Source organism: Nonomuraea sp. NPDC001699 (assembly GCF_053596455.1).
The window spans coordinates 57,672-112,299 of the sequence record NZ_JBSFGF010000003.1 but is presented as its reverse complement, the minus strand read 5'-3'; the positions used below and the strand labels follow the sequence as shown (position 1 = coordinate 112,299).

Here is a 54,628-nt window from a genome sequence, read left to right as displayed (position 1 = left end):
GTGTCCATCAACGGCCCCAGCGCAGCGCGGGCGTCTCGACGGGCGCGTCCCAGAGCCGGGTGAGGGTGTCGTCGAGCCGGCACACGCTGACCGAGAAGCCCTGCATGTCCAGGCTCGTCACGTAGTTGCCGACGAGCGAGCGGGCCACCCGGGCGTCCTTGCCCTTCACGAACGCCGCCACCTCGGCGAACAGCACGTACAACTCCATGAGCGGGGTGCCGCCCATGCCGTTGACCATGACCAGCAGGTCGCCGCGGAGCGGCAGGTCGCTGTGCAGGGCCTCCATCGCGACGGCGGCCAGCTCGCGGGCCGAGGCCATCGGCACCCGCGTGCGGCCCGGCTCGCCGTGGATGCCGATGCCCACCTCCACGTCCGTCTCGGGCAGGTCGAACGTCGGTTTGCCCGCCGCGGGCGTCGTGCAGGAGGTCAGCGCGATGCCGAAGGACCGGCTGCGCTCGTCCACCTCACCGGCCACCCGGGCCACCTCGGTCAGCGGCGCGCCCTCCTCGGCCAGCGCGCCCGCGATCTTCTCCACGAACAGCGTCGCGCCCGTGCCCCGCCGCCCGGCCGTGTACGTCGAGTCCTGGACGGCCACGTCGTCGTCCACCAGCACGGAGGCCACGTCGTTGTCCTCGGCCAGTTCGGCGGCCATCTCGAAGTTGAGCACGTCGCCGGTGTAGTTCTTGACGATGTGCAGCACGCCGGCGCCGCCGTCGACGGCCCTGGTGGCCTCGATGATCTGGTCGGGCACGGGCGAGGTGAAGATCTCGCCGGGGCAGGCGGCGTCCAGCATGCCGTGGCCGACGAACCCGGCGTGCAGGGGCTCGTGGCCCGAGCCGCCGCCGGACACCAGCCCCACCTTGCCGGGCCGCGGTCCGGCGGCCCGGTAGACCACGCGGTCGCGGACCCGCAGCGCGGGATGGGCCGCGGCCATGCCGTTCAGCGCGTCCTCGACCACGGAGTCGGCGGTATTGATGAGCTTCTTCATGGTCAAAACATCTGCCCGTTCTCACGGGAGGGCAAGCGCCGCCGCGTGAACAGGGACGATGTCCTACGATCTCGTGACCCGAGCCGATGTTCTCCTGGCGCGGACGGTTCCGCCGGGTGGCCTGCCGACCGGCGTGAGTAGGCTACCTTCTGCTCATGGCTGAGATTGTGTACCCGCCGGTGATCGCCGCCGCGCGGACCCTCTTTCGCGTGCTCGACTACCGCTTCCACATGGAGGGCACCGAGCACGTGCCGCGGACCGGGGGAGCGGTGCTGGTGAGCAATCACATCAGCTATCTCGACTTCATCTTCGCGGGGTTCGCCGCGCTGCCGTCCAAGCGGCTGGTGCGGTTCATGGCCAAGCAGGACGTCTTCGAGCACCGGATCTCCGGGCCGCTGATGCGCGGCATGCACCACATCCCGGTCGACCGCGGCGCCGGCGCCGGCTCGTACGCCACCGCGCTGCGCAAGCTCAAGGCCGGCGAGGTGGTGGGCGTCTTCGCCGAGGCCACGATCAGCCGCTCCTTCACCGTCAAGGAGATCAAGAACGGCGCCATCCGCATGGCCCAGGCCACCAACGTGCCGGTCATCCCGGTCGCCCTGTGGGGCAGCCAGCGCATGTGGACCAAGGGCAGGCCCAAGCAGCTCACCCAGCGGCACGTGCCGATCACCATCCTGGTGGGCGAGCCGTTCCACCCCAAGCGCGGGGAGGACGTCAACCAGCACACCGTCGACCTGCACACGCGCCTGTCCGAGCTGGTCGACCGCGCGCAGCGCACCTACCCGGAGGTGCCGCCGGGCGTGTGGTGGCAGCCCGCGCACCTGGGCGGCACCGCGCCCACCCCCGAGGAGGCGGCCGCCATGGACGCCGCCGAGGCCGAGGCCCGCGCCCAGCGCGACTGAAGGCGGCCCGCCGGGGCTCGGCGAGCGCTCAGATGGCGGCCTGGTAGGCGCTGGCACGCATGCCCGCCAGCAGGCCCGCCGTCTGCTCCGGCGTGTAGCGGCGCACCGGGTCGTGGTGGAGCAGCCCCTCGATCAGAGGGCGCATCACCCCGGCCCGCCGCGGCGGCGGGTAGGGGCCGCTGCGGGCCATGCCCAGCACGGTGGCCGCGTCCTGCCCGGGGTAGGGCGGCTGGCCCTCGACGGCGCTGTAGAGCGTCGCGCCGAAGGACCACATGTCGGCCTCCTTGCTGGCCGGCCCGCCGTGCAGCCGCTCCGGGGCCATGAACGCGGGCGTGCCGCGCAGCCGCCGCGAGGTCGTCATGCGGATGTCGCCCTCGGCGGTGGCGATGCCGAAGTCGGTCAGCACCACCCGGTCGCCGGTCAGCATGACGTTCGCGGGCTTGACGTCACGATGGAGCACCCCGGCCTTGTGCGCGGTGCGCAGCGCGGCGAGCAGGTGCTGGCCGATCGCGACCACCGACTGGGCCGGCAGCGTCCCCACCTGGGAGAGCAGCTGGTGGAGTGAGAGCCCGTGCAGGTACTCCATCACGATCCAGAGCTTTCCGCCCACTTCCATCAGGTCGTGGACCGTGACGATGTTGGGGTGCGTCAGGCCGGCCGCCATCCGGGCCTCACGCAGCACCCGGCGGCGAACCATCTCGGCCTCACCGGCCAGAGTCAGCTCCTTCAACGCCACCTCTCGGTGGAGGAGCCGATCGAACGCCCGCCAGACGACTCCCATACCCCCACGACCGGCCTCCTCGTTCAGGAGGTACCGTCCGCCGATCTCCCGCATACCATCCCCTCAAGCTCGGGGATAATCATGTCATCTCCGCACACGGCATAGGGTGTCTAACGTGATCTGGATATGTCGGGAAGTGTAGGTTCGCTGGTCAGCGCCGCAGAAATTCGCCCGGGCATGGCGCGCCACACGAGCCACACCGCCACCAGGCACATCCCCGCGGCCCCGGCCAGGACGGCGGCCAGCCCGAACAGGTCGCCCGCCACCCCCCCGAGCGCCGCGCCCACCGGCATGCCGCCCATGCCGATCAGCCGGTAGGCGGAGTTCACCCGTCCCAGCAGCTCGCCGGGGATCAGCCGCTGGCGTACCGAGACGACCAGCACGTTGGCCGCCGCCCCCGTCACCCCCCACACCACCGCCACCGGGTACAGCGCCCACGGCGATGGCACGAGCATGGGGACGAGCAGCAGCAGGCTGCTGATCGACCACGCCCCCACCAGCGTGCGGGACTCGCCGACCAGCCGCGTGAGCGGCCCGGTCAGCGGCGAGCCGAGCACCGCGCCGGCCGCGAAGGCCGTCATCATGAGGCCGTAGCCGCTCGGGTCCAGGCCGATGCGCGACCCGTCGCCGACGGCCCACAGGACGAAGACGGCGAAGTAGCCGGCGTTGGCCAGGTTCAGCAGGCCCGCGGAGATCGCCAGCCTTCTCAGGACGCGGTGGGCCAAGAGGTAACGCAGTGCCTCGCCGATGTCGGCGCGCAGCGGGCGGCGCGGCCCCGATGTGGCCGGGGCGGCACGGAAGGAGCCCGCCATGCCGGTCAGGAGCAGCGCGGCGGCGGCGTACAGGAGGGCGGGGGCGCCGAAGAGCGCGGCGGGCAGCAGGCCGGCGAGCAGCCCGGCCACCGGCGCGCCGACGAAGTCGTTGCCGACGGTCTGGACGCCGACGATCCGGGCGTTGGCCCGGGTGAGGTCGTCCTTGGAGACGGCCATGGGCAGGACGGACTGCGCCGAGGTGTCGGCGAAGACCTCGCTCACACCGGCCGCGAACACCACCGCGAGCAGCGTCCACAGGTTGAGCAGGCCCGTCGCGGCCAGCAGCGCCGCCACCGCCAGCACCGCCGTACGCGCGGTGTTGGCGGCCATCATGACGCGGCGGCGGTCGACGCGGTCGGCGACCGCCCCCGCGTGCAGCGCGAACAGCAGCCACGGCGCGGTCGCGGCGGCCCCGGCCAGCGACACCAGGGTGGGGGACCGGGTCATGGACACCGCCAGCAGCGGCGCGCCGACCCGCATGACACCGTCGGCCAGGTTCGACAGCGCGGTGGACGACCACAGGAACCAGAAGGCCCGCCCGAGACGGTTCACGACTCACTCCGATAGTGTGTAAGGAAAAGTGTGCATAGGTTCCTTTGCAAAGATAGGCTTGCACAGTGACAGAAGGCAAGAGCTTCTCCGCCCGGACTCTCGACGCGAATGCACTGAAGTCGTTCGCGCACCCGCTGCGGCTGCGCATCTACGAGCTGCTCGACGAGCACGGCCCGTCCACCGCCACCGGCCTGGCCGGCCTGCTCGGGCAGAACACCGGGGCCACCAGCTACCACCTGCGGGAGCTGGCCCGCCACGGCATGATCGAGATCGCGCCCGAGCTCGGCCGGGGCAAGGAGAAGTACTGGCGCATCACGCCCGGCGGCTTCAGTTTCGGACCGGCGAAGGGCAACCCCGAGGAGGTCGACGCCGCACTGGGGTTCCTGCTGGACGACATGGTCCGGCAGCGCGGCACGGAGCTGACCCGCTGGCGGGAGGGGGCGATGCGGGCTCCCGAGGAATGGATGCAGGCCGGCGTGTTCGCCCGCCGCTCCCTGCGGCTCACCCCGGAGGAGACGGCCGACCTGCGCGACCAGGTGCTGGAGGTGCTGGACCACTTCCGCGGGCTGTCGGACGGCAGGGACGCCCCCGCCGGCGGCGGCCACGTCGTCGTGCACTTCGACGTCCTGCCGCTCGGCGCCATCGGCGACCCCGCGGAGGGCGGCGCCTGACCCCGTGCGGGGCCCGGGAACGGCGGCGCCCCCGTCCCGAGGGGTCGGAACGGGGGCGCGGCGGCCGGGTGGTCAGGAGATCAGGCTCAGGGCTCGCTCGGCCGTGCCCTCGGGCGCCTTGGCGGGCGAGCCCGCGTCGAACGGCGGCTGCGGGTCGTACTCGATCGCGAGCTGCACCGCCTGCGCCGTCTCGACGCCGTCGGCCTGGGCCAGCAGGGTCAGGGCCATGTCGATCCCGGCCGACACCCCGGCGGCCGTCACGATCTTGCCCTGGGTGACGACCCGCTCGCTCACCGGCTCGGCGCCGAACTCCTTCAGGCCGTCCAGCGCCGCCCAGTGGGTGGTCGCGCGCAGGTCCTTGAGCAACCCCGCCGCGGCCAGCACGTACGAGCCGCTGCACACCGACGCCGTCCACCGCGTGTGCTCGTGGGCCTCGCGCAGCCAGCCCAGCAGCGCCGCGTCGGACATCGCCTCAAAGGTGCCCGGCCCGCCCGGCACGATCACCACGTCGGGACGGGGCAGGTCGGCGTACGACGCGGTGGCGGCGATCGACAGGGTGCCCTGGTCGTCGGTCACCGGCCCCACCTCCCCGGCCACGAACGTCACCGTCACGCCGGGCGCGAACGCCAGCACCGTGTAGGGACCGACCGCGTCGAGCGCGGTGAAACGGTGGTAAAGCGGAATTGCCACATGCATGGTGTCATTTCTCCTTCGACTGGAATCTGCGGCGATGCTCGCCCGGCGACACCCGCCAGTGGCGGCGGAAGACGCGGTAGAGGGTCTCCGGCGTGCCGAGCCCCGACTCCCTGGCGACGGTCTCCAGGGGGTGCCCGGTGACCTCCAGGAGGCGTCTGGCGGCGTCGGCGCGGCTGCGTTCGACGTACCTGCCGGGTGGCAGGCCGGTCTGCTCGGTGAAGACGCGGGAGAAGTGCCGTTCGCTCATCCCGACGCGCCGGGCGAGCGCGGGCACGCTCAGGTCGGCGGCCGGGTTGGCGTCGATGTAGCCCTGCAACTCCCGCAGCGGCAGGCTGCGCGGCGTCATGGCCCGCATCGGCGCGCTGAACTGGCTCTGCCCACCCGGCCTGTGCAGGTAGACGACGAGCCCGCGGGCGACGTCACGGGCCAGCTCGTGGCCGTGGTCCCTGGCCACCAGCGCCAGCGCGAGGTCCACGCCGGACAGCACGCCCGCGGACGTCCAGACGTTGCCGTCCTCGATGTAGAGGGGATCGGGGTCCACCTCGACGTCGGCGTAGCGGTGGCGCAGGTCGTCGGCGGCCAGCCAGTGGGTGGTGGCCCTGCGCCGTTCGAGCAGCCCGGCCTCGGCCAGTACGAAGGCCCCGTTGCAGACCGAGGCGACCCGTCCGGCCCGCGCCGCCAGGTCGCCGACGGCCGCCACCAGCGCGCGGTCCTCCAGCTGCCGGGGCACGGTCAGCCCGCCGGCGACCAGGAGCGTGTCGAGCGCCCCCGTCACCTCGCCGATCGCCCCCGCCATGACCGTGACCCCGTTCGACGCGCACACCGCCCCCGCCTCCGCGGCGACCACCTCGACCCGGTAACCACGCCCCCGGGCGATCAGGTCGGCGGTCGCGAACACGTCGGCCGGCCCGGCCATGTCCAGCAACTGGAAGCCCGGGAAGACGACGATCACGATCCGCCGCTGCATGCCTTCATGCTGGTCGCAGCCCTGCGATGGCGTCAATGACACAAACCTTGCACATTACGCCACGCCAGTGGAATTGGAGACGGCCGGCACCCCTGTTGGGGTGCCGGCCGTGGCTCTGGGTGGGTGGTCAGCCCATGTGCGGGTAGCGGTGGTCGGTCGGCGGGACGAACGTCTCCTTGATCGTGCGGGCGTTCACCCAGCGGATCAGGTTGAAGATCGAGCCGGCCTTGTCGTTGGTGCCCGAGGCCCGCGCGCCGCCGAACGGCTGCTGGCCCACGACCGCGCCCGTCGGCTTGTCGTTGACGTAGAAGTTGCCCGCCGCGAAGCGCAGCCGCTCCGAGGCCGCCGCGATGGCGTACCGGTCCTGGGCGATGATCGAGCCGGTCAGCGCGTACGGGGCGATGCCCTCCATCTGGTCGAGCACCGTGTCGAAGTCGCGGTCCTCGTAGACGTGCACGCCGAGGATCGGCCCGAAGTACTCCCTGACGAAGATCTCGTCCGTCGGGTCGGCGCACTCCAGGATGGTCGGCTTGACGAAGTAGCCGACGCTGGAGTCGTACGAGCCGGTGAGCACGTCGATGTTCGAGGCCGCCCGCGCCCGGTCGATGGCGTCCTTGTGCTTGGCGAAGGCCCGGTCGTCGATGACCGCGCCCATGAACGTCGACAGGTCGGCGGCCACGTCGCCCACGGTCAGCGACTCGGCCGTGGCCACGAAGTCGTCACGCATGCGGTTCCACACCGAACGCGGCACGTACGCCCGCGAGGCCGCCGAGCACTTCTGGCCCTGGTACTCGAAGGCGCCCCTGACGAGCGCGGTCGAGAGCACGGCGGGGTCGGCCGACGGGTGGGCCAGCACGAAGTCCTTGCCGCCGGTCTCGCCCACCAGGCGCGGGTAGCCGTGGTAGGAGGCGATGTTGGCGCCGATCGTGCCCCACAGGTGCTGGAAGGTGGGGGTGGAGCCGGTGAAGTGCACGCCGGCCAGGGCCGGGTGCGTCATGGCCACGTCGGAGACGGCCTGCCCGTTGCCGGTGACCATGTTGATCACACCGGGCGGCAGCCCGGCCGCCTCCAGCAGCCGCATCGTGTGGTGCGCGGCGAGCTGCTGCGTCGGCGACGGCTTCCAGACGACGACATTCCCCATCAAAGCGGCAGAAGTCGGCAAATTTCCGGCGATGGCGGTGAAGTTGAACGGCGTGATCGCCAGCACGAACCCCTCAAGGGGCCGGTACTCCATCCGGTTCCACACGCCGGGCGACGAGATCGGCTGGTCGGAGTAGAGCTGACGGGCGTAGGCCACGTTGAAGCGCAGGAAGTCGATCAGCTCACAGGCCGCGTCGATCTCCGCCTGCTGCGCCGACTTCGACTGACCCAGCACGGTGGCCGCGTTCAGCGTCTGGCGCCACGGGCCGGCCAGCAGGTCGGCGGCCTTGAGGAAGACCGCGGCCCGCTCGTCGAAGGACAGCGCCCGCCAGGCGGGCGCCGCCCGCAGGGCGCCGTCGATGGCGTCCTGCACGTCCTGAGCCGTAGCGTCGTTGGTACGGCCCAGGACGGAGGCATGGTTGTGCGGCTGCACCACGTCGATGGGCGCGCCGCCGCCGAGCCGCTGCTCGCCGTCGATGGTCATGGTCAGGTCGGTGGCGGAGCCGGACAGCTCCTTGATGCGGTCCTCCAGTGCCGAACGCTCGGCGCTGCCCGGCGCGTAGCCGAGCACGGGCTCGTTCACGGGGACGGGGACGTTGCTGATGGCATCCATTTACTTACCCCCAAGGGCACGAAGGAAGAAGGCGACGTTGGCGGGGCGCTCGGCCAGCCGGCGCATGAAGTACCCGTACCAGTCGTCGCCGTAGGGGACGTACACGCGGACCGTGTGGCCGGCCCCGGCGAGGGCCTCCTGCCGGTCGGTCCTGATCCCGTAGAGCATCTGGAACTCGTGGTCGCCGAGCGTCCGGCCGAAGCGGTCGGCGAGCAGCTCGGTGATGGAGATCAGCCGGTCGTCGTGCGTGGCCACCATGGGGTAACCCTTCCCCGCCATGAGGATGCGCAGGCATCGCACGTACGCCTTGTCCACGTCCTGCTTGTCCTGGTGCGCGACCGAGGCGGGCTCGCGGTAGGCGCCCTTGACCAGCCGTACGCGGGAGCCTTCGTGGGCCAGGTCGCGGCAGTCGTCCTCGCTGCGGAACAGGTACGCCTGGATGGCCACGCCGGTCGCGGGGTAGTCCTCGCGCAGCTTGCGCAGGATGCCCAGCGTCGAGTCGACGGTGGTGTGGTCCTCCATGTCGAGGGTCACGGTGGAGCCGTTGGCCGCCGCGGCGGCGCAGATCTGGCGGGCGTGCTCCAGGGCCATGCCGTCGTCGAGCCGCTGGCCGACGGCCGACAGCTTCACCGACACCTCGCCCCGGCGGCCGAGCTGCAGCGGCTTCAGCGCCTCCAGCAGCGTCACGTACGCCTGCGCCACGGTCTCGGCGGCCCGCGCGTCGCGCGTCTCCTCGCCGAGGTGGTCGACGGTCACGGCCAGGTTGGCGTCGCGCAGCCGTTCGATGGCGTTCCGGGCCTCCTGGACGCTCTCGCCGGCGACGAACCGGTCCACCACTTTGCGGGTGAGCGGGAAGCCTGACACGGAACGGCGTACGACGCCGCTCCCGGAGGCGGCAAGGAGCAGTTGACCCAACATGCCTCAAGTCTAGAAACCCCAGGTCAGAGGGGGCCATGAACGCGCGTAACGATCGATGTGGCAGGCTGTCATACAAATGCACAACACGTCCGACCTTCAGGAAATAGTCGACGAGATCGCCGCCACGCTGGGGGCGTCCGCGACGCTGGAGGACCGCTCGTTCCGGCTGCTCGCCTACGGCGCCCAGCACGGCGACATCGACACGGTCCGCCAGGAGTCGATCCTGCGCCGCCGCGCCACCGGCGAGGTGCGCGACTACTTCGAACGCTACGGCATCGCCAGGGCCGGCGGCCCGGTCCGCATCCCCGCGGACGCCGAGCTCAAAGTGCTGGCGCGGGTCTGCTGGCCGCTGCGGCACGGCGAGGTCACCTACGGCTACCTGTGGCTGCTGGACTCCGGCAGCCTTGCCGACGAGGCGCTGGGCCGCGTCGCGCCGCTGGTCGCCAGGGCCGCCGCCGCGCTCGCCCAGGAGGCCAGGAGCCGCCAGGACCTCGGTCGTGGCCTGCTCGCCCTGCTCTCGGCCGACCCCGAGGAGCGCGCCGCGGCCTCCATCGAGGTTCCCGGCCCGGTCGCCGCCGTCGCCGTGCGCGAGTCCAGCGAGCGGGTGGCCGCCCTCTGGACGCTCCCACGCGGCGTGCTGGCCCGCACCGGCTCGCCCGTCGCCCTGCTCGCCCCCGCCCACCTGGCCGGGGAGGTCGCCCAGACCCTGCAGAGCGCGTACGGCACCGCCGCCGGCATCGGGGCCCCCAGGTCCGACCCGGCCGAGGCGTGGCAGAGCTGGCGCGAGGCCCGTCAGGCGCTGCGCATCGCCGAGCACTTCCCCCGGCACGCCCCCATCGCCCGCTGGCAGGACCTGGGCGTGCACCGCCTGCTGGCCCGCCTCGGCCGCTCCGACCTGCGCGAGCTGGCCGCCGAGACCGCCGCGCTGGACGCCGAGCTGGCCCAGACGCTGGAGGTCTACCTCGACCTCGGCGGCCACGCCCAGAAGACGGCCGCCGAGCTGGGGATCCACCGCCAGACCCTCTACTACCGCCTCGGCAAGGCCGAACGCCTCCTGCACCGGGACCTGTCCGAGGGCGACGACCGGCTGACCGTGCACCTCGGCCTGAAGGCGGCCAGGCTGCTGCCTCAGGACGGCCGGTAGACCTTCACCCAGTCCACGTACATGGAGACCGTCGCCGGGGTGGCGGAGTCGCGGCACCGGGGCTCGCACACCACGTCGTTCTGCAGCGCCAGGCCCATCCGGTCGCTGTCGGGCACGTAGGGGCCGCGGTAGTCCCACACCTTCCTGCCGTCCAGCCAGAACGTCAGCCGGCCGGGGAGCCAGTCCACCGCGGCGGTGTGCCAGCGGGTGAAGTCGGCCCGGAGCTGCCGCTGCGCGCGCCCGCGGCCGCCGTGCACGAAGATGCCGCCGCCCTGCCGGCGCGGATCCACGATCTCGGCGAAGTCGACCTCGGCGTAGCCGTCGCCCTCGCCCTGGGAGGTGGGCCAGAGCAGCGCGACCGGCGTGTAGCCGTTGCCCGCCTCGGCCCTGAACCGCACCTCCCACCTGCCGTACCGCTGGGCCAGCCGGGTGGCCACGCCGCCGGACAGGTCCCTGCCGCCGTACCGGCCGCCCTTGAGGCGCAACATCCCGTTCGCGACCGTGGCGGCCTTGCCTGTACGGGGGTTACGCTCCGCGTCCGGCGAGTGGTAGACCATCCACCTGCTCGTGTCGACCGAGGAGCCGTCGAAGTTCTCGACGAGGACGGGCGCGCCCCACCTCGACGTCTCCGCCTGTGCGCTCTGGGGGAGGGCGAGGGCCGTGATGAGCGCCGCCGCCGCCAGGATCGAACCGCGTGTAGACATGCGGACCATCGAAGCAAAGGCGTCACTCCGGTAACAAGGGCCCCTTCCGGACAGGCATGGCGCCCCGCCCGGGTCGACTCGTCCTGCGCAGCGGCTCCCGGTTCCGCCCGGGGACGGCGAGAGGCGGGCGGCTGTCGCCGCCCGCCTCTCGTACGTTCCGTCAGGCGCAGGCCGCCTCGTAGACGCGGACCAGCTCCTGGCTCACGCGCTCCCAGGAGTAGCGCGAGCGGGCGCGGTCGGCGCCGGCGTACCCGAGCGCGGTGCGCAGCGTCGGGTCGCACAGCAGCTCGCGGGCCAGCCGCGCGGTGCGCGCCGGGCGGTCCGGCGGGACCAGCAGGCCGGTCACGCCGTCGATCACGGAGTCGAGGTGGGCGCCCACGGCCGAGGCGATCACCGGCACGCCGCAGGCCATGGCCTCCAGCGCGACGACGCCCGTCGCGGCCTCGCGCGGCACCGACACCACGGCGTCCGCGCTGCGCATCAGCTTGGGCACCGAGGCCCGCTTGACCTGCCCGAGCAGCGTCACCCGGTCGGCGACGCCGAGCTGCTCGGCCAGCGCCCGCAGCCGGCGCGCGTCCCTGTCCTGGTCCAGGTCCTCGGGCTCGGGGCCGCCCGCGATGACCAGCTCCACGTCCGTCAGCCCCTGCAGCGCCCGCACCGCCGTGTACGCCCCGCGCTCGGGCGACAGCGGCCCCACGTGCACCAGCCGCTTGCGGGCGCCCTTGGTGGCGATCGCCCCGCGTCGCTGGAAGCGCTCGGTGTCCACACCATGCGGCACGATCGCGATGTTCCCGCGCGGCACGCCCAGCCTGATCAACGCCGACTCCTCGTCGCCCGAGCCGGCGATGACCGCCTTGGCCCGGCGTCCCAGCGCCCGCTCCAGCTTCTGGTGCGTGGCGTCCACGGTGTGGAAGGTCTGCATGACCGGCACGTCCAAGCCCTTGGCACCCGCCACGGCGGCGAGGCCCCCGGTCCAGGAGTGGGCGTGGATGACGTCCGGCCGCTCCTGGTTCCACCGCTTCATCAGGTGCTCGCCCACGTCGTTCAGGTACGGGACGAGGTCTTCCGGCATGAGGTCCTTGGCCGGGCCCACGTCGATCTGCTCCAGAGTGACCCCCGGGGCCACCCGCGTCTTGGGCTTGCCCTCGGCGTCGTCACGGCGGGAGTAGATGGTGACGTGGTGCTCGCGCCCCAGCTCGCGTGCTACGGAGAGAATACGGTGGTGCTGGTTTCCCTTGGCGGACGCGACGATCGCAATATTCATGGCACACCTCAGCGTGGAAAAGGCTTCAAGGTGTGCCTGCGTCTTAGGCACGTTGTTCTACGGAAAGACAATACCCATGTTTAGCCGGATCGCAAACCCCCGCAGATCAGACACCCTTGAGGGCGAGGACGACGATCTCGTCCCACACCTGGCCGCCGGAGAAAGCGTGCCGGTCTGCCTCCACGGCCTTGACCACGGTGGCCGGTGACTGCCCCGCGCAACGCCCCAGCACGTCGGCCAGCCGCTCCTCGCCGTACGGCTCGCCGGAGTCGTTCCTGGAGGAGATCAGGCCCTCGGAGTAGAGCACCAGCGTCTCCCCGACGGAGACCGTCAGCTCCTGCACGCCCGTCTCGGCCTCGGGGGAGATGCCCAGCGGCACGCCGCCGCCCGCCGCGAAGCGCACGTTGCCGTCGGGCTGCAGCAGCGCCGCCGGATGATGGCCCGCCGAGGACAACTGGATCTTCCGGCCCTTGACGAACCCCGCCACGGCCATCACGAACATGCCCGTTCCCTGCGCCACCAAGGCCTGGTTGACCTTGCGGATCACCAGGTCGGGGTGGGACTCCCAGGTGCTGAGCACCCGCAGCCCGCCGCGCACCATGGCGCTGACCGAGGCCGCCTCCTCGCCCTTGCCCGCCGCGCCGCCCAGGGCGAACCCCCAGCCGCCCGCGACCGGGAACACGTCGTAGAACTCCGCGCCCACCGAGGCGCCCGGGTGGTAGACCGCCGACGCCTCGTAGCCGGGCACGTCGGGCAGGTTGCGCGGGGCCACGCTGGCCGACAGGGCGTCGGCGGCGCGCGAACGGCTCTGGAAGCTCGACTGGGCGCGTACGGCCAGGCCGAGCTGCATCCCGACGTCCTGCAGGACGCCGAGGTCGGCCAGCGAGAACGGCTGCCTGTCGTGCGTGCGCACCAGCGTCAGCACCCCGTCGGACTGCCCGATCGGCACCGACAACATCGAGCCGGCCCCCATCGCGGTCAGCAGCGGCCCGTCGGCGGCGAAGCCGAGCAGCGACTCGTCGTCGACCATCTCGTGCACCACGCCCGAGCCGCGCTCCAGCACCTGCATCACCACCTGGCTGCCGGCCGGGTCGGCCGACTCCACCAGCCGCACCAGGTCGCCCAGCGGGTGGTTCTTCGGCGCCACCACCACCGAACGCCTCGGCAGCCCGTCGCGCACCAGGTCGGCGATCACCCAGTCGGCCCACTCGGCCGCCAGCAGCCGCGTCGTCCGCGGCAGCGCCACCGGGCGCAGCAGCGCCTCCTCGTCCAGCAGCAGCGCGCCGATCCTGGCCAGCAGGTCCTGCCGCCTGGACGCGGCCAGCAGCAGCGCACCGTCGGACTGCTCCGGCCGTCGCCCGCCGGGCTCGGGCAGCTGCACCTCGGTGGGCAGCGCCACGGCCGCCACCATCTGCTGCGGCTCGCCCGGCATCGTCACCCGCGTCAGCGCGAGCTGCACGGTGTGCGTCCGGCCCTGGTGCGCCAGCCGCGTCTCGAACGCCGACGGCTGCCCGGTCTGCAGCACCGAGTTCAGGTGCGAGCGGAACGCCGCCCGCCTGGAGACGTCGACCAGCAGCGGGAACGACCGCCCGACCAGGTAGCCGTCAGGGCTGCCGAGCACCCGCGAGGTCTCGGGGTTGATCCGCCGGACCACCCCGCCGCCGTCGAGCACGATCACCGGCACCGGGAAGGCCCGGAACACCTGGCGCAGCAGCTTCAGCTCGCGCTGTGTGCCGTCCTTCTTGCTCGCGGCCCGCTTGGGCGCCTTGCGCAGCGCCTCGCGCGCCTCGGCCAGCAACTCGGCGGCGGTGTCCAGTTCGGCCAGGGCGGCGTCGAGCGTGGGCGCGAGGTCGGTAGGGTAGGCGGTCCTCGCCTCACGCAAGGACGACACGCGTCCCGCCAGCGCGTCCAGAGCGTGTTCGAGGTCCGGCATGGTCATCCTTTGACGCTACGCCACCGGGGATAACGGTAGCCATAAGGGGTAGGGGCTTCTTGCTATGGAATCGACGGCGATGATCACTCCCGGGCTTGCCCGAGACCTGGCGGCGCTGGGGCGGCTGGGCGAGGACACCTCCACGGAGAGCGTCCTGCGCGGCCTGACCACGGCGCTGGCGGCCGGTGTGCCCGGGTGCTCGGGCGGCTCGGCCGAACACTGGCGCGACCAGCGGGTGCTGGTCTCCGGCTCGCACAGCGAGCTGATCATGCTGGTCGAGGGCGAGCGCGAGCTCGGCGAGGGGCCCTCTCTCGAGGCCCGCCAGAGCGGCGCCCGCGCGAGCCTGGGCGACGTGCTGACCGACAGCCGCTGGCCCCGCTACAACGCACTGGCGACCCGCTGGGGGGTGCGGTCGGTACTGATCGTGCCCATCGAGGTGGCGCCGGCGCAGCTCATCGTCGGACTCTACTCGGTCCGCAGGGGAGCCTTCTCCCCGCAGGCCGCCCACTCGCTGGCCGACATGCTGACCGAGCAGGTCGGGGTGGCCATGGCCAACATGTGGGAGTTCGAGGAGGTGCGCACCGACGCCGCCCAGCTCCAGGAGGCCCTGGCCGGACGGTCGGTCATCGACCAGGCCAAGGGCATCATCATGCAGACCAGCGGGTGCACGGCCGAGGCCGCCTTCGAGGAGCTGCGCAGGATCTCGCAGCACCATCAGGTCAAGGTGGCCGATCTGGCCAGGCTCCTGGTGGAGGAGCATCAGCGCAAGTCGACGCGTCGCGCATAGGGCCTCAGCCGATGGCGGCCAGCGCGTCGTCGAGCGTGTCGTACAGCGGCAGGCGCTGGGCCAGCCCGGTGATCCACATCACTTTCGACTTCGAGTACTCCACTCCCACCAGGGCGAACTTCGAACCCGACGTCAGGCTGGTCTGCCAGTGATGGACTATCAGCCCGAGCGCGCGCGAATCCATGAACGTCACCCCGGCCAGGTCGAGTATCAGGTCGGTGCCGGTGAGCGACAGGTAGTCGGCGAACTGCTCACGCGTCGTGGCGTCGAGCACGCCGTCGACCTTGACGACTGTGATCTCGTCGACGGTCGACGACGTCAGGCTCAGGGCGGCCACGGGCCCCTCGCCGTTTTCGGGCATTGTCACGAAGCAACCCTACTGTCACCACGCGACCGAGGAATACTTCTCGCGGCAGGGGGGACACTGGATCCGAAGTCCAGCAGAGGGCTTCCGTCTCGAGAGTAGAGCGAGGCGTGCCTCTGCCTGGGCTTTTTCTGCTGGCGGAGGCCGCCCTGCGACCCATATGAGGAGCAGCGATGGCTGTGCAGGAATACGTCCTCGAGGAGATGTCAGCAGAAGACCTCCTGGCCGAGATGGTCAGGGAAGGCACACCCGACAGCCACAGGGAACGGCTGCGCGAGCGCATCGTGGAGATGCACCGGCCGCTGGCCATGGAGATCGCCAGGCGTTACCGCTACCGGGGCGAACCTCTGGAGGACCTCCTCCAGGCCGCGTACGTCGGCCTGATGAAGGCCGTCAACGGCTTCGACCCGAGCCTCGGCCACGCCTTCAGGGGCTACGCCGTCGTCACGATGACCGGTGAGGTCAAGCGGCACTTCCGCGACCGCACCTGGGCCATCCGGGTTCCGCGCCTCTACCAGGAGCGCCGGTCCGAGCTCAACCGGCTCGTCGCCGACCTCAGCCAGGACCTCGGCAGGTCCCCGACCGTGGCCGAGCTGGCCGCGAAGATGAACATCTCGGAGGAGGACGTCCTGCTCACCCTCGACGCCTCGGCCGCGTACAGCACGCTGTCGCTCGACGCGCCGCTCGGCACCGACGACGACGCGGCCTCGCTCGGCGACGTCATCCCCGAGGACGACGACACGCTGAGCACCATGGTCGACCGTGAGGCCGTCAAGCCGCTCATCGACGCGCTGCCCAGCCGCGAGAAGCACATCCTGCTGCTGCGCTTCTTCGGCAACATGACGCAGGCCGAGATCGCCGCGGAGTTCGGCATCTCGCAGATGCACGTCTCACGGATTCTCCGTAAGGTACTCGACCAGCTCCGCAGTGAGCTGCTGGTCGGTTAGCCGCTGGTCGGCTGGTGAGAGAAAGGCGAGTCGCCGGGTGAACGAGGACGTCGAGCCTCAGTCGGGCTACACGAGCCCGCCACCCGGCGTGCCCGTGAAGGAGCTGCGCTTCCGGCTGCCGGATCTGCCGACGGTCCGGCAGTTCGCCGAGGACGAGGCTCGCGCCGTCGGGATGCCCGAGGAGGCGGTCGGCGACTTCGTCATCGCGGTCAACGAGGTGGCGACCAACGCGGTCACGCACGGGGCCGGCCGGGCCGCGATGCGGACGTGGGTGATCGGCGGGGACCTGGTGGTCGAGGTGCACGACGAGGGGTCCTGGAAGCCCGGGCCGCTGCCGGGGGCCGTCGGGGGGATGGGGTTGTGGGTGGCCCGGCTGCTCTCCTCCGATTTCACGTTGCGGGTGGGGAGCGGGGGGAGCACCGTGATCATGAGGTTTCCCGGTAAGGGGTGACCTCGGTTTTTTGTCTGGATATTTGCCTGCATCTGATGCTTTGGGGGTCCGGGCGGGAGGCTTGGTCGGCCTCCCGCCCGGACCCTTTGTTCTTGTCCTGGCTCAGCGGCGGGTGCGTCCGCGCCAGTTGCCGGACCCACTGCGGACGCTCGCCGTGCCGATACCTGCCTGGTGCAGGGCCAGCAAGGTCAGACCCAGCAGGACGAACGTCATGCCGGAGATCCCACCGGGGATCCTCACGCCCACCAGGTCGAGCAGGAAGCCCAACCCGAAGATGATCGCTGCGACGACCGCGAGCATGCCGGTCACCTCCTCGTTTCAGCGGACAGATTGTGCGTGGACAGCGCGAGCAGCCGCTCCAGGACGTTGCGGTAGTCCCGGAACGCCTGCCGCAGGTCCTCGGTGTCGGGGGAGTCGACGTCCTTCCAGCGGTCGCGAAGAGCGCCGGTACGGCTGGTGAGGGAGTTCGTCAGCGACTCCACCACCTCGCCGACCAGGCCGTCGGCGCGCTGGATCGCCTCGGCGGGGTCGTCCACGAAGGATGCCTGGACGTCGCGCCAGCGGGCCTGAACCTCGGCGGGGTCCTGGTCGAACAGGGCGACCTCCAGGGGGGCCGCGTGCGAGGGGACGTCCTCCGCGGGAGCCCCCTCGACGGGAGCCTTTTCCGCCGGTCGCTCGTCCTCGGTGCGCTCGCCGTCGGTGAGTTCGTGGTCAGAGGGGTCGCTGTCGGAGCGGTCGCGGACGGAGGAGGCGCGGTCGTCGCTCAGCCGGTCGTGCGCCAGGTCGTCGTCGGCCCGGTCGCCGTGGACCAGGACGTCCTCCTGAGCCTGTTCGCCGTGGGGCAGTTCGTCCCGCGGGTGGTCGCTGTGGACCAGCACGTCGTCGGAACGTTCGCCGTGGTGTGTCCCGGTTCCGGACAGGACGTCCCGGGAGGTCTCGTGTCCAGGCGTCTCGCCGGCGTGGACGTCAGCGTGGACGTGGGCGGGGACGTGGGCGGGGACGTCGGCGGGGATGTCGGTGTGGGCCGGGTCGGGGGCCGGGGTGGGGGAGCGGTGGTCGGTGCCGCGTCCGAGAGGGGTGTCGCGCTCCGGATCGCCTGGCAGGTCGCCGGCCGTGTCGGAGTTCGCATAGGGGTCCTTGTAGGGCGGCTCGTGATCGTCGTCCCGGTCGTGGTCCCGGTCGTGGTCACGGCCGGGGACCGTGGGGGTGTACCCGTGGGTCACCGGGGTGTGACCGGCCTCGTTCCGGTAGCCACTGTCGTACCGATCGCCGGTCTGGTCGGCCGGATCCTTGTGCTCGTCCTCCCCGTGAGCCCCGTCCGACCGCTGCGACGGGACCTTGAGCTCGTCCTCACTTCTTCTGCTGCTGCTCATCTACACTCACCGCCCTCGCGTGGTCTCGTGCAGCAGTTCCTCGAACAACGCGCGGTAGTGCACCATGGCCTGCCGGAGCTCCTCGGTCGAGGCTTCCTTCCTGACCGCCCGCCCGCTGATCTCGTGGGCCGTCCTGTAGTGGTCGAGAGTGGCCGCGTGCCCGACGGACAGGTCGGACAGCCGCTGCTCGAAGTCGTCCGTGGGATAGCCCCGTTCCGCCATCACCGAGGTGACGAGCTGGTCAGCCTCGGTGACCGCGAACCCGGGGGCGTCGACGAAACGCTCCTGGACCTCGGTCCACCGGTTGGCGTAGGTGTCGCGCGTCTCCTCAGGCAGCGGACGGATGTCGAGCTCGGAATGGCGCTGCTCGCGGGCGATGAGCTCCCGCTCGGCGTCACGCCGGTTGTCGCTCTCGGCCACCGTACGCTCGTACTCAGGGCCGAAACGTTCGCGGAGACGGCTGCGGCGTTGCTGCTGTAGCACGACAAAGCCCACTGCGGCGAGCGCCACCACCGCGACCACGACGACGGCCACCCAGATCAAGGTGGTCATTATGTTCGCCTCCGGTCTCTGTAATGAGACCTGCGACTGCCCACGATCAAGGCCGTCGAAACTCGCGTACTCAGTGAGCTGCGAGCCCTTCCCTGGCGGCCTCCAGCACCGTCGCGACGTGTGAGCCCGCCGGCGGCGCCGGGACCTCACTGAACCCTTCGGCCGCGTCGTACCGCACGTCGAGCCCCGCGTCCACGAGCCGCTGAGCCCACCGCAGAGCCGTGTTCAACCGCTCGGCCGCCGGCGGCTTCCCCTGCGCGGCCGCCGACAGGTTCCGCAGGTTCGTCGCCGGCCCGGACTGCGCGTGCACGCGCGCCAGCTTCCACGGGACGGCGGCACTGTGGTCGAGCATCGGCTTGGCCAGCCCCGCGGCCCGCTTGGCCTGCAGCACCCCGGACTCGGACACCCCGAAATGAGCGGCCAGTTCCTGCACGCTCATCCCGCCGGCCACCAGCCGCGCCAGCTCCGCCCGATCAACGCTCGGCCTCCGCCCCACCACGCCCTCCGCTCCCGCTTTCCGTGTACGCGCCTACCTCCGATGTGCGCTAAGGTTATGACGTCCCGCCCCGCAAGGGGCGGCCGACACAACCGGGACGTAGCGCAGCTTGGTAGCGCACTTGACTGGGGGTCAAGGGGTCGCAGGTTCAAATCCTGTCGTCCCGACGGTTGCGAAAGGCCGATTGACTTGGGCATAAGCCCAGGTCAATCGGCCTTTTCTCCTGTCGCGATCTTGAGAGTGATTTCCTAAGCAACTCGCAGCTGGGGACCACTTGGGGACCACGTCGCCGCCATGTGCGCGCTGAGCGCATTCCCGGCCTCGGCGATGGCGCTGAGGTCTGGATGAAGGTAGCGCTGTGTAGTCGTCAGAGACCCGTGGCCGGCGATCTTGCGAAGGACATGGACGGGGACCCCGGCGTCGGCCATCCACGTCAGTCCGGTGTGGCGGAGATCGTGACGGCGAAGATGTTCGTAGCCGAGCTGGGTGACGACCTCGTCCCAGTGCGTCGCGTCGCGGAGGACCGCGGTGCTGATGCGACCGCCCCGTGGCCCGGTGAACAGTCGAGCCTCAGGATCATCAGTGTCGACGGCTGCGAGCCGGTTGGAGACCAAGCCCCGGATCTCGGCGATGATCGGCACCTTGCGGGCTCGCTTGCCCTTGGTCCCCTTGTCGGCCAGCCCGCCCGGACTCGGTGTGGTCTGCCGGCGCACCGTCCACGTCCAGGTTCTGGTGTCGATGTCGCCGACCCGGACACCGGAGACCTCGCCGATGCGCGCGGCCGTGCACGCCGCGAAGATGACGATGTCTCCCCAGCCCTGATACTTGTCTCTGGAACGTTCCACAAGCGCCTGAGCCAGCCGTTCCAGTGCCGCCCGGTTGGGCAGCGCCAGGGCCCGCGGGTCGTCCAGCTCGTCCTCGGCCCGCTTGTACTCGTGCTGCCAGCCCGTCACACGAGCAGGGTTGCGGTCGATGATGCCGTCCCGGACGGCCTGCTCCATGACGCGGACCAGGATGGCCAGGCTGTTCTTCACCGTGGAGCGGCTGCATTCGTCCGCGATCCATCCATGCACGACCCGGTCCACAAGACCGTTGGTGATCATCCGTACGCCCAGGTGTCCAAGAGCGGGGACCACGCGTTTGCGCCATCCCGACATGTACGGAGCGAGAGTCTTGGGCTCCAGGCCGCGCACCGCCAGGGGCATCACGCCCTCGCCGTACTCCTCGAGGGTGGAGGTGGCCGCCTTGGGGTCGATACCGCTTTTGGCCAGCCGCTCAATGGACTGGATCCAGCCGTCAGCAGCCTCTTGCGTGGTGAACGCCTCGGACTTGGACAGGCGCTGTCGCGTCGCCTGATCCCGCCAGCGCACTCGAGCCCGATAGGGCGAGACCCTGTCGCGCCGGTACTCGACGTCGATGGAGAGCGGCACTCCCATGGGCGGGAGTATCTTGGCCGAGGTCATCACGCCACCTCGCCGGGATCGATGCGGTGCTTGGCCAGCCATTGCTGGAGGTCCTGGACGCTGTAGAGGGTCAGGCGCGTTGTGAGCCGGACGAAGGGAGGCCCCTGCGGCGGCTTGGCCGAGCGCCAGCGGCGGAGGGTTGATGGGTCGACGGTGAGAATGGCTGCGACTTCCTCGGTCGTGCGCCATAGGTGTGGCGCGTCGTTGTCATGCGCTTCTGCTGGTGTTGCTTGGAGGTCAGCGTTCTTCGATGGCACAGGTCCTTTGCTCCTCGGGAATGATGGCGCGAGGTGTTTCGCGCGCCCCGTCGTGTGGCCGTCTCATCCGTTGTCCGACGGCGTGCGGGGGATCTTCAGGTTAGGGGCCTGAACTCGATTCGGGAGGCCCTGAGCAGGCCCTTTGTGACTACTCGGTTAGGTTGTGGCCGGTCTTGGCCCGAGTCCGAGGGGGACTTTCCGGCAGGTGTGAGCGTGCTCAACGCCCGGATGCGCGACTGGTCGATGCACCAGCCTCAGGAAGATGCCCCCAGGTTCGTCCACGACAGCTTGATTCGGGTCGAGACAGTCGCCGCGGGCCGCTGGTGACACCCGAGGATCTAACGAGCATGTCAGTGCTCGTCACGGGCGAGCAGACCCTGGCGGTCGCAGCTACCGTCTCCGTGCTCAGCGCCTGAGGCGGCGCATCGACAGTCAGGGGCGTTCTCGCGGCCAAGTGCATCGCGTCGTCGTGCCTGCTCCAAGTCGGGAGTAAGGCAGGGGCTGCCCCGGCGGCGGATCCTGATCATCATGCGTGCGATCGACGTGGTCGCGTACCACGTGTGCGCGCATGCCGGCCGCGCAGAGCGAGGGGGCAGGACAGTGGCTCAGAACAATCCCCGCTTACAGCGCGTTCGCTGGAAACAGTATTGGCGCGAGCGGGTTGTCCGTATAGAAGGTGGGAGCCTGCTCAATTCTCGGACCAGGAACGCCCTTCTCCTTCCTCACAATAGAGGGCTTTCTCGCCGGAGATCGCGGCGATGGCGGAACGCGCTCGGTTCCAAACGTATGGGCGCAGTAGCTTGGCTGCCTCGGCTGCTGTGGCGAACCGAAATTCAGTCAGCTCGGAGTCGACGATGCGGAGGGCGTCGACCCGATCGCTTGGCAATACCCCTCCGTCGAAAATGAACATGAGCGAGTCATCCCAAGGTCCGTGTGGAGGTACCCAATCCACCACGAGGAGTCGGCCGATCTCCAAATCCAAGCCCAGTTCCTCCTTGAGCTCGCGTTGCGCTGCGGCAACGGGAGGCTCGTTGGCTTCGGCCATGCCGCCAGGTAGATCCCAATCAGGTTTATAAGACGGATTCACGAGGAGGATTCGTCCGAGCGCGTCGCGAATCAGTACATCCGCTCCAACCCTCTTGCGCGCCTGGCGCGCGTTGCCTTCAGCAAGGTAGGCGTTCCACGCTTTGGGATCACGCTCGTACAGCGGTGCGTCCGGGTTCACGATAAGAGTCTCCCCACTGGTACAACCAGTAACGCTCGCGAAGGGCGTCATCGAGGATCCGGAGTGTGTCCGGCACGGAGGCGTGCTTCTTATGGACTTGCAACTGCCCGCGCAGATCGGCCAGTTGCTGAGCGATGACGAACGAGCTCAATGACCGAGTGTCTTCCACCGCATGCTTTGCCCGTGCACACGCTTCGTCGACATGGTCTTGTGCGAGCGTCACCTGGGCCAGGAGAAGTTGGGTGAGAGCTCGGCTGCGAGTTCGGTCACGCGCTCGAAGCTCCAGCGCTCGGCGCCCTTGCCGTTGTGCTTCGCCCAGTTGGCCCAAGCTCAACATCGCCCGTGCCGTGTCCAGCGCCAGAGTGCCCTCGTCGAACGGTCCTGCCCAGGGTGAGTGAGCAGCCGCTTGCACATGAGTCAGTGCATCCTCGGCCCGGATCAGGAGGCGAGCGCAGGCATTGGACTCGCCCATGACCGCATGGGCGCGCGCGGCCATGGAGAGCAGACGTGCCTGCATCCGCGGGGCCGTCGTACGGCTGCCCAGCCTCGCCGTTCCCAACTGGGCGAGCCGGATCGCTTCCTCCGGCTGTCCGCGATGCCGCGCAAGGTGGCTCATGCTGCCCATGATGTGGGCTTCGAGTTGCAGGTCCCCACTGGTCTTGGCGAAGTCGAGTGCGCGGCAGAAATGCCGGTCGGCGATATTGTCCTTGCCCGCATCATGAGCCATCCAGCCGGCCATCTCGGTGAATGCCGCCGCGGCGACGAACGCCTGCGGTCCGTCGGATCCGCCGAAGAGACGCGGTGCGATGTCAGCTTGGAGGTAGCCGAGAACACTGGCATAGAGATGGCCTCCGCCTACCTGTCGGTCAGCTTGCCGAAGAGAGCGCATCTTTCCGAGGTCGTTGTCGGCCTCCAGAGACAGACATGGCGTGGCAGGTTCGGCGGTCGCCGCGAAGAGAGCCGCCTCGTCCAACTGGAACGCGGCGCAGTACAACAGGCGATAGCGCTCACTCATCAGGGCGATGGAGCCGGATTCCCATCGGCGGATGGAACGAACGAGATCTCCGTGCTCGGGCAGATCATGTCGGTCTTCGCCGGCCGCCTCTCGGAGTTGTCTGGCCATGGCGTGGGTGTCCCATTTGCGGGCCTTACGTTCCGCCCGAATTCGGATCGGCCAGAACAATGGGTGGTCGGCCATGTCCGCCTCCTCGTCCGCCCGGTGCTTCTTCTGGGCCCTGGGTGTCTCATCTTCGCTGTTCAGCGGCAAGATTGCAGTCGTCGTAACAGTTGTTGTCCGGTTTGTGTGGGACATGAGGAACGGGTTGCCTGGACTCGGTGGTGGGTGGATGGCCTCCTGCAGAGGGGGCAGCTCTCGAGAAGAGTCTCGGGCGCGATACGCCTGTCAGGTTCACGCAGAGAGGGCAGGCCCGGGATGAGCCGGGCGAGAAGGTCAGAGACCACCCACAGATCGGCAACGCGCACACGGATCGTCCGCACAAGCTGACCTCCGTACCAGGGAGCACGGCATGCTGGACAGCGTGGCGCCCGCTCCAGACGAATCCCGCCCTGTAGCCCGCTTCGAGCACGTCGTCGACATGGTCTTCGTCTTCCTCCAAGGCCAGGTCGTCCCAACACAGAGCCCAACGGCGCACACCCCCCGGATACTTTTCCGTGTCGTCGTCCAGCTTCACGAGGGCAAGCAGTCCCTCTCTCAGGACGGCCACGATGACACCCTGCCGGCCGAGAAGTTGATCTCGGTACGTCCGCGCCCTGCTATGGCTGTGCAGGACGTCCACAATGGTCACCCGCATACCGATCTTCTGATGGGCGCTGGTCATGGCCGATCCTGCCGGGCTCGTTCTGGAACAAGAACACGGGCCGGCGAGCGCCACTGACCTCGCTGGTGATTGGTCGAGGCCCGGCGCTGGGCGCATGCGAAGAGTCGAATCACCCGCACAGAGGCTGCAGACAGGCAGTGATGAGAAGACGTGTGTGTCATTCCGACAAGCAGAGCAAGTGCGCTGGGGAATGGGAGGATGACAAGGCCGGACAGGTACGGACAGGAAATCCGGAACGTTCAGGGCGGCGATTGGCGCGGCGTGAGCGCCGTCGGTCCGGTGTCGGCCATACACGTGCGTCTTAGGTCGTGTTCTGTGCACCAGGGGAGAGATCGCCTAACGGCTCCAGCTGGAGACGAGTCCTGTGTGAAGGATCGGGCGTTGGCTGTGCGAGATCGCTACCAACCTGGCCACGCTCGCCGTCCCAAGGCCATGCGCTGAAGCGTGTGGCCTTGGGGCGGTCACGAGAGTGTGCACGGGACGAAAGAGACTCCGCAGCGTGAGGCACGCCGTGGCGTCGAACAGACGCAACGAAGGTGAAAGTCGCTCTGAAGCGAGGAGTCGACTCTCGGCCGTGCCGCCTCCGCCCCTAGGGGTGATGGACTGATGCGAGCGCCTACTTGGCGTTGAGCTCGGTCACGATGTCGGCCTGGCGGCTCTCCACTGCGGACTTGATCACGGCTGCCAGCCCAAGTGCTACCCCGGCGATGATGGCGGTGATGATCACCCACTCCACCGCTGACGCACCCCGGCTCGAAACGATGCGAGCACGCTGAATTCGCCTGCTCAGAAATGCCTTCATAGAGGTCATCCAGGGGCGCTTCATACCCAACCTTCACTTGACGAAGTTGACCAATTACTTAAAGTTATCTTCTCTGGTCGGCAGAAACCGAGAGATGGGAGAACGGGTGGCAGTACGAGCGTGGACGGCGGCAGGCGTCCTGGTGGGTGCTCTGATGTCGGGGGCGACGGCACACGCAGGGACAACTGAGGGCTGGCAGGCCAGCTATGGCGACGGCAGGGTGATCGTCCTGCCGGACCGATCGGCGGTCAAGGTCTGCGACGGAAAGGTCGACGACCGCATCTACAAGGCGGTCTGGATGAACGACAACAGGATCGACGCGCGAAGGCCGTTCGAGGTGCGTGCCCCCCAGGGGGGCTGCGAGACCGACAGTTCGGTCCTTGGCGATGTGTGGGTCTTCAAGCTCTGCTGGGGACACCTCGACGCCAAGCGGCATGCGGTCTGGGAGAAATGCGGGACGCCGGTATGGGCGAAGCCCAAGCCTGACGATGTGAGATAGAGAGCGCGAGGGGGCAGGGTGGCCCCCTCACAACACTTCCCTGTCGCCATCAAGGCGGCTGGCATCCCTGGGGGCCGGCGAGTCGGTGTCGCGCATTCCGTGCGTAGCCATCAGGTCGGCGAGTGCTAGTCCGGCCTGAGCGTGGCACCTCGCGAAACGTTGTCCCAGAACGCGCCGCTCTCGGTCTTGATGATCGATCTATCGAACCCTGCGCGACCGTTTGCGATCACATAATGATTGGGAGTCAAGTGGCGATATTTGTGGGGTCTCGCGCCCGCGCCGTAGCTCTTGTGTCCGTCCTGTTGGTCGTAGGGGCATGCCAAGCGACGCCATCTTCGACTCCGCCTCAGCCCAGGTCGACGCCCACGACGCCGACCGCGATGGCGACAGAGCGGGCAACCCGTCCGCACGATCTGATCGTGAAGACGTACTCGGCATACTGGTCCGTCCTCGCTGAGGCGGGCAGGTCGTCGCCTGAGAAGGCGCGCGAGTTGCTGCAACCGTACGTGAGAGGCGGCTACCTCGACCATCTGGTCGACGGTGTCCGAGACATGGTCGCGCAGGGGCGGGAGCCGTTTGGTCAGGCCGTGCCTCGGGTCAAGGAAGTACGTGTGAGTGGCGCCTACGCCGAGGTCACCGACTGTCTGGATATGTCGGGTGCGGCCATGGCGGATCGCCGCACTCACCGGCTTCTTCCGGAGACTGCCGACGACAAGACCACCACGACGGTCACGGCAGTTCTGGAACGTTCCCAAGATGGGCGATGGCGGCTGACGGACCTGAGTATGAAGGGAGCGACATGCACCTCGCCGTCGCGGTGAGCACGATCCTGGCTACGGCGTTGTATGGGCCGCCGCATGACGACAACGGGGCCGTCCGGTTAGGTGGGAATTGGGTCACGTTTAGCTCACACGGGCAGGCGAGCCCTGGTGGCCCTGCTCAAAGCGCCCGGAGAGGGTCGGGTGGCACCTTCAGCGGCTGCCACAGCATCGATGGGGGCTCGATCAGCTACATCGAGTGTGAACGCGGTCCTGACAGCAAACGAAACATCTTCAACGCCGTTGCTCCTGATCAGGCAGGTCCTGGGGTCACGCCAGAAGACCTCATGAAGGAGGCGCGACGTCTCCTCACTCCGCCGCAGCTGGGGATCGTCACCGCGCCACCCCGAGGGAAGAATGGCTACGTAGGGCTGCGGCAGTTCTTCTGGGTGCAGCCCGCTCAGTGGCATGCGATCAGTAAGAAGGTCACGGCCGGACCTGTGTGGGCCGAGGTGACCGCCACTCCCTCGAAGCTGACCGTTCAGCCCGGCGCGGGACAGAAGGCCCTCACATGCTCGGGCCCGGGAGCGCCCTATGACCACACGAAATCCCCGGACGACCAGAACCTTGGGTGCACCTACGTGTTCACGCAGTCGAGCGCTGGGCTCCCCGGGGCGCAGTACCGGGTGCAGGTCTCGGTGGTCTGGACGGCTCGATGGGCCGGGTCGGGTGGCTCCGGTGGGCCAGTGGCGCCCATCACTACCTCGACAACGTTCCCGCTGCGTATCGGCGAGGCACCGGCGCTGGTTGGAAGGGGTTCCTGAATGGCTCGCGAGATGACTTCCGATGCAACAGGGCAGCTGTCTGCAGGTGAGGTGCCTCCGACACGTGCCCCCAAACTCCTGTCGCAGCCGCGTCAGCGTCGGCGTAGCTCGCTGGTGTTCGGGACGCTTGTGGTCGCCGGCGGCGCATTCCTCACCGTCCAGACGGTCATGCGGCTGAACGATCGTGAGCCGGTGCTGGTAGTGACTCAGGATGTGGCGCTCGGGCAGCCCTTCACCACGCAGAACATCTCGACTGCCATGGTGGGCGCCGATCAGGCCGTAGCCGCTGTCGGAGGTCATGAACTGCAGCGGGTGATCGGCAAGCGGGCGGCCGTCGATCTGATGAAGGGCGTGCTGGTCCAGTCCCGGATGGTGACCGATCAGGTCACACCCATGACCGATCAGCAACTCATTCCGATCGCCGTCAAGCCCAGCCGGCTCCCGGCCAGAGGGCTACGACCCGGTGATCGGCTTCTGGTCGTGCCCACCTCGGAGGCTCAGCCGGTGCCTGCTGATGTCAAGGCCCCATCCGGAGGGGTCGAGGCTGTGGTGGATCAGGTCAAAGGGCCGGACAACGACGGGCTAATGGTGGTGGACGTCCTCGTGCCGAATCGGGAAGGCCCCAGACTGGCCGCGCTGGCGTCAGACGGGAACATCGCCATGGCCTTGACGTCCAGGAGGCCCTGATGGCGATGTTCGCGCTGATGAGTCCGGGCGGGTCTCCCGGGGTCACCACCACGGCACTGGCCACGACGTACGTGTGGGAGGGGCGCGCGCTGCTGGCCGAGTGTGACCCTCAGGGCGGCAGCGTCTTGCAGGGCTTCCTGGCCGGAAGCATGGACGGGCACGAGTACGGGCTGCTGGAGCTGGCCTTGGCCGCCGCTCACCACTCGGACCCGGCCATCGTGTGGAAGCACGTCATCGCACTTGATCAGGATACGAGGAAGTGGTTGCTGCTTCCCGGACTGCGTGATCCCCGCCACCTCGTGCAGTTGGAAGGTGCTTGGGAGACCGTCGCCAGCGTGCTCATGGCGGCTCAGGAGAAGGTCGATGTGGTCGTCGACGTGGGGCAGGTCGGCCGGCCTGACACGCCGATGAGCCTGATCGCGGCCTGTGATGTGGCGGTGATGCTGGTACGGCCGACACTGCGGCATGTGGTCCAGGCTCGCCCGCGGCTCGACGCGTTGGGGCGCCGGGTAGGAACGGATGTCTCGGTCGGGCTGTGCACTGTCGGCGGTGGACCGTACACCTCTCAAGAGGTCAGCAAGGCGCTGTTCAACCTGCCTGTGCTTGCGCAGATCCCTGACGACTGGAGGGCGGCCACGGTGTTGTCCGATGGCGTGCCGGCCAGGAAGTCCTTTCATCGTTCTGGCCTGTTGCGCGGCGCTTCACGGTTGGGGTCGGCGATGAGGTCGCACCTGGAGAGGAAGGTGACGGCGCCATGAGCGACTCCTGGCCGCCGCGCACGACGATGGATCCGATCGTCCTTCCGCAGTCCGAGGTGGTGCCCGACGATCGGGCGTTCCGAGAGGCGGTGCTGGCCGTATCGGTCGCGGTCGCCGACGACCTGAGGGACAGCGAGGATCGCGACGACGCCCGGCGGATCATCCAGACACACGTCCAGCGTTGGGCCCAGGGCCAGGTCGGTTCCGGGAAACCAGTGAGCTTCGCCATGCAGCGCCAGTTGGTGGAAGCGGTGATCGATGAGCGCTTCGAGCTGGGGGCGCTCACTCCGTACCTGAAGGACCCGCGGGTGGAGAGCATCGACCTCAACGGCTGTGACCAGGTGTGGATCACCTATGGAGACGGACGATGTGAGCGCGGGCCAGGCGGTCGCCGCCAGCGACGACGACCTCGTCAAGATGATCCAGATGTGGGCGCTGCACAAGAGTTACAACCCACGCGAGTTCTCTGCAGCCAGCCCGTTGCTCAACGTGGCGCTGCGGCCGGCGGAAGGCGATGACGGCGTCGGCGTACGACTCAGCGCCACCATGGCGGTCACCCGCAGGCCTTGCGCCAGCATCCGCTGCCATCGCCTGGTGGACGTCACCCTGGATGACCTTCTCAAGCTCGGTACGATCAACCGCAGCCTGTACGCGTTCCTCAGGGCCGCCGTACTGGCCCGGCTGAACATCGTCATCACCGGCGGTACCGCAGCGGGCAAGACGACGCTGCTGCGTGCCCTCGCCTCCGTGATCGATCCGGCGGAGCGGTTGGCGACGTTGGAATCGGACTACGAGCTGTTCCTGGACCGTCTCACGGACCGCCACCAGAACGTGATCGCCTTCCAGGCGCGGCAACCCAATTCAGAAGGCGCCGGCGGCATCGGGTTGAACGATCTGATCCCGCACTCCCTGCGCAAGAACATCAAGCGGATCATCGTCGGTGAGGTACGGGCGGATGAGATCGTTCCGATGTTCGAGGCCATGAACACCGGACATCCCGGCTCGATGTGCACCATCCATGCCGACGGCACTGAGGAGATCTTCAACAGGATCGTCATGCTGTGGACCCGTGGTGTCGGAGCTCATACGCCGCCCGCCGTCATCCACCTCAACACCGGCGAGACCATCGATCTGGTCGTGCACCTGCGCCTGGACCCGGTGACCAACACGCGGTTCGTGTCCGAGGTCCTGGAGGTGCTACCTCCGGCCGACAGCGAGATGCCGAGCCGTAATCACCTGTACAGGCCCACTGGACCTGGTGGCCGGGCGGTGCCCGACATCACCCCGCAGTGCCTGCCCAGGCTCAAGGCCGTGGGTTTCGACCCCGCACATCTCGATCCCATGGCCGCTCGATGGGAGGTCCGATGAACGACGCCCTACTGGCGGGAGTCGGCAGTGCCATGGTCCTTGGCGGCGTCATCTGGACGGTAGTCGCCCTGCACACCTCGGACACCGATCTGCCCGCTCGGCCCCCGTCGCGCTGGATCGCGGTCCGCAAGACGGTCCAGGCACATCATCGGATGGCAGCCGTGTCACTGGCGGCAGCCGTTGTGGTGTGGGTGTTGACCGGCTGGCCAGTGGCCGCCGTCGCCAGCGCGGCTGCGGTGTTCGTACTACCCAAGGCGATGACCGGGCGGGCCGCTACGGACCGAATCCGCAAGCTGGAGGCCTTGGAGCAGTGGACCCGCAGGCTGGCTGACCTGCTCATCGCCGGTCGGGCCCTGGAACAGGCACTGGAACACAGCGCGACCCGAAACGTCCCGCCTGCCATCGCCGCTCCGGTAACCGCGCTGGCTCGCAGGCTTCGCGTCACCCGCATGTCGACCGAGGACGCGTTGCGGTTGTTCGCGGACGAAGTCGATGACGCCGTCGGCGACAGAATCGCCGCCGCCCTCATCCTGGTCGCTCGTCGCCGCGGCAAGGGCGCCAGCGCCGTGCTCCAGCAGCTGGCTGAGCTGGTGGCCAAGGACGTCTCCGATCGTCGGGAGGTGGAGGCGGCCCGTGCCGAGCACCGCACGACAGCCCGCTGGATCATCGCCATCCTCGCCGGGTTCGGCGCGCTGGCAGTTGTCCAGAAGAGCTACGTCGCGCCGTTCGGCACTCCACTCGGACAGATGGTGCTGGCCGTCGTGGTGCTGTTCTACGCCGTGACTCTGGCATGGCTGCATCGGCTCGGTCACGCCGCTCCCGGCTACCGGTTCTTGAACGGCCCCGGAGCGAGGCGATGAACCTGCTGGCCATGGCAGGCGGATCACTGTTCGCCCTCGGGCTGCTGATCCTCTTGAACGAGCTGTTCCCCGGCCCTCCGAGACTGGATGCCGCGCTCGCCCGACTCGCCGGGCAGCCCGCCCCGGCGCGGGGAGACTGGATCAGGACGCGCCTGTCCCGGCTGCCGATCCCGCGCGACGACTTGGCGCTCTTGGGCATCAGCGTGGAGCGCTTCACCGTCCAACGCGTCGTCTTCTTCCTGGTCGGTCTGATCTTCCCGGTGCCGCTCAATCTGCTGTGCACGCTCGCCGGCGTTCCGCTGCCTTGGTCCGTGCCCGTAGGTGCCGCCGTGGTGCTCGCCTTGTTGTTCGTGCTCATTCCAGACATCAGCACGCGCCGCCAGGCCCGCGAACGCCGCCAGGAGTTTCGGGCCGCCCTCGCGACGTACCTGGACATGGTCGCGTTGGAACGGGCCGCGGGCTCGGGTCCTCCTCAGGCGCTTCAGGCGCCTGTGGACATCTGCAGCGGATGGGTGTTCGGCCGGATCGCCCAAGTGATCCAGCACGCCAAACGTGCAGGCGAGCAGCCCTGGAGAGGACTCGGAGCGCTCGGAGACCGGGTCGGCATCGCGCAACTCACCGAGCTGGCCGACATCGCGGAGGACGCCGGATCCGAAGGCACCCGCGTGCTGACCACCCTCCTGGCCAAGGCCCAGTCCATGCGTACGGCCGCCTTGGCCGACGCCCGAGCCGCAGCCAACAGCCGCACGAGCGAGATGCCGATCGCGATCGGCATCTCCGTCTTCGGCTTCCTGGTGCTCGTCTGTTTTCCCGCCATCTACCGCATCATGAGTTGAAAGGGGGCAACCATGCCCAAGCTCCTACCGCCACAGGCCACGTACTGGACCGCGCTGGCGAGCCTCCTCAAGGACCGCCTCCAGCGTGCCCGCCAAGAACCCGAAAAGGGTGCGATGTCCGCGGAGGCGATGATCATTATTGCGGCGCTGGTGCTGGTCGCGGTCACCGTCATGGGCATCGTGACCGCCAAGATCATCGACAAGGCGAACTCGATCGACTTCTAGACAGGTAGCCGATGTCCCGCGCTGATCGGGGAAGCGTGACCGCCGAGGCGGTGATCGCTCTGCCCATCCTCATGCTCGCCGTCATGGCCTGCATGCAGATTTGCCTGCTGTTCTTCGCCAAGTCGACCGCGCTCGCGGCTGCCCAACAGGGAGTACGGGCCGCCCGCGCATACGGGGCCTCCCATACCTCCGGAGCCGGCGTGGCCAGGCAGTATGCAGAACGAACCGCGAGTGGCTTCCTTACCTCGATCAGCGCCGCGAGCACGGGAGACGCCAACACGGTGCGAGTCACTGTGACGGGCAGATCGTTGTCCCTTGTGCCGTTCCTTCCGGCGATCGACATCTCCGAGCAGGCGGCCGGAGCCGTCGAACGCTTCAGCCCAGCAGAAGGCACACCGTGAAGGAACAAGGCAGCGTCACCGTCGAAGCCATCCTTGCCATCACGGTCATCATGCTGATCATCTTGTTCGGCGTGGCCGTCGGCCGCATCACCGTCGCCGGCGCCGCGGTGGAAGCTGCCGCTCGGGATGCCGCCCGCCAAGCGTCAATCGCTCGATCAGCCGCCGCCGCTGCCCGCGAGGCCAAGGCGAGCGCCCAGGAGTCGCTGACCGGCTACGACGTGCACTGCACGGCGGTCGCGGTGACGGTGAACACCAAAGGTTTTAGCCGTCCGGTGGGCACTCCGGCTGACGTGTCCGCAACGGTCTCCTGCTCCGTTCCTTTGGCGGACGTGGCCTTCCCCGGGCTGCCTGGCAGCATCGAGCGGCACGCCACCTCCCTCAGCCCGCTGGATCCCTACAGAACAAGGGGAAGGTGAGCCATGCGACGTTGGACGCCGCCGGACAGTGAGCGAGGCTCGATCACGCCGTACGCCCTGATTCTCGTCATGGTCCTGATGCTGTTCGTCGGCCTGGTCGTCGATCTGGGCAACAAGCTGAGGGCCGGTTGGGAGGCGGTAGGCGTCGCTGAGGAAGCCGCCCGAGCGGGGGCAGGACAGATCGATCGTGCCGCGGCCTATCGCGGTGAGAAGCTGGTCGTCGACCGCGGTGCCGCTCTTCGCGCGGCCCGAGAGCATCTGTCCCGCACCGGCCATCAGGGCGATGTCGTCATCTCCGGGCCCACCTCTGTTCAGGTCACTGTCACGGTCACCAAGGCGACCTGGCTGCTCGCCCTGATAGGCATGACGACGGTGTCCATGACGACGCATGCCGATGCGAACCTGGTCGCAGGCGTAGAAGGGCCCGGCCGATGACGATGCTTCGGTTGCTGCGTGCTGTGGCCGCCTTCGCCGTGCTGCTTTCAGGTGTCGTCGGCTTCCCCGTCCTGTTCTGCGAGATCGTGGGGTCCCCCGTCCCGGACCACCTGCCGAGCTGGCGCGAAGTCACTGAAGTGTTGAGCGCTCCGGCCGACGGAACCCTCTTCGTCGCGGGCCTGGAAATCGTCGCATGGGCGGCATGGGCGGCATTCACGACCAGCGTCCTCGTCGAGGTCATCGCCAAACTGCGAGGCCGACGTGCCGTCCCCAGGCTCGCAGGTCTTCAAGGGATGCAACGCCTCGTCGCGTACTTGGTCGCCTCAGCGACGCTGGCAGTCCTCACTCCAGGGGTTAGTAGTGCCGCAGCTCCACCGGATGTGATCGCCGTGGCGACCGCGCATCCACTGGGGCATGCAGTCACCCCAGCTGTGGAGTCGCCCCCGAAGGAGCGGATCTACCGGGTGAAGGAAGGTGACTCTCTCTGGGGTATCGCCGACGAGGAACTGGGCAGCCCACGCCGTTGGCCGAAGATCTGGAAGGCCAACGCCGGATCACGGCAACCACATGGTCGGGCCTTCACGAATCCAGGTGTGATCCATCCTGGATGGAAGCTTCGTATTCCGCTCAAGCGCTCAGAGATCTCCCGTGCAGTGCCGCCGAGGCAGCAGTCGCCTGTGGCAGAACCGATTCCGGCCAAACCGTCGATCACGCCATTCCAGCAGCGTGAGAGCGATGATGTCGTTCAGCTCTCATCGGGCTCGTTGGTGGCCCTGTCGTACGCCGCTGGGATCAGCACCGCCTATGTCGCTGGTCGTCTCCATCGACGCCGTCGGCGAATTCCCCCAACCTCCGACGAACCTGTGGTCATCACTCCCGAGCCCGAACCGCCAGCCCCTGTCCTGGAGCTGCGCCGTGCCCACCGTCGTGCGTTCGCCCAACGGGCCGAGCCGATACCCGCCGATGGGGAGCTGATCCAGCAGGAGCACTCCATCGACGTCCCCAATCAGATCCATCTGGGGCAGAGACGGGACGGCTCGCCGCTACGCGTCGCCCTTGAAGGACCTGGGCTTGGTCTCACCGGTGCTGGAGCACATGACGTCGTTCGCTATCTGATCGTCGACCTGCTTCGCCAGTCGAGCAACTACCGCGTTCAGACCATCTTCTGCTCGGCCTTGGCGGAGAAGCTGCTCGGTCTGTCTGGAAAGGAAGTCGACCAGATCGGTGCCGCGCTGCCAGGGCTCCTGCTTGCCGCTTCGCATGAGGACGCCTTGCGGCAGTTCGAGGAGACGTACTTCATGCGTACCCGGATCGTGCTCGAACGCGAGTCGACGGACATCGGCGAAGTACGCCGAAACGATCCAGGCGAAGCCCTGCCTGCCATCCTGCTCATCACCGACCTCGATGACGAGGTCTATGAGCACGTCACGGCACCTCTCACATCCGGGTGGCGTGCGGGGGTGGGCGGCTTGTTCTTGGGGCCCTGGCCAGGGGGCATCACTTGCGACATCGGCGAGACGCATGAGGTGGAGAGCGTCGAAGGGCCTGACAGCGAATCGATGATGGACGCGCGCCTGTTCCACATCAACGCGGACGAAGCTGTGGCTCACCTACGTCAGCTCGTCCCAGAGAAGGAGGACGGTCCTGCGCCTGCGACAGACGAAGAACCCTGTGATTGGCCGGACCCCACGCCAGTTCGCCTGACGGTTCTCGGTCATCCTGCCGTACATGTTCGTGGCCGGTCAGAAGCACTGACGCTGAGCTGGCTGCAGCTGAACACGCTGACCTACCTCGCCCTGCATCCGAATGGTGTGACCCGTGATCAGCTGGCCACCGCGCTCTGGCCCGACGATCTCGGCAAGGACATCCACAACGCCCTCAGGCACCTCCGAGGCGCACTTGTGGCTGCGACAGGGCACAAGAGCGTCGAGGCGAAACGGGCACCGTTCATCAGTGCCTCGACAACGAAGGACTCCGCGGTCTACCGCATCGATCGCGACCTCATCAGCGTTGACCTCTGGGACTACGAGAAGGCGCTGGAGCGGATCAGGTCAGCCGTTGAGCCAGCCGACCGTCTCGTTGCTCTCACGAAGGCGGCCGAGTTGTGCACTGGCGAGCTGGCCGAGGGGCTTACTGCGGAGTGGATCGAGGACCAGCGGTATCCGTTGACCCGCTCCCAGGCCGACGTTCTCGCACAACTGGCGGAACACCTTACGGACGTGGACGCCGAAGGCGCGTTGGCCGCACTGGAGCGTGCCCGCGAGCTGGACCCTGATACCGAGGAGACGTACTTCCGCATCATCCGGTTGCAGCTGCGGCTCGATCGGCGCGACGATGCCTCGCGCACCGCCGAGCTGCTACGTCAGCACCAACGCAGCCTTGGCGTGCCAGGGGACTATCGGACAGAGAAGCGCTTGAGCGAGGTGCTCCACAGATGACGCACCCTACACGAACGCCAGGGCGCGGAAGGCGTTGCGAATCTCGGTCAGCGGCTGGCGATCGCGACCGTAGTAGAGCTTGTTCGTCAGCAGCACCGCCCATCGATCTTGCTTGGGTGAGATCCACATCCCGGTCCCCGTGAAGCCGTAGTGGACGAAGATGGCGTCAGCGGGATCGGATTCGGCGGCCGGGTGCCAGAACAGGCCGCGCGCCGGCTGTAGATCTCCCGTGTGCACTTGGAGAGACTCTTGGGTCCAGGCGGCGCCGAACCCCCGCCCGGGGCTGGGAGCGAGCAGGTGCCGCAGGTACTGCGCCAGATCAGGCAAGGTGGAGAAGGCGCCGGCGATTCCGCATACGCCGCCGAGCAGCCGGGCTGAGAAGTCATGGGCTGTGCCCTTGAGGTGTCGGCCAGTCTCCTCGTCGTATTCAGTGGGGGCGCAGCGCTCTATGAGCGTGGGTGGAAGTGGGCCGAAGCTAGTGGTGGTCATGCCCATGGGGCGCCAGACGTCCGCCTGAGCGAGTTGGTCCAGCGGAGTGCCGGCGAGATGCTCGGCGAGGAAACCGAGGATGAGGGCGGCCCGGTCGGTGTACTCGACGGCCTGGCCGGGTGGGCGGTGCAGGGTTTCGCGGAGGACGCCGTCCCGGATCTGGCGCGGGTCGCTGCCGTAGAGGTTCTTGAGGTTTGCTCGCAGGGGCAAGCCCGCGGTGTGGGTGAGGAGTTGGCGTACGGTGACGGGGCCCAGCTTGAAGCCTGTGCCTGCCGAAAATTCCGTCCATGCAGGTCAAGCGGCATGTGAGTATTCGTGGAGGACACCGCCGAGCCGGGCTCTTCTACATATGTTCAGGTCGGTGATTCGCTTGGGGGCCGTAATCGGGTCCGGGGCGGGACGCAGCGGGGCGGATTGGTTCAGGGCTTGATGGGCCCGGTGCTGGTTGTAAACCGTTCGTACTCCCGCAAGGCGTGCCGCAGGTGGCGTTCGTTCCAGATCAGGCAGCGGTCGAGAAGCTCGTGCCGGCACGACTGCACCCACCGCTCCATGATCGAGTTCATCCGCGGCATCCGGATACCGGTGAGCACTGTCTTGATGTCGGCCTCGGCGAGAATCGCATCCATGAGGGCCGGGAACTTCCCATCCCTGTCTCTGATCAGAAACCGCGCTCTGCGGCCCGCATCGTCCAGGTCCATCACCAGATTCTTGATCGCCTGGGTGACCCAGCTTGCGCTCGGGTGCGCGGTGGTGCCGAGCACACGGACCCGCCTGGTGGCGTGCTCGATCACCACCAGGATGTACTGGCGCTGCCCGTTCAAGGTGATGGTCTCGATGAAATCGGCGGCCAGCAGAGCGTCGGCTTGCGAGCGCAGGAAGCCGGCCCATGTGGTGGAGGCTCGTTCGGGTGCCGGATCGAGACCGGCCTGTTTGAGGATTTCCCACACGGTGGACGGCGCGACCTTGATACCGAGTGTGGTGAGCTCGCCGTGCACCCGCCGGTAGCCCCAGCCGGGATTCTCCCGGACCAGGCGCAGGACGAGAGCGCGGATGGACTGGACGGTGGGTGGACGGCCAGGCCGCTTCGGTCGGCAGGCACGGGCATGACGACGTTTCATCAGATCGCGGTGCCAGCGCAGGACGGTGTCTGGGCGGATGAGCAGCCGCAGCCGGCACAGGACCTCCCGGGGCAGCGAGGTCAGGAGAGCGGCGAGAAGGGCTCGGTCCTCGGGCGCGAATCGCACTCTGGTGTCAGCGCCGAGTTGGCGTTCGAGGACAGAAATCTGGTGACGTAGAACGAGAATCTCCACGTCCTTGTCTCGATCGCTCATGGGCAGTAACCACAGCGCGGCGAAGGCGTTCGTGACAGTTAGGTAGGCCAAGCGAAGCAGCACAGCGGATCATCCTGCCGTACGCGTTCCCGTCTCCCGAGGGACCGGAGCTCGCGTACCCCACACAGAACCCTCGCAGAGTCATGACCTGGGCGGATGTAGTTATCGGCAGGCGCAGTGCCGAGCGCGACGGCGAGCAGCACCGCGAAGGTGCCGGCGGTGACGGCGAAGAACAGCGCCCGCCAGCCCCACGCCTGGGCCAGGAGACCGCCCAAGAGCACCCCGGCGGCGCCGCCGGCGCCCGAGACCGCGCCCCACACTCCCAGCGCCCTGCCCCGGCCGGGGCCCGGTGGGAACAGGCTCATCACCACGGCCAGCGCAGCCGGGGCGATCGCCGCCGCTCCCATCCCCTGCACGGCACGAGCCGTGATCAGCACACCCGGCGAGGACGCCAGACCCGACACGGCCGAGGCCGTCCCGAAAACCGCCAGCCCGCCCAGCAGAAGCCTGCGATGGCCCAGCAGGTCCGCGGCCCGCCCCCCGGCCAGCAGCAGGGCGCCGAACGCCAGCCCGTAGGCGTTGACGACCCAGGTTGTGCCGCCGTCGGAAAGGCCGGCGCCGTCCTGGATCTGCGGAAGCGCTACGTTCACGATCGAGTTGCCGAGCACGACGAGGAACTGCGCCGCGGCCAACGCCGCGAGCGCCGGGCCCGTGGCTGTCTTACGCATCTCCGACTCGCGATGTGTGTGGTTAACCACTCATCCTCGTGGTGAGAAAAGGGCGGGGCGCGAGCCCCGCCGGCCTCAACCCGGGCGGATCGCCCGGGAGGGCTCAGTAGTGCGTGATGCCCGCCGAGAGGGTCCGTGTCCAGGGCGCCTGGACCTCGTCGGCGCCGATGGACACCAGCAGGTGGCACAGCATCCCCTGGGCGAAGAAGTCCTGGATCTGGGCCTCGCCGCCGCCGGAGGCGCCGCGTACGTACTCCACCAGCCGGGCGTAGCCCTGCCGGACCACCTCACGCACGGCGGGCTCGGACACCGCCGCCGCCTGGGCGTGCAGCTGTATCAGCATCAGGTCGTTGTCGCTGATCAGCCGGGCGTAGGCGTCGCCCATCGCGTGCAGGACGGCCTCGGCCGAGCCGCCGCCGTGGGTGGCGACCGCCTGCTCCAGGGCGCCGCGCACCTTCACGAAGCAGTGCTCGACGACCGCCACGAACAGGGACTCCTTGCTCGGGAACAGCCGGTAGACGTAGGCCTGGGAGATTCCGGCAGCCTTGGCCACCTCCGTCGTGGTCGTACCCCAGTAGCCGCGGGCGGCAAAGGCACCGATGGCGGTGGCGAGCACCGTCTCCCGCCGCTCCTCGGCGGTGGACAGCTGTCGCCCTCGGTTGGTCGTCATGTGAGTAATAAACCACTCACACTTTGAGGCGTCAAGGCGAGCCATCTGGCCGCCGCCCCAGATCGGGGCGGCGGCTCGCGCCGGCCTCACCGTTGCGGCCTTCATCGTGCGCCGCCCTGAATCGCCGCCAGGACTTCGGCGCGCCTGAGATCGGCCGGGGCAGGTTTCCTACGTCCGTGGCGGCTGCTGCGGCGGCTTGCACCGCGAGTGCGCTGAACGCGGTCTTGGGGACGGCGAGCCCGCAGGCGACGTAGGCCACCGCACGCAGCACGTCGATCTCCGCCATGGAGCAGCGAGCGTAGTGCGACGATCTGGGATCTCACGTTCGGCCGGTGGCGGACGTCTTCCAGGCAGAAGAAGGGATACAGATGAGCACCCGCCACCTCGTGATCGAAACCCGCCTCGGCTCGCTCACCATCGTCGCGATGGGCGAGGCGATCATCGGCCTGTACTTCCGGTATCACGTTCGCCGGCCTGCGCAGGAGACGTTCGGCTCCGAGGTGACCGAGTCCGCGGACCGGCTGCTGGACGAGGCCGCCCGTCAGTTGCGCCAGTACCTGGCGGGTGAGCGCAGACAGTTCGATCTGCCACTCGCCGCCGAGGGCGACGCGTTCCGGCACGCCGTCTGGGACGTCGTGAAGCGCATTCAGTGCGGTGACACGACCACCTACGGCCGGATCGCCGAGGAACTCGGCGACCGGGCGCTCGCGCAGAAGGTCGGAGCGGCCGTGGGTGCGAACCCACTGTGTGTCTTCGTGCCATGCCACCGCGTCATCGGCTCCAATGGTTCCCTCACCGGATACGCCGGCGGGCTCAAGCGCAAGCGGATGCTGCTGGAACTCGAGGAATCGGCCGACGTCAGCGCCGGACGGCTGTTCTGACCGGAAGATCACGTTTGTCGATGGGATGGGATATGAAGCAACCGTTCGAGAACGTGGTCGCGCAGCACGGCGCAACCGTGCTGCGCGTCTGCCGGGTTCTCCTTGGCCCGCACGACGCGGACGACGCCTGGTCGGAGACGTTCCTGTCCGCCCTGCGCGCCTATCCCGACCTGCCCGAGACGGCGAACGTGGAAGCCTGGCTCGTGACGATCGCCCACCGCAAGGCGATCGACGTGCTGCGCGTCGCGAAACGGGCTCCTCTGCCCGTCGAGGAGGTGCCGGAGGGACCGGCCGCGCTTCCCGGTTCTGAGGACGGCGAGTTGTGGGCCGCGGTTAAGGAGCTCCCCGCCAAGCAACGCCAGGCCATCGCCTACCGCTACGTGGCGGGCCTGGCGTACGCCGAGATCGCGGAGATTCTCGGCGGCACCGTCGAGGCGGCCAGAAGAGCGGCCGCGGACGGGCTCAAGAACCTGAGAAAGACCTATCCGGGCGCGCTCACGAGAGGAGCATCATCATGAACGACATCCGCCACGATGACGACCTGTCCGCCCTGCTGTCGACGCCCGTGGACGACGACACGCTCCGCCGACTCCACCACCGTCTGGAGCAGGAGGCCGCGCGCGCCCAGCTCGTCGACGTCGCCTACACCACCATCGACTCGCCTGTCGGCACGTTGCTGCTCGCCGCCACACCCGAGGGGCTGGTCCGGGTGGCGTACGCGCGTGAGGACCATGACCGGGTCCTGGAAACCCTCAGCCAGAAGATCAGCCCGCGTATCCTGCGTGCACCGAAGCGGCTGGACGCGGCGGCCCGTGAGATCGACGAGTACTTCGCCAGGCGCCGCCAGGTCTTCGATCTGAAGCTTGACCTGTCCCTGTCGCACGGATTCCGGCGCCTGGTGCAGACGCATCTGCCTCAGATCGGGTACGGCCAGACCCGCAGCTACCGGGACATGGCCGAACTCGTCGGCAATCCCAAGGCTGTCCGCGCGGTCGGCACCGCCTGCGCCACCAATCCGCTGCCGATCGTCGTCCCGTGCCATCGCGTGCTCCGTACGGACGGCACTTCCGGCGGCTACGTCGGCGGTCTGGAGGCCAAGACCCTGCTCCTGGACCTGGAGAGCGCGGCATGAGCACGGACCGATGGCGCGAGCACGTCGAGTCCGGCGACTGGGCGGCGATCACCGCCGAGATCGACGAGTACGGCGGAGCATTGCTGCCGCGCCTGCTAACCCCGGAAGAGACCGTCGAGATCAGGGAGCTGTACGGCAGGGACGACCTGTTCCGCAGCACCGTCGACATGGGCAGGCACCGCTTCGGGGAAGGCGAGTACCGCTACTTCCGCACGCCGTACCCGGAGCCGATCGAGCGGCTCAAGCAGGCGCTCTACCCGCGGCTGCTGCCGATCGCCCGTGACTGGTGGGCCAAACTCGGCCGGCCCGTGCCGTGGCCCGACACGCTCGACGAGTGGCTGGAGATGTGCCACGACGCCGGCCAGACGAAGTCGACGGCGATCCTGCTGCGCTACGGCGCGAAGGATTGGAACGCCCTGCATCGCGACCTGTACGGGGACCTGGTGTTCCCGCTGCAGGTCGTGATCAACCTCAACGAGCCTGGCGTGGACCACACCGGCGGCGAGTTTCTCCTGCTGGAACAGCGTCCGCGTGCCCAGTCCCGTGGCACGGCCACGCTGCTGCCGCACGGCCACGGCTACCTGTTCACCACCCGCGACCGGCCGGTCAGGTCGGCCCGAGGCTGGTCGGCGGCACCGGTACGGCACGGCGTCTCGGCCATCAGGTCCGGTGAGCGGCATACCCTCGCGCTCGTCTTCCACGACGCCGCATGAGCGAGGCGGCCAAGACCTACACCCTCCTCGGCGCGGACGGCCGCCCCTACCAGTCCGAGGTCAAGGGGCTGTGGGGCGGCCATTGCCGGTCGAAGATCTATGGGCGGCTCGACTGCCTAGCCGCGTTGCGCGCCATCGCCCGCGGAGGCTATGTGAGGTACCGGGTCTTCTTCGCCGACGAGGTCACCGCGATCGCGGCCGGGTTCCGCCCCTGCGGAGCCTGCTGCCGCGACCGCTTCCAGGAGTGGAAGAGCACACGGAGAACGATGAACAGCTCCGTGCTGATGACACCGGCCGATGACGACGCCGACCCGACGGCCACGGCCGTCGGCGACCCGCGCACGCTCGCCCTCGTCGGACCCGCCCGGCTGTACGGCCTGGCAGGGGCGAGCGCGGACGGCGCCGCCTGGTGGGTGGGGGAGCGACGATGACGCTGTTCACCCCGGAGTTCCCCGAACGTCATGGGCGAGATCGCCCCGGGCGCCGCCTGGGCCGGCACCGGCAGCCGTACAAGCACACCCGGGAGGCCACCGACGTGAACGGCGCCCGCCTCCTGTCCTTCCCCGGCTGGACGATCCGTCCAGGACGCGACGCCCCCCAGGCCGCCGGCCACGACCCGGGCACCGCGCTGGTGAACTTCTACGACGCCGCCGCCCGCCTGGGCATGCACCAGGACAGGGACGAGATCTCCGCGCCCCGGTCGCCCCGCTGTCCATCGGCGGCAGTTGCACCTTCCGGTTCGGCGACGCCGAGAGCCGCGGTAGGCCGTACACCGACCTGGTGTCGGCCTCCGGCGACCTGTTCGTCTTCGGCGGACCTGCCCGGCTGGCCTGCCACGGCGTCACCAAGGTGCACGAGCACACCGCCCCCAAGGGCTGCGGCCTCAGCCACGGACGGATCAACATCACCATGCGCATGACCGGACTCGACGGATGACCACCGACACCGGGGTCCTCATCGGAGCGGACGGCCTGGCCCGCCCCGCGTGGGCGGCCGCCTCGCCGCTGCTGCGCGACTACTACGACACCGAATGGGGCATGCCCGTCACCGACGAGCACGGCGTCTATGAGCGCGTCAGCCTCGAAGGCTTCCAGGCGGGCCTGTCATGGGCGACGATCCTGCGCAAGCGGCCCGCGTTCCGTGCGGCCTTCGACGACTTCCGCCCCGACGCGGTCGCCGCGTACACCGATGCCGACGTCGACCGGCTGATGGCCGACACCGGCATCGTCCGCAACCGGCGGAAGATCGAGGCGACCATCACCAACGCCCGCGCCACCATCAGGCTGCGCGAGGAGATGGGCCTGGCCGCACTGGTGTGGTCATTCCGGCCCGAGGCCACACCCCGCCCCCGGACCTTCGCCGAGATCCCCACGACGTCCGCCGAGTCCGTCGCCCTGTCCAAGGAACTGCGCCGACGCGGATTCGCCTTCGTCGGCCCGACCACCATGTACGCCCTCATGGAGGCGATCGGCATCGTCGACACCCACCTGCTCGGCTCGCACCGACGGGGCAGTTCCGGCATCTGGACCTCGTGAAACCGCTCGCGGGCTCCCTTGCAGGCCGGCGGCCCCGAATGATCGCATCTCACGTTCCCGCCCGCCCTGGCGTCTTCCCGATGCCGGGAGCAGAACCGCCCGGCGTGGCTGACACCAGTCGGCTCAGCATGCCCGCGGCCGCCCCGCGCCCGGCGGCCGCGGGCACCCTTTTCACAACCCTGGACGCGCGGAGAATGCACGAATGAACAGCCGACAGGACCGGCATTACGACCTGACCGGCTTCGACGCCGACGCCTACCGGACCCTCAAGCGCCGCGCGGCCGTCGCCGCCTACCATTTCCCGAATCTCGCGGATCGCCATACCCGGTCGACGCAACTCGCCATGGCAGTCGGCGACCTCCTTCAATCCGCCATGATCTGCGGCGGCATCGACGTGATGCCCTTCACCATCCGCGACGAGAATCTCGTCGTCGTGGCGTGCGAGGGTGACGAGGCCGTCGGAATCTCGGTCATCGACCCGACCGGCGAGATCCCACGCGACGTCGTGACCTGGGTGGAGCCGACCCGCGAGCCGTGGGTGGAACAGGCGCTCAAGGTCGAACTGCTGCGTAACGCCCGCGCCGCGGGCATCGATCGCGTGATCGTCCGGTGCGGTACGGCGACCGAGGCCGTCTACGAAGCCCTCGGCCTGCGCGACCGCCAGGAAATTCCTTTCGATTCATCACCGTGAATCTCACGTATCGGCTCCGCCGAACGTCTTCGACATGTCATTCCGCTTGACAGCGGATACCAGCGAAAAGGGACGAACGAATGTCTCAGAAGAACAAGGATATTGTCGGTCGATGGTTCACGGAGTTCTGGGGGAATCCCTTCAATCCGGAAATCATCGACGAACTCGCCGCCCCGGACATCCGGTTCGAGTACTCGCTGCACAAGCCCATGCGCGGCCGGGACGAGGTGCGCGCGTTCGCGACCAACTTCCGCACCGCGTTCCCGGACCTCAACTTCTGGGGCACCGCGGACCTCATCGCCGAGGGTGACTACGTCGTCGGCCAGTGGGAGGGCGGCGGCACGCACACCGGGCCGATCGTTTTCGACGACCTTCCCATCGGCTCCGTCCCGGCGGCGTCCGGCAGGACGCTCCGCTTCACCGGCACGACCGTGCTCAAGGTCCAGGACGGCCTCATCGTCGAGGAAGTTGGGCTCGACGACGGAGTGAAGGTCCTTCAGCAGCTCGGGATCATTCCCGCCGCCTGAGCCGATCACCCGTACGGGCCACCTCGGCGCCGAGGCCACCAGCGACGTCTCGGTCGACCGGCCCGCTGCACACCGAGGTGAGGCCGGCGGCTCAACGAGCCGCCGGCCTGCGGCCGGTCTGCCTGGTCACCACCCGCAGACAGAGGAAGAGCCGGCATCCCTCGCCCGCCCCCGCGCTGCGCCTGCTCCGCGATCACCAGGGGACAGCCGAGCTCACTCCGAGCGGTCCTGGCGTCCTCGGCGCGGCAGGGTGTCGAGATCGTGGTCTGGCGTGGGCTACGTCAGTTGACGTAGCTGCTGCGGCTATTGCGCGGTCTACGTCATTTGGCGCATTCGGTGGAGGCGGCAGGAGGTTTAGCGTTCCGGTCATCTCCCCATCGAGCCGGGTCGGAATCCCGGGGGATCGGAGGCAGTGTCGTGAGCGAAGTGAAGAACATCGTGCTGGTGCACGGTGGTTTCGTCGACGGATCGGGCTGGCAGGGGGTGTACGAACACCTGACAGCCGACGGCTACCGGGTGTACGTCGTGCAGAACCCCACCCTGTCCCTGGCCGACGACGTGGCCGTCACCCAGCGGACCCTGGACGCTCTGGACGGACCGGCGGTGCTGGTCGGGCACTCCTACGGTGGTGTCGTGATCACCGAGGCCGGCACCCACCCGAACGTCGCCGCCCTGGCCTACATCGCGGCATTCGCGCCGGACAAGGGCGAGTCGGTGAACACCTTGATCGCCGATCCTCCGCCCGGTGCGCCGGTGCCGCCGATCCTGCCGCCGCAGGACGGCTTCCTGTTCCTGGACAGGGAGAAGTTCGCCGGGTCGTTCGCCGCGGACGTCCCGGACAGCCTGGCGGCGTTCATGGCCGACTCGCAGGTGCCGTGGGGCGTGGACGCGCTCGCGGGCGCGGTGTCGGAGCCGGCCTGGCGGATCAAGCCGTCGTGGTATCTGGTCGCCGCGGACGACCGGATGATCCCGCCGCCCGCCCAGCGGGCGATGTCGGAGAGGGCCGGGTCGACGGTCACCGAGGTGGCGGGCAGCCACGCGGTCTACGTGTCCAACCCCGCCGCCGTCGCGGCCGTCATCGCTCAGGCCGCGACCAGCATCACAGTCTGAGCCCGCCGTTTCCTCCGGCGCCACCCGATTGCCCGTCCTGCCTGCTGGCTCCAGGCGGGACGGGATCACGCAATTCCCCTTGCAAGGAGTCCCGTCATGCTTTCTCGTCCCTTGTTCACCCGTCGCCGGATTCTCGCCTCCGGGGCCGCGGTGACCACCGCGGCGGCGCTCCTCGCGCTGCCCGCTTCGACCGCGTCGGCCAGCGACAACACGAAGGTGAAGCCGACCGTCGTGCTCGTCCATGGCGGCTTCGCCGACGCGTCCGGCTGGAACGGCGTCATCGACCGGCTCCGCAAGGACGGCTACACGAAGATCGTCGCTCCGGCGAATCCGCTGCGCGGCCTCCCGACGGACGCGCCGTACCTCGCGTCCGTCCTGAAGTCGATCGAGGGGCCGATCGTGCTGGTCGGTCACTCGTACGGCGGCGCGGTCATCACCAACGCCGCCGCCGGGAACAGCGCGGTCAAGGCGCTGGTCTTTGTCGCGGCGTTCGCGCCGGACGAGGGTGAGCAGCTCGGCGACCTGCTCGGGAAGTTCCCCGGCAGCCTGATCGGCGACTCCGTCCAGGGGGTTCCCTATCCGCTTGCCGACGGCGGGGCCGGTGTCGACCTGTACCTGCGGGCCGACAAGTTCCGGGCCGCGTTCGCCGCCGATCTGCCCAAGGCCACCACCGACCTGATGCAGATCACGCAGCGGCCGTTCGCCCAGCAGGCCCTCACCGACGTCACCACGGCCGCCGCCTGGCGGACGATCCCGTCGTGGGCGATCGTCGCGACCGAGGACAAGGCGATCCCGCCCGCGCTGGAGCGCTGGTTCTACAAGCGTGCCAAGTCTCACGTCATCGAGGTCAAGGGCGCCTCGCACGTCCCGATGATGAGCCACCCCGACATCACCGCGAAGCAGATCGAAGCCGCGGCCAAGGCCACGGACTGATCGACGGCCGCGGGCCTCGCGCCGGAGCGGGGCCCGCCTCGTCCAGGACAGTGGACTCCGGCCGGTGTGCCTCCGGCGCGGGACAGGAACGCGAGGATGTCGAACATGACGGACCTTCGGGAGCATGACGCGCCGCTGGTACTGGCCGCCCAGGCCGGAGAAGTCGCTGCGGTAGGGCTGCTCCTGGATCGGCATCGGGCGGGCATGCGGGCGGTGGCGTTGAGTCTTCTGGGGCCAGGTCCTGACGCCGAGGACGTGGTGCAGGACGCGGCGCTCACCGCGTTGCGGCGGATCGGGGACATCCGTGACCCGGAGGCGGTGGGCCCCTGGTTGCGGATGATCGTGCGGAACCGGTGCCGCGGCCTGCTGCGCGAGGCGCGGCGGGTCGAGCCCGTGGCTGAGCCGCCGTCGGGCGGCTACGACGCCGATCCGGGCCGGGCATTGGACGACCACGCCACGCGGACCTGGGTGTGGGAGGCGATCGAGGCGCTCTCTCCCACGTTGCGGCTGCCGCTGATCCTGCGTCACTTCAGCGAGGGCGTGACCGGCTATGAGGCCATCGCCCAGGTGTGCGGCGTGCCGGTGGGCACGGTACGCAGCCGGCTGAGCCAAGCCCGCGCCAAGCTCCTCGACGCTCTCGCCGGCACGGCGCAGAGCGCGTACAGCGGTCTTCGATCACGGACGGAGGCGAGCTGGGCGGAGGCGCGCGACACCCTGACCGCCGCCGAGAACGGACGGTTCGGCGCGCTCCTGCGAGGTGAGTGGTCCGCCGAGGTCGCTCTGATGAGTGGAGCCGCGCGGATCGGGGGTGCTGCGCTGCTGGAACGGGCGATGGACCGCGACCTGTCCGCCGGGGTGCGGCAACGGCCGGTCAACGTGGCCGCGTGCCGGACGCTGGCGGTCTGGGAGATGGTCATCGACAATCCTGCGGACGATCCCGCGCACTGCCCGCCGTCGGTCGCCTGGATCATGCACCTGGACGGCGGCAGAGTGACTCAGCTGCGGCTGCACCACCCGCGCCCGCTCCGGCCCGCGGCCGTTCCCGCGGAGCTCCTGGGCATCTGGCCCCATGAGGAGCGAGTGTGATGTAGATCACCTCCTGCCGATCGAACTTTGAGGTCGCGCCGACATCTTGCCGGTGTCCCTGCCCCCAGATTTCGAGTCGGGAGTCCTGATGACCGCATCCACCCCAGAGCCTCTGTCCCAGGGCCTCCACTCCTTCACGGCCGAAGGCCTGACGGTCGCCTTCCACGTGCACGGCACCGGCCCGATCTGCGTGGCGCATCCGGGAGGGCCCGGCTTCACGTGGGACTACCTGCGGATGCCGGAGCTGGAGAGACACCTGACCATGGTCTACCTGGAGCCGATCGGCACCGGGCGATCGGACCGGCTGCCCGCCCACCCGCACGGCTACACCCGCGACCGCTATTCGACCGTCCTCGAACGCCTCCGCCGCCACCTCGGCCGCGGCCCGGTCCACCTGCTCGGCCACTCCCACGGCGGCTTCGTCGCCCAGTACCACGCCGTCCACCGGCCCGGCGGCCTCGCCGGGATCATCCTGTACGAGAGCGCTCCGTCAGCGGGCTCGGAGCACTTCGCCGAGGCTGACCGGAGTCTGCGCGCGCTCCTCGCCGAGCGTCCCGACGCCCGCCCGGAGATTTTGGACGTCTGGGAGTCGGTCCCCACGATCGGTGACGACGCGGCCTTCACCCATGCCGCGCGTGCGCTGTTTCCCGCCTACGTCGCCGACCACCGTGCCCGGGAGGAGGAGTACCGGCCGTTCCGGGACGCGATCACCGGCACCTACATCTCCGGGCTGGACACCGACCAGCGGCCTGAACCGTTCGACGACCGACACGACCTGAAGAGTGTCACGATCCCGGCGCTCGTCATCGTCGGAGCCCACGACTTCATCTGCGGTCCCCGCTGGGCGGCCGAGCTCCACCGGCTCCTCCCGGACTCCCGGCTCCTCACCCTCCACGGCAGTGGCCATTTCGGCCATATCGAGGAACCGGCCGCTTTCGCCGAAGGTGTCGTCTCCTTCGTGACCGGAGGCTGGACAGGTTTCAGCCGATGACGGAAGGTCGCAAGATGGACAGGTTCGGCGCGGGGCAGGATCGGGCCGCCGCAGGGCCGAGGCCGCTGGTCGGCCGAGCGGCTGAGACCCGCCGGCTGGAGGAGTTGATCGCGGGAATCGGCGATCAAGCAGGGAGCGCGCTGCTGCTGGCAGGCGATCCCGGTGTGGGAAAGACAGCGCTGCTGGATCATGCCGCCGCTCACGCGGACGAGGCCGGCGGCAGGGTGCTGCGGGCGGCCGGCTCGCAGTTCGAGGTCGAGATCTCCTACGCCGCTCTGAACCAGCTCCTGCACCCGTGTCTCGACGAGCTTGTCCGGCTGAGCCCCCTGTTCGGCGACGCCCTCAACATCGCGCTCGGACTGGCCGCCGGGCCGGCCCCGGCCCAGCTCCTCGTGGCCAACGCCGTCCTGGCTCTGCTGGACCAGGCGTCCGCGCGACGTCCGCTGTTGATCATCATCGATGATCTGCCGTGGCTGGACCGGGCGAGTGCCAGCGTGCTCGGCATGGTAGCCCGCCGTCTGGCAGGACAGCGGGTGGGCATGGTCGCGGCTCACCGTACAGGCGAAGCCCACTTCTTCGACCAGGGCGACCTCCCCATCCTCCTGGTGGAGCCGCTGTCGGACGAGGCCGCGGCGGAGCTGCTGGCCGACCGCTACCCGGTGATGACACCCCGCGTGCGGCGGCGCCTGCTGGACGCGGCCCTGGGCAACCCGCTGGCCCTGCTCGAACTCCCCGTCTCCCTCGGCGACCTCGCTCACGCCGTCGCGGGAACCCTCCCCACCGCACTCCCGCTGAGCAGGCGCCTCCAGGACGCCTTCGCCTCCCGGGTCCGGGCGCTCCCGGCACAGGCCTTCGACCTCCTCCTTCTCGCCGCACTTGACGGAACCGGCGACCTGCGACTGATCCGCGCGATCGCCGCGGCCCGACCCGAGGACGGCCTGGGCCCGGCAGAACGCGCCGGACTCGTCCACGCCGACGAACCGACCGGCCGGCTCACCTTCCGCCACCCCCTCCTCCAATCGGCGGTCGTCGACCTGTCGACCAGCGAACAGCGCCGTCTCGCCCACGCCGAACTCGCCGTCCGCCTCGCCGACCGGCCCGAACGGCACGCCTGGCACCTGTCCGAGGCCGCCCAGGAGCCCGACGAGAAGGTGGCCGCCCTCCTCAAACGGGTCGCCATCGCCAGCCTGCGGCGCGGCGATTCCGTCGGCGCCGTCACCCAGTTGCTGCGCTCCGCCGACCTCAGCCCCGTCGGCAAGGGCCGAAGCGGACGCCTGGCCGAAGCGGCCTATCTCGGCATCATCGTCACCGGCGACCTCCATGACGCCCCCCGCCTCCTCGACCAGGCCCGCCAAGCCCGGCCGGGCCCGGACGACAAGCTCTCGGTCGCGGGCGCCCGCGCCTACCAGCTCCTGCACGGAGACGGTGACGTCGACACCGCCCACCGCCTCCTCACCACCGCCATCAACGAACACCACGACCCCTGCCGAGCGGACGACATCGTCGTCATCGAGGTGCTCTACACCCTGCTCATGGTCTGCTTCTTCGGCGGCCGGGCCGAGCTGTGGCCGCCCCTCATCGACGCCGTCGACCGGCTCCGGCCGCGCCCGCCCGAACTTCTGGCGATCCTCTCCCGCACCTTCAGCGACCCCGCCCGCCTCACCTCGGACCTGCTTGACCGCGCCGACGCCGCCGTCGAGAGCCTCGACCACGAAGTCAGCCACGCCCGGATCATCCGCACCGGCACCGCCGTCGCCTACCTCGACCGGCTGTCGGCCTGCCGCGAACCGCTCCAGCGCGTCATCCAGCACGGCCGCGAGGGCGGAGCCGTCACCTCGGCCATCGAGGCGCTCTTCCTCCTCGGCCAGGACGCCCTCCACACCGGCCGTTGGGACGAGGCCCAGCAGCACATCAACGAAGGACTCAAACTCTGCGACACCCACGGTTATGACCTGCTGACCTGGCCCGGCCGACTCATCGACGCCCTCCTGGCCGCCGCCCGCGGCGACTTCCAGTACGCCGCCGACACCGCGGATCACATGGACGCCTGGGCCGGGCCCCGCCGCGCCGGAATCATCGGCGCCTACGCCTCCCACATCCGCAGCCTGACCGCCCTCGGCCAAGGCGACTTCGACACCGCCTTCCACCAAGCCGCGACCATCAGCCCGCCCGGCACCCTCAGCCCCTACAACCCGCACGCCCTCTGGGTGCTCGGCGACCTCGTCGAAGCCGCCCTCCACAGCGGACGCCCCGCCCAAGCCGCGGCGCACATCGCCGCAGCTCACGAACTCGACCTCGGCCGGCTCTCCCCACGGCTCCGCCTGGTCATCCTCGCCGGTGCGGCCGTCACCGACGCCGCCCCCGACACCGCGGCCCTCGAAACCGCCATCACCGACCCAGGGAACGATCGCTGGCCCTTCGACCTCGCCCGTGTCCAACTCGGCTACGGCACACACCTCCGCCGCGCGAGACGCACCGTCGACGCCCGCCGCCACCTCACCGCGGCCGCCCATGCCTTCCGCCGCCTCGGAGCCATTCCCTGGGCGAACCGAGCCGATCGCGAGCTCCGCGCGACCGGCGCCACCGTCCCCAAGAGTGCCGCCGGCCTGGCCGCCCTCACCCCGCAGCAGCATCAGATCGCCCTGCTCGCGGCCGCCGGCTACAGCAACAAGGAGATCGCGGCCCGCCTCTTCCTGTCCCCACGCACCGTCTCGACTCACCTCTACCAGGTCTTTCCCAAGCTCGGCATCACCTCCCGGGCCGCCCTCCGCGACGCCCTCAGCAACACGGCCGACGCATGACCCGGCGCCGCGGAGTCGTACCGTGAACGACGAGCCCCCTCGGACCACTACGGGATCACCTGGACCGCCTGATCTCACCCGTGGTACGACGGTCTTGAGGCCGGTAGCGTGCGGGCTGTGACGCTCGACGGAGGGAACGCCGGCTCGGAGCAGAGGCCGAAGGACGACCGGTCGTCGAGAGACGGCACCTTGCTGGGCCGAGAGCAGGAACTAAAGGTCGTCGAGGAGTTTGTGCGGCGAGTCGCGGCGAACGGGGACTCCCTCGTGCTTCATGGCGAGGCGGGTGTGGGCAAGACCGCACTGCTGGAAGCCGCCGAAGAGGCGGCTGTGACGCGCGGGATCCCGGTCATCCGGACCGCCGGAGTCGAAGGCGGCACGGATCTGGCCTACGCGGCCCTCCATCGCCTGCTGAAGCCGTTCCTCCCACGGCTCGACGAGTTGAGCCCTCTGCAGCGCGGCACGCTGGCCACGGCGCTCGGACTCGACGACGGGCCGCCTCCCGACCGGCTGGCCGTGTCCAACGCCATGCTGTCACTGCTCGTGCTCGCCCGAGGAGAGGGCGCGCTCCTGGTCATCGTGGACGACCTGCCGTGGCTGGACCGCATGAGCGCGGCCGTCCTGGCGTTCGTCGCACGGCGTCTCGATGGACCCCGGATCGGTTTTCTCGGAGCCTTCCGCGCAGGCGAGTCGAGCTTCTTCGACGGCGGCGGCGTCGCGGCCCTCGAATTGATGCCGATCGGCCAGGCCGCCGCGGCCGACCTGATCGACCAGCGATTCCCCGGACTGGCACCGCGCTTCCGCCAGCAAGTGCTGGAGGAAGCGGCGGGAAATCCACTGGCGCTGCTTGAGCTGCCCGTGCGCGTCGTGGATCGGCGCCATGAACGGCTGACGAGCCCGATGCCGTCGCTGAGCCAGCGGCTGGAGCACCTCTTTGCGGCCAGGGTCGATCCGCTCCCCGTCGCGACCAGGAACGCCCTGCTCCTCGCGGCACTCGACGCGAGCGGTGACCTGGGCATCCTCGTCGCAGCCTTCGGAACGGGTGCCATCGACGATCTCGCCCCCGCGGAGCGCGCTCAAGTGGTCCGGGTCAACGGCGAGCGTGGCCGCCTCACGTTCCGGCATCCGTTGATGCGATCCGCGGTGATCGCGATGTCCACTAACCAGGAGCGGCGCGGCCTGCACGCGGCGATCGCGGCCCAGATGCCGGACCAGCCCGACCGGCGTGCCTGGCATCTGGCCGAAGCGGCCGAGGCCCCGGACGAGTTGATCGCGACGCTCCTGGAACAGAGCGCCGACCGGACCCTCCGTCGAGGCGACGCCGTCGGCGCGGTCTCCGCCCTGCTCCGCGCGGCGGATCTCACTCCCTCGGGCCCGGATCGCGGTCGCAGGCTGGCCCGTGCCGCCTACATCGGGGCGGAGATGACAGGCGACATCGCCAGCGTGCCCCGGCTGCTGGCCGATGCCCAGCATGCCGACCCCGGCGGCCCCGCCACGCTGGCGGCGGCCGTAGCGACGGCCGCGTACCTGTTGAACAGCGAGGGCGACGTCGACGCCGCGCACAGAATGCTCCTGGGCGCCATCGCGATCCGCGAGGTCCTGGACGGCGATGACCACGGCCTGATCGAAGCGCTGTGGTTCTTCATCGCCATCTGTCTTTTCAGCGGCCGGGCCGAGATGTGGCAGCCGCTGGACAACCTGATGAAGCGCTTCGACCCGCCGCCGCCGCGCTACCTGATCGTCCTCGCCAAGACGTTCGGTGATCCCGCCCATCAGGCGCTGCCGGTGCTCGACGAACTCGACGACCTGATCAGCGGGTTGACTCAGGAGCCCGATCCGGCCTACGTGGCCCGGGTCGTCGACGCCGGAGCCTACGTGGACCGGCTGCGCTCCTGCCGGGGCCCCATGCGCAAGGTCATCGAACACGGCAGGGACGGCGGTGCGATTACCTCACAGCTCCAGTCCCAGGTCGTCCTGGCCAACGACGACTTCTTCGCCGGTCAATGGAGGGAGTCACTGGACCTGTGCGAGGAGGGCATGCGGCTATGTGAGCTGCACGGCTACGCACTCTTCCGATGGCTGTTCGTCCACCAGGACGCGTTGATCGCCGCCGCGCAGGGCCGTTTCGACCACGCCCGGGCCTCCGCCGAGGCGATGATCCGCTGGGCGGCGCCGCGCGGGGTCGGACTCCTGCTCGCCTACGCCCATGGCATCGACGCCCTCCGTGAGCTGGGCAGAGGGAGGTATCAACAGGCGTTCGCCCACACTTCCGCGATCAGCCCCGCCGGGACACTGCGACCCTACGTTCCCTACGCCCTGTGGACCGCTCTCGATCTGGTCGAGGCGGCGGAGCGGTCCGGCTCGCGCACCGAGGCCGCCCGGCATGTCGCCGTCCTCCAAGAACTGGACATCCCCGCGATCTCCCCAAGGCTGGCGCTCGTCACTCTGGGAGCCGCGGGCATGGCGGCGCCCGAGGACCGGTTCGCCGAACATTTCGAAGAAGCGCTCGCCGTCGCCGGAGCGGAGCAGTGGCCCTTCGAGCAGGCCCGGATCCAGCTGTCCTACGGACGACGCCTCCGCAACAGCCGCGCCACCGTGGAGGCGCGCAGGCAGCTGAGCGATGCCTTCGACGGCTTCCAACGGCTGGGTGCCGCGCCGTGGTCCGCCCTGGCGGGCAGGGAACTGCGGGCGGTCGGCGGTACGCCAGGGAGGTTCGAAGCCGGCGGTCCCGACGCGCTGACGCCGCAGCAGCGGGAGATCGCGATGCTGGCGGCAGCGGGTCTGACGAACAAGCAGATCGCCGAGCAGCTTCTCTTGTCGCCCCGGACGGTCAGCACACACCTCTACCAGATCTATCCCAAGCTCGGCGTGACGACCAGAGCCGGACTGCGGGACGCGCTGAACGGGGACGAGCCCCGGAAGGAGTGAGACACGCCCGCTGCGATCTGCGTCATTTGACGGAATCGGCTGGGCCGCCGTCGGGCCTACCCTGGCGACAGGGCGCGGGAGGAGGCGAGCGTGCTGCACGGCCGGGACCGCGATCTGGCTGCCATCGGCGGATTCGTCGAGGCCGCCGCCAACCGGCGCGGCCGATCTCTCATGATCACCGGGGAGCCGGGAGTCGGCAAGAGCGCGGTCCTGCACGCCGCGGCGACCCAGGCGGCGGACAGCGGATTCCGAGTACTCCGGGCCTCCGGAACATCCTTCGAAGGCGACCTGCCCTTTGCGGGGCTCCATCAGCTTCTCCATCCTCTGCTCGACGAACTCACCCGCCTTCCCGAGCGACATCAGGTCGCTCTCACGACCGCCCTGGGCCTGGCCTCCGGACCGGCGCCGCAGCAGCGCACCGTCGCCGACGCCACCCTGGTCATGCTCCGGCACGCCTCGCGTCCCCGGCCTCTCCTGCTGGCGATCGACGACCTTCCTTGGCTGGACTCCGGAAGCGCCCTGGTGCTGCGCTCGCTCGATCTGGCAGGCACCCGGATCGGGATGCTGGCCGTCACGAGGGACGCTCACCGAACGAGAGCCCCGCGCGTCCACGACCTCGCCCCGTTGGACGACCGGTCGGCCTCCGCGCTGCTCACGGACCGCTTCCCGGACCTCCCCTCCCCGGTGCGCCGACGCCTTCTGGCCGAGGCCCGCGGCAACCCCTTGATCCTCCGGGAACTGCCGACCACCCTCGATGCGGACCAGCTCTCCGGATCCGCACCGCTGCCTCGTTTCCTTCCACTCAGCCAGCGCCTCCAGGCGATCTTCGCTTCCAGAGTCGCCGACCTCACGCAGACCAGTCGACAAATGCTGCTGCTGGCGGTCCTGGACGGCAGCAGAGAAATCGCGGCATTTCAGTCGCTGCTCCCCGGCCGGGTAG

The 54,628-nt window shown here is 69.2% G+C and carries 61 protein-coding genes, 1 tRNA gene and 1 pseudogene (2 of these 63 only partly in view); 37 read left to right on the top strand and 26 right to left on the bottom strand.

Annotated features, from left to right (window positions below):
* Together dhaL and dhaK are read right to left on the bottom strand one after the other, a co-directional pair.
* Positions 1-8: the beginning of a dihydroxyacetone kinase subunit DhaL gene (dhaL, locus tag ACWCSU_RS10685; RefSeq protein ID WP_357704573.1), read on the bottom strand. It extends 640 nt beyond the left edge of the window; the window shows 8 of its 648 coding nt (coding positions 1-8); it begins with the start codon at positions 6-8; its stop codon lies off the left edge, out of view.
* Entirely contained in the window at positions 8-988 is a 981-nt protein-coding gene (dhaK, locus tag ACWCSU_RS10680; protein WP_449934845.1) for a dihydroxyacetone kinase subunit DhaK, read from the bottom strand. The genes dhaL and dhaK overlap by 1 nt, the downstream gene beginning before the upstream one ends.
* Positions 989-1,143: 155 nt before the next feature.
* Here dhaK and ACWCSU_RS10675 point away from each other — a divergent pair, with 155 nt between their 5' ends.
* On the top strand, positions 1,144-1,890 hold the full coding sequence (locus tag ACWCSU_RS10675) for a lysophospholipid acyltransferase family protein (protein ID WP_357704577.1): 747 nt from the start codon (positions 1,144-1,146) through the stop codon (positions 1,888-1,890).
* Positions 1,891-1,918: 28 nt separating this feature from the next.
* On the opposite strand, the gene ACWCSU_RS10670 is transcribed toward ACWCSU_RS10675, so the two are convergent.
* Positions 1,919-2,725: a serine/threonine-protein kinase gene (locus ACWCSU_RS10670; RefSeq protein ID WP_352358144.1), complete on the bottom strand. Its 807-nt coding sequence runs from the start codon at positions 2,723-2,725 to the stop codon at positions 1,919-1,921.
* Between the two features lie 56 nt (positions 2,726-2,781).
* The gene (locus ACWCSU_RS10665; RefSeq protein ID WP_449934844.1) at positions 2,782-4,035 is read right to left on the bottom strand and encodes an MFS transporter; all 1,254 of its coding nucleotides are present in this window, start codon (positions 4,033-4,035) and stop codon (positions 2,782-2,784) included.
* Positions 4,036-4,100: 65 nt separating this feature from the next.
* Here ACWCSU_RS10665 and ACWCSU_RS10660 point away from each other — a divergent pair, with 65 nt between their 5' ends.
* The gene (locus ACWCSU_RS10660) at positions 4,101-4,706 is read left to right on the top strand and encodes an ArsR/SmtB family transcription factor (RefSeq protein ID WP_449934843.1); all 606 of its coding nucleotides are present in this window, start codon (positions 4,101-4,103) and stop codon (positions 4,704-4,706) included.
* A 72-nt stretch (positions 4,707-4,778) separates the two neighbouring features.
* On the opposite strand, the gene ACWCSU_RS10655 is transcribed toward ACWCSU_RS10660, so the two are convergent.
* From ACWCSU_RS10655 to ACWCSU_RS10640, 4 genes are all read right to left on the bottom strand, one after another.
* The gene (locus ACWCSU_RS10655) at positions 4,779-5,402 is read right to left on the bottom strand and encodes a DJ-1/PfpI family protein (protein ID WP_449934842.1); all 624 of its coding nucleotides are present in this window, start codon (positions 5,400-5,402) and stop codon (positions 4,779-4,781) included.
* A 4-nt stretch (positions 5,403-5,406) separates the two neighbouring features.
* Entirely contained in the window at positions 5,407-6,369 is a 963-nt protein-coding gene (locus ACWCSU_RS10650; RefSeq protein WP_449934841.1) for a GlxA family transcriptional regulator, read from the bottom strand.
* A 127-nt stretch (positions 6,370-6,496) separates the two neighbouring features.
* Positions 6,497-8,122 (bottom strand): L-glutamate gamma-semialdehyde dehydrogenase, encoded by a 1,626-nt coding sequence (pruA, locus tag ACWCSU_RS10645; RefSeq protein WP_357704587.1) that lies wholly within the window; start codon positions 8,120-8,122, stop codon positions 6,497-6,499.
* Complete coding sequence (locus ACWCSU_RS10640) at positions 8,123-9,040, bottom strand: proline dehydrogenase family protein (protein WP_397039164.1); 918 nt, start codon at positions 9,038-9,040, stop codon at positions 8,123-8,125.
* Between the two features lie 76 nt (positions 9,041-9,116).
* Between ACWCSU_RS10640 and ACWCSU_RS10635 the strand changes: the two genes are divergently transcribed.
* A complete protein-coding gene (locus ACWCSU_RS10635) occupies positions 9,117-10,184 on the top strand; it encodes a PucR family transcriptional regulator (RefSeq protein WP_449934840.1) in 1,068 nt (355 codons plus the stop codon).
* Here the strand turns inward: ACWCSU_RS10635 and ACWCSU_RS10630 are convergent.
* From ACWCSU_RS10630 to ACWCSU_RS10620, 3 genes are all read right to left on the bottom strand, one after another.
* Complete coding sequence (locus ACWCSU_RS10630; protein ID WP_364092529.1) at positions 10,169-10,888, bottom strand: glycoside hydrolase family 16 protein; 720 nt, start codon at positions 10,886-10,888, stop codon at positions 10,169-10,171. The genes ACWCSU_RS10635 and ACWCSU_RS10630 overlap by 16 nt on opposite strands.
* Positions 10,889-11,048: 160 nt before the next feature.
* The gene (locus ACWCSU_RS10625; RefSeq protein ID WP_357704595.1) at positions 11,049-12,152 is read right to left on the bottom strand and encodes a glycosyltransferase; all 1,104 of its coding nucleotides are present in this window, start codon (positions 12,150-12,152) and stop codon (positions 11,049-11,051) included.
* Between the two features lie 106 nt (positions 12,153-12,258).
* A complete protein-coding gene (locus tag ACWCSU_RS10620) occupies positions 12,259-14,091 on the bottom strand; it encodes a SpoIIE family protein phosphatase (protein WP_449934839.1) in 1,833 nt (610 codons plus the stop codon).
* 73 nt (positions 14,092-14,164) lie between these two features.
* Here ACWCSU_RS10620 and ACWCSU_RS10615 point away from each other — a divergent pair, with 73 nt between their 5' ends.
* A complete protein-coding gene (locus ACWCSU_RS10615) occupies positions 14,165-14,872 on the top strand; it encodes an ANTAR domain-containing response regulator (RefSeq protein ID WP_357704599.1) in 708 nt (235 codons plus the stop codon).
* A gap of 4 nt (positions 14,873-14,876) precedes the next feature.
* Here the strand turns inward: ACWCSU_RS10615 and ACWCSU_RS10610 are convergent, their stop codons facing one another.
* Positions 14,877-15,233 (bottom strand): STAS domain-containing protein, encoded by a 357-nt coding sequence (locus tag ACWCSU_RS10610; protein ID WP_357704633.1) that lies wholly within the window; start codon positions 15,231-15,233, stop codon positions 14,877-14,879.
* A 176-nt stretch (positions 15,234-15,409) separates the two neighbouring features.
* On the opposite strand from ACWCSU_RS10610, the gene ACWCSU_RS10605 reads away from it, so the two are divergent.
* Together ACWCSU_RS10605 and ACWCSU_RS10600 are read left to right on the top strand one after the other, a co-directional pair.
* Entirely contained in the window at positions 15,410-16,183 is a 774-nt protein-coding gene (locus ACWCSU_RS10605; RefSeq protein ID WP_364092523.1) for a SigB/SigF/SigG family RNA polymerase sigma factor, read from the top strand.
* Between the two features lie 37 nt (positions 16,184-16,220).
* Positions 16,221-16,634 (top strand): ATP-binding protein, encoded by a 414-nt coding sequence (locus tag ACWCSU_RS10600; protein ID WP_449934838.1) that lies wholly within the window; start codon positions 16,221-16,223, stop codon positions 16,632-16,634.
* Positions 16,635-16,736: 102 nt separating this feature from the next.
* Here ACWCSU_RS10600 and ACWCSU_RS10595 read toward each other — a convergent pair whose 3' ends face one another.
* From ACWCSU_RS10595 to ACWCSU_RS10580, 4 genes are all read right to left on the bottom strand, one after another.
* Positions 16,737-16,934, bottom strand: coding sequence for a hypothetical protein (locus tag ACWCSU_RS10595; protein WP_364092520.1), 198 nt, complete (start codon positions 16,932-16,934; stop codon positions 16,737-16,739).
* A gap of 5 nt (positions 16,935-16,939) precedes the next feature.
* On the bottom strand, positions 16,940-18,007 hold the full coding sequence (locus tag ACWCSU_RS10590; RefSeq protein ID WP_449934837.1) for a hypothetical protein: 1,068 nt from the start codon (positions 18,005-18,007) through the stop codon (positions 16,940-16,942).
* A gap of 6 nt (positions 18,008-18,013) precedes the next feature.
* Positions 18,014-18,559, bottom strand: a complete 546-nt coding sequence (locus ACWCSU_RS10585; RefSeq protein WP_357704609.1) for a hypothetical protein — start codon at positions 18,557-18,559, stop codon at positions 18,014-18,016.
* A gap of 70 nt (positions 18,560-18,629) precedes the next feature.
* Positions 18,630-19,055: a hypothetical protein gene (locus tag ACWCSU_RS10580; protein WP_449934836.1), complete on the bottom strand. Its 426-nt coding sequence runs from the start codon at positions 19,053-19,055 to the stop codon at positions 18,630-18,632.
* 93 nt (positions 19,056-19,148) lie between these two features.
* Here ACWCSU_RS10580 and ACWCSU_RS10575 point away from each other — a divergent pair.
* A tRNA-Pro gene (locus ACWCSU_RS10575) sits at positions 19,149-19,222 on the top strand.
* 81 nt (positions 19,223-19,303) lie between these two features.
* Here ACWCSU_RS10575 and ACWCSU_RS10570 read toward each other — a convergent pair.
* The 4 genes from ACWCSU_RS10570 to ACWCSU_RS10555 form a co-directional block, all read right to left on the bottom strand.
* Positions 19,304-20,491: a site-specific integrase gene (locus ACWCSU_RS10570; protein WP_449934835.1), complete on the bottom strand. Its 1,188-nt coding sequence runs from the start codon at positions 20,489-20,491 to the stop codon at positions 19,304-19,306.
* 26 nt (positions 20,492-20,517) lie between these two features.
* Positions 20,518-20,775, bottom strand: a complete 258-nt coding sequence (locus tag ACWCSU_RS10565) for a helix-turn-helix transcriptional regulator (RefSeq protein ID WP_449934834.1) — start codon at positions 20,773-20,775, stop codon at positions 20,518-20,520.
* Between the two features lie 688 nt (positions 20,776-21,463).
* On the bottom strand, positions 21,464-22,000 hold the full coding sequence (locus tag ACWCSU_RS10560) for an NUDIX domain-containing protein (RefSeq protein WP_449934833.1): 537 nt from the start codon (positions 21,998-22,000) through the stop codon (positions 21,464-21,466).
* Positions 21,969-23,198, bottom strand: a complete 1,230-nt coding sequence (locus tag ACWCSU_RS10555) for a hypothetical protein (protein WP_449934832.1) — start codon at positions 23,196-23,198, stop codon at positions 21,969-21,971. Before ACWCSU_RS10555 ends, ACWCSU_RS10560 begins: the two co-directional genes overlap by 32 nt.
* Positions 23,199-23,526: 328 nt before the next feature.
* Between ACWCSU_RS10555 and ACWCSU_RS10550 the strand changes: the two genes are divergently transcribed.
* Positions 23,527-23,895, top strand: coding sequence for a hypothetical protein (locus ACWCSU_RS10550; RefSeq protein WP_449934831.1), 369 nt, complete (start codon positions 23,527-23,529; stop codon positions 23,893-23,895).
* 559 nt (positions 23,896-24,454) lie between these two features.
* On the opposite strand, the gene ACWCSU_RS10545 is transcribed toward ACWCSU_RS10550, so the two are convergent.
* Positions 24,455-24,640 carry a hypothetical protein gene (locus tag ACWCSU_RS10545; protein ID WP_449934830.1) on the bottom strand — a complete coding sequence of 62 codons (186 nt, stop codon included), beginning with the start codon at positions 24,638-24,640 and terminating at the stop codon, positions 24,455-24,457.
* Positions 24,641-24,734: 94 nt separating this feature from the next.
* Between ACWCSU_RS10545 and ACWCSU_RS10540 the strand changes: the two genes are divergently transcribed.
* The 13 genes from ACWCSU_RS10540 (at position 24,735) to ACWCSU_RS10480 (ending at position 35,145) form a co-directional block, all read left to right on the top strand.
* Positions 24,735-25,139: a hypothetical protein gene (locus ACWCSU_RS10540; RefSeq protein WP_449934829.1), complete on the top strand. Its 405-nt coding sequence runs from the start codon at positions 24,735-24,737 to the stop codon at positions 25,137-25,139.
* Between the two features lie 419 nt (positions 25,140-25,558).
* Positions 25,559-25,960 carry a hypothetical protein gene (locus ACWCSU_RS10535; protein WP_449934828.1) on the top strand — a complete coding sequence of 134 codons (402 nt, stop codon included), beginning with the start codon at positions 25,559-25,561 and terminating at the stop codon, positions 25,958-25,960.
* Positions 25,961-26,721: 761 nt separating this feature from the next.
* Positions 26,722-27,408 carry an SAF domain-containing protein gene (locus tag ACWCSU_RS10530; RefSeq protein ID WP_449934827.1) on the top strand — a complete coding sequence of 229 codons (687 nt, stop codon included), beginning with the start codon at positions 26,722-26,724 and terminating at the stop codon, positions 27,406-27,408.
* Positions 27,408-28,166, top strand: a complete 759-nt coding sequence (locus ACWCSU_RS10525; protein ID WP_449934826.1) for a hypothetical protein — start codon at positions 27,408-27,410, stop codon at positions 28,164-28,166. Before ACWCSU_RS10530 ends, ACWCSU_RS10525 begins: the two co-directional genes overlap by 1 nt.
* Complete coding sequence (locus ACWCSU_RS10520) at positions 28,163-28,684, top strand: hypothetical protein (RefSeq protein WP_449934825.1); 522 nt, start codon at positions 28,163-28,165, stop codon at positions 28,682-28,684. The genes ACWCSU_RS10525 and ACWCSU_RS10520 overlap by 4 nt, the downstream gene beginning before the upstream one ends.
* A complete protein-coding gene (locus ACWCSU_RS10515; protein WP_449935099.1) occupies positions 28,584-29,534 on the top strand; it encodes a CpaF family protein in 951 nt (316 codons plus the stop codon). The genes ACWCSU_RS10520 and ACWCSU_RS10515 overlap by 101 nt, the downstream gene beginning before the upstream one ends.
* Positions 29,531-30,394, top strand: coding sequence for a type II secretion system F family protein (locus ACWCSU_RS10510; RefSeq protein ID WP_449934824.1), 864 nt, complete (start codon positions 29,531-29,533; stop codon positions 30,392-30,394). The genes ACWCSU_RS10515 and ACWCSU_RS10510 overlap by 4 nt, the downstream gene beginning before the upstream one ends.
* Positions 30,391-31,230 carry a hypothetical protein gene (locus ACWCSU_RS10505; protein WP_449934823.1) on the top strand — a complete coding sequence of 280 codons (840 nt, stop codon included), beginning with the start codon at positions 30,391-30,393 and terminating at the stop codon, positions 31,228-31,230. Before ACWCSU_RS10510 ends, ACWCSU_RS10505 begins: the two co-directional genes overlap by 4 nt.
* 12 nt (positions 31,231-31,242) lie before the next feature.
* Positions 31,243-31,455 (top strand): hypothetical protein, encoded by a 213-nt coding sequence (locus ACWCSU_RS10500; RefSeq protein WP_449934822.1) that lies wholly within the window; start codon positions 31,243-31,245, stop codon positions 31,453-31,455.
* Between the two features lie 35 nt (positions 31,456-31,490).
* Positions 31,491-31,856: a TadE family protein gene (locus tag ACWCSU_RS10495; protein ID WP_449934821.1), complete on the top strand. Its 366-nt coding sequence runs from the start codon at positions 31,491-31,493 to the stop codon at positions 31,854-31,856.
* Complete coding sequence (locus ACWCSU_RS10490) at positions 31,853-32,272, top strand: TadE/TadG family type IV pilus assembly protein (RefSeq protein ID WP_449934820.1); 420 nt, start codon at positions 31,853-31,855, stop codon at positions 32,270-32,272. The genes ACWCSU_RS10495 and ACWCSU_RS10490 overlap by 4 nt, the downstream gene beginning before the upstream one ends.
* Before the next feature lie 3 nt (positions 32,273-32,275).
* Positions 32,276-32,707 carry a pilus assembly protein TadG-related protein gene (locus ACWCSU_RS10485; protein ID WP_449934819.1) on the top strand — a complete coding sequence of 144 codons (432 nt, stop codon included), beginning with the start codon at positions 32,276-32,278 and terminating at the stop codon, positions 32,705-32,707.
* The gene (locus tag ACWCSU_RS10480) at positions 32,704-35,145 is read left to right on the top strand and encodes a LysM peptidoglycan-binding domain-containing protein (protein ID WP_449934818.1); all 2,442 of its coding nucleotides are present in this window, start codon (positions 32,704-32,706) and stop codon (positions 35,143-35,145) included. Before ACWCSU_RS10485 ends, ACWCSU_RS10480 begins: the two co-directional genes overlap by 4 nt.
* Positions 35,146-35,151: 6 nt before the next feature.
* Here ACWCSU_RS10480 and ACWCSU_RS10475 read toward each other — a convergent pair whose 3' ends face one another.
* The 5 genes from ACWCSU_RS10475 to ACWCSU_RS10455 all read right to left on the bottom strand — a co-directional run bounded on the left by ACWCSU_RS10475 (position 35,152) and on the right by ACWCSU_RS10455 (position 38,649).
* Positions 35,152-35,889, bottom strand: a complete 738-nt coding sequence (locus ACWCSU_RS10475) for a serine hydrolase domain-containing protein (protein WP_449935098.1) — start codon at positions 35,887-35,889, stop codon at positions 35,152-35,154.
* Positions 35,890-36,053: 164 nt separating this feature from the next.
* Positions 36,054-37,028 carry a helix-turn-helix domain-containing protein gene (locus tag ACWCSU_RS10470; protein WP_449934817.1) on the bottom strand — a complete coding sequence of 325 codons (975 nt, stop codon included), beginning with the start codon at positions 37,026-37,028 and terminating at the stop codon, positions 36,054-36,056.
* On the bottom strand, positions 37,004-37,693 hold the full coding sequence (locus ACWCSU_RS10465; RefSeq protein WP_449934816.1) for an MFS transporter: 690 nt from the start codon (positions 37,691-37,693) through the stop codon (positions 37,004-37,006). Before ACWCSU_RS10465 ends, ACWCSU_RS10470 begins: the two co-directional genes overlap by 25 nt.
* 103 nt (positions 37,694-37,796) lie before the next feature.
* Complete coding sequence (locus tag ACWCSU_RS10460; RefSeq protein ID WP_449934815.1) at positions 37,797-38,363, bottom strand: TetR/AcrR family transcriptional regulator; 567 nt, start codon at positions 38,361-38,363, stop codon at positions 37,797-37,799.
* Between the two features lie 31 nt (positions 38,364-38,394).
* Positions 38,395-38,649 carry a hypothetical protein gene (locus ACWCSU_RS10455; RefSeq protein ID WP_449934814.1) on the bottom strand — a complete coding sequence of 85 codons (255 nt, stop codon included), beginning with the start codon at positions 38,647-38,649 and terminating at the stop codon, positions 38,395-38,397.
* A 46-nt stretch (positions 38,650-38,695) separates the two neighbouring features.
* Here ACWCSU_RS10455 and ACWCSU_RS10450 point away from each other — a divergent pair, with 46 nt between their 5' ends.
* The 16 genes and pseudogenes from ACWCSU_RS10450 to ACWCSU_RS10375 all read left to right on the top strand — a co-directional run.
* Entirely contained in the window at positions 38,696-39,244 is a 549-nt protein-coding gene (locus ACWCSU_RS10450; protein ID WP_449934813.1) for a methylated-DNA--[protein]-cysteine S-methyltransferase, read from the top strand.
* A 32-nt stretch (positions 39,245-39,276) separates the two neighbouring features.
* Positions 39,277-39,762, top strand: a complete 486-nt coding sequence (locus ACWCSU_RS10445; protein ID WP_449934812.1) for an RNA polymerase sigma factor — start codon at positions 39,277-39,279, stop codon at positions 39,760-39,762.
* Positions 39,759-40,376: a methylated-DNA--[protein]-cysteine S-methyltransferase gene (locus tag ACWCSU_RS10440; RefSeq protein ID WP_449934811.1), complete on the top strand. Its 618-nt coding sequence runs from the start codon at positions 39,759-39,761 to the stop codon at positions 40,374-40,376. Before ACWCSU_RS10445 ends, ACWCSU_RS10440 begins: the two co-directional genes overlap by 4 nt.
* Positions 40,373-41,089, top strand: a complete 717-nt coding sequence (locus ACWCSU_RS10435) for a 2OG-Fe(II) oxygenase (RefSeq protein WP_449934810.1) — start codon at positions 40,373-40,375, stop codon at positions 41,087-41,089. The genes ACWCSU_RS10440 and ACWCSU_RS10435 overlap by 4 nt, the downstream gene beginning before the upstream one ends.
* Positions 41,086-41,520, top strand: coding sequence for a hypothetical protein (locus ACWCSU_RS10430; protein ID WP_449934809.1), 435 nt, complete (start codon positions 41,086-41,088; stop codon positions 41,518-41,520). Before ACWCSU_RS10435 ends, ACWCSU_RS10430 begins: the two co-directional genes overlap by 4 nt.
* Positions 41,517-42,025, top strand: a pseudogene (locus ACWCSU_RS10425) (alpha-ketoglutarate-dependent dioxygenase AlkB). The gene ACWCSU_RS10430 and the pseudogene ACWCSU_RS10425 overlap by 4 nt, the downstream one beginning before the upstream one ends.
* Positions 42,022-42,624, top strand: coding sequence for a DNA-3-methyladenine glycosylase I (locus tag ACWCSU_RS10420; protein WP_449934808.1), 603 nt, complete (start codon positions 42,022-42,024; stop codon positions 42,622-42,624). The pseudogene ACWCSU_RS10425 and the gene ACWCSU_RS10420 overlap by 4 nt, the downstream one beginning before the upstream one ends.
* Positions 42,625-42,826: 202 nt before the next feature.
* Complete coding sequence (locus ACWCSU_RS10415) at positions 42,827-43,315, top strand: hypothetical protein (RefSeq protein ID WP_449934807.1); 489 nt, start codon at positions 42,827-42,829, stop codon at positions 43,313-43,315.
* An 80-nt stretch (positions 43,316-43,395) separates the two neighbouring features.
* Entirely contained in the window at positions 43,396-43,842 is a 447-nt protein-coding gene (locus ACWCSU_RS10410; RefSeq protein WP_449934806.1) for an ester cyclase, read from the top strand.
* A 417-nt stretch (positions 43,843-44,259) separates the two neighbouring features.
* Positions 44,260-44,952, top strand: coding sequence for an alpha/beta fold hydrolase (locus ACWCSU_RS10405; protein ID WP_387661177.1), 693 nt, complete (start codon positions 44,260-44,262; stop codon positions 44,950-44,952).
* 96 nt (positions 44,953-45,048) lie between these two features.
* Entirely contained in the window at positions 45,049-45,885 is an 837-nt protein-coding gene (locus ACWCSU_RS10400) for an alpha/beta fold hydrolase (RefSeq protein ID WP_449934805.1), read from the top strand.
* A 105-nt stretch (positions 45,886-45,990) separates the two neighbouring features.
* Positions 45,991-46,971, top strand: a complete 981-nt coding sequence (locus ACWCSU_RS10395; protein ID WP_449934804.1) for an RNA polymerase sigma factor — start codon at positions 45,991-45,993, stop codon at positions 46,969-46,971.
* A gap of 88 nt (positions 46,972-47,059) precedes the next feature.
* Positions 47,060-47,962 carry an alpha/beta fold hydrolase gene (locus tag ACWCSU_RS10390; RefSeq protein ID WP_449934803.1) on the top strand — a complete coding sequence of 301 codons (903 nt, stop codon included), beginning with the start codon at positions 47,060-47,062 and terminating at the stop codon, positions 47,960-47,962.
* Positions 47,959-50,763 (top strand): ATP-binding protein, encoded by a 2,805-nt coding sequence (locus ACWCSU_RS10385; RefSeq protein WP_449934802.1) that lies wholly within the window; start codon positions 47,959-47,961, stop codon positions 50,761-50,763. The genes ACWCSU_RS10390 and ACWCSU_RS10385 overlap by 4 nt, the downstream gene beginning before the upstream one ends.
* Positions 50,764-50,880: 117 nt before the next feature.
* Positions 50,881-53,688, top strand: a complete 2,808-nt coding sequence (locus ACWCSU_RS10380) for an ATP-binding protein (protein ID WP_449934801.1) — start codon at positions 50,881-50,883, stop codon at positions 53,686-53,688.
* A gap of 90 nt (positions 53,689-53,778) precedes the next feature.
* Positions 53,779-54,628, top strand: partial view of a helix-turn-helix transcriptional regulator gene (locus tag ACWCSU_RS10375; protein ID WP_449934800.1) — the 5' end (the start) only. It continues 1,850 nt past the right edge of the window; the window shows 850 of its 2,700 coding nt (coding positions 1-850); the start codon lies at positions 53,779-53,781; the stop codon falls past the right edge of the window.

Coding starts and splice junctions, on each gene's coding strand:
- ACWCSU_RS10670 (WP_352358144.1), bottom strand. CDS start 2,725: ATGCGGGAGATCGGCGGACGGTACCTCCTGAACGAGGAGGCCGGTCGT.
- ACWCSU_RS10500 (WP_449934822.1), top strand. CDS start 31,243: ATGCCCAAGCTCCTACCGCCACAGGCCACGTACTGGACCGCGCTGGCG.
- ACWCSU_RS10395 (WP_449934804.1), top strand. CDS start 45,991: ATGACGGACCTTCGGGAGCATGACGCGCCGCTGGTACTGGCCGCCCAG.
- ACWCSU_RS10435 (WP_449934810.1), top strand. CDS start 40,373: ATGAGCACGGACCGATGGCGCGAGCACGTCGAGTCCGGCGACTGGGCG.
- ACWCSU_RS10610 (WP_357704633.1), bottom strand. CDS start 15,233: ATGCCCGAAAACGGCGAGGGGCCCGTGGCCGCCCTGAGCCTGACGTCG.
- ACWCSU_RS10460 (WP_449934815.1), bottom strand. CDS start 38,363: ATGACGACCAACCGAGGGCGACAGCTGTCCACCGCCGAGGAGCGGCGG.
- ACWCSU_RS10545 (WP_449934830.1), bottom strand. CDS start 24,640: ATGAAGGCATTTCTGAGCAGGCGAATTCAGCGTGCTCGCATCGTTTCG.
- ACWCSU_RS10635 (WP_449934840.1), top strand. CDS start 9,117: ATGCACAACACGTCCGACCTTCAGGAAATAGTCGACGAGATCGCCGCC.
- pruA (WP_357704587.1), bottom strand. CDS start 8,122: ATGGATGCCATCAGCAACGTCCCCGTCCCCGTGAACGAGCCCGTGCTC.
- ACWCSU_RS10420 (WP_449934808.1), top strand. CDS start 42,022: ATGACCACCGACACCGGGGTCCTCATCGGAGCGGACGGCCTGGCCCGC.
- ACWCSU_RS10570 (WP_449934835.1), bottom strand. CDS start 20,491: ATGGGAGTGCCGCTCTCCATCGACGTCGAGTACCGGCGCGACAGGGTC.
- ACWCSU_RS10525 (WP_449934826.1), top strand. CDS start 27,408: ATGGCGATGTTCGCGCTGATGAGTCCGGGCGGGTCTCCCGGGGTCACC.
- ACWCSU_RS10400 (WP_449934805.1), top strand. CDS start 45,049: ATGCTTTCTCGTCCCTTGTTCACCCGTCGCCGGATTCTCGCCTCCGGG.
- dhaK (WP_449934845.1), bottom strand. CDS start 988: ATGAAGAAGCTCATCAATACCGCCGACTCCGTGGTCGAGGACGCGCTG.
- ACWCSU_RS10555 (WP_449934832.1), bottom strand. CDS start 23,198: ATGGCCGACCACCCATTGTTCTGGCCGATCCGAATTCGGGCGGAACGT.
- ACWCSU_RS10410 (WP_449934806.1), top strand. CDS start 43,396: ATGTCTCAGAAGAACAAGGATATTGTCGGTCGATGGTTCACGGAGTTC.
- ACWCSU_RS10590 (WP_449934837.1), bottom strand. CDS start 18,007: ATGAGCAGCAGCAGAAGAAGTGAGGACGAGCTCAAGGTCCCGTCGCAG.
- ACWCSU_RS10595 (WP_364092520.1), bottom strand. CDS start 16,934: ATGCTCGCGGTCGTCGCAGCGATCATCTTCGGGTTGGGCTTCCTGCTC.
- ACWCSU_RS10440 (WP_449934811.1), top strand. CDS start 39,759: ATGAACGACATCCGCCACGATGACGACCTGTCCGCCCTGCTGTCGACG.
- ACWCSU_RS10510 (WP_449934824.1), top strand. CDS start 29,531: ATGAACGACGCCCTACTGGCGGGAGTCGGCAGTGCCATGGTCCTTGGC.
- ACWCSU_RS10430 (WP_449934809.1), top strand. CDS start 41,086: ATGAGCGAGGCGGCCAAGACCTACACCCTCCTCGGCGCGGACGGCCGC.
- ACWCSU_RS10520 (WP_449934825.1), top strand. CDS start 28,163: ATGAGCGACTCCTGGCCGCCGCGCACGACGATGGATCCGATCGTCCTT.
- ACWCSU_RS10540 (WP_449934829.1), top strand. CDS start 24,735: ATGGGAGAACGGGTGGCAGTACGAGCGTGGACGGCGGCAGGCGTCCTG.
- ACWCSU_RS10415 (WP_449934807.1), top strand. CDS start 42,827: ATGAACAGCCGACAGGACCGGCATTACGACCTGACCGGCTTCGACGCC.
- ACWCSU_RS10465 (WP_449934816.1), bottom strand. CDS start 37,693: ATGCGTAAGACAGCCACGGGCCCGGCGCTCGCGGCGTTGGCCGCGGCG.
- ACWCSU_RS10550 (WP_449934831.1), top strand. CDS start 23,527: ATGCTGGACAGCGTGGCGCCCGCTCCAGACGAATCCCGCCCTGTAGCC.
- ACWCSU_RS10655 (WP_449934842.1), bottom strand. CDS start 5,402: ATGCATGTGGCAATTCCGCTTTACCACCGTTTCACCGCGCTCGACGCG.
- ACWCSU_RS10485 (WP_449934819.1), top strand. CDS start 32,276: ATGCGACGTTGGACGCCGCCGGACAGTGAGCGAGGCTCGATCACGCCG.
- ACWCSU_RS10585 (WP_357704609.1), bottom strand. CDS start 18,559: ATGACCACCTTGATCTGGGTGGCCGTCGTCGTGGTCGCGGTGGTGGCG.
- ACWCSU_RS10615 (WP_357704599.1), top strand. CDS start 14,165: ATGATCACTCCCGGGCTTGCCCGAGACCTGGCGGCGCTGGGGCGGCTG.
- ACWCSU_RS10530 (WP_449934827.1), top strand. CDS start 26,722: ATGGCTCGCGAGATGACTTCCGATGCAACAGGGCAGCTGTCTGCAGGT.
- ACWCSU_RS10630 (WP_364092529.1), bottom strand. CDS start 10,888: ATGTCTACACGCGGTTCGATCCTGGCGGCGGCGGCGCTCATCACGGCC.
- ACWCSU_RS10675 (WP_357704577.1), top strand. CDS start 1,144: ATGGCTGAGATTGTGTACCCGCCGGTGATCGCCGCCGCGCGGACCCTC.
- ACWCSU_RS10620 (WP_449934839.1), bottom strand. CDS start 14,091: ATGACCATGCCGGACCTCGAACACGCTCTGGACGCGCTGGCGGGACGC.
- ACWCSU_RS10455 (WP_449934814.1), bottom strand. CDS start 38,649: ATGGCGGAGATCGACGTGCTGCGTGCGGTGGCCTACGTCGCCTGCGGG.
- ACWCSU_RS10390 (WP_449934803.1), top strand. CDS start 47,060: ATGACCGCATCCACCCCAGAGCCTCTGTCCCAGGGCCTCCACTCCTTC.
- ACWCSU_RS10480 (WP_449934818.1), top strand. CDS start 32,704: ATGACGATGCTTCGGTTGCTGCGTGCTGTGGCCGCCTTCGCCGTGCTG.
- ACWCSU_RS10625 (WP_357704595.1), bottom strand. CDS start 12,152: ATGAATATTGCGATCGTCGCGTCCGCCAAGGGAAACCAGCACCACCGT.
- ACWCSU_RS10605 (WP_364092523.1), top strand. CDS start 15,410: ATGGCTGTGCAGGAATACGTCCTCGAGGAGATGTCAGCAGAAGACCTC.
- ACWCSU_RS10515 (WP_449935099.1), top strand. CDS start 28,584: ATGATCCAGATGTGGGCGCTGCACAAGAGTTACAACCCACGCGAGTTC.
- ACWCSU_RS10505 (WP_449934823.1), top strand. CDS start 30,391: ATGAACCTGCTGGCCATGGCAGGCGGATCACTGTTCGCCCTCGGGCTG.
- ACWCSU_RS10640 (WP_397039164.1), bottom strand. CDS start 9,040: ATGTTGGGTCAACTGCTCCTTGCCGCCTCCGGGAGCGGCGTCGTACGC.
- ACWCSU_RS10650 (WP_449934841.1), bottom strand. CDS start 6,369: ATGCAGCGGCGGATCGTGATCGTCGTCTTCCCGGGCTTCCAGTTGCTG.
- ACWCSU_RS10385 (WP_449934802.1), top strand. CDS start 47,959: ATGACGGAAGGTCGCAAGATGGACAGGTTCGGCGCGGGGCAGGATCGG.
- ACWCSU_RS10445 (WP_449934812.1), top strand. CDS start 39,277: ATGAAGCAACCGTTCGAGAACGTGGTCGCGCAGCACGGCGCAACCGTG.